44 protein-coding genes and 2 pseudogenes are annotated in these 49,363 nt (G+C 62.0%); 25 read left to right on the top strand and 21 right to left on the bottom strand.

The genetic code is table 11. The features are described from left to right. Window positions 1-236: 236 nt before the first annotated feature. From ACLD1Y_RS30160 to ACLD1Y_RS30135, 6 genes are all read right to left on the bottom strand, one after another. Window positions 237-800, bottom strand: a complete 564-nt coding sequence (locus tag ACLD1Y_RS30160; protein ID WP_194937944.1) for an NUDIX hydrolase — start codon at window positions 798-800, stop codon at window positions 237-239. 2 nt (window positions 801-802) lie between these two features. Then, entirely contained in the window at window positions 803-1,555 is a 753-nt protein-coding gene (locus ACLD1Y_RS30155) for a GntR family transcriptional regulator (RefSeq protein WP_159963256.1), read from the bottom strand. Window positions 1,556-1,669: 114 nt separating this feature from the next. Continuing rightward, window positions 1,670-2,155, bottom strand: coding sequence for a flavin reductase family protein (locus ACLD1Y_RS30150; protein WP_429481301.1), 486 nt, complete (start codon window positions 2,153-2,155; stop codon window positions 1,670-1,672). A gap of 13 nt (window positions 2,156-2,168) precedes the next feature. Then, complete coding sequence (locus tag ACLD1Y_RS30145; RefSeq protein WP_429481300.1) at window positions 2,169-3,650, bottom strand: aldehyde dehydrogenase; 1,482 nt, start codon at window positions 3,648-3,650, stop codon at window positions 2,169-2,171. Continuing rightward, window positions 3,647-4,480, bottom strand: coding sequence for an alpha/beta fold hydrolase (locus tag ACLD1Y_RS30140; RefSeq protein WP_135291670.1), 834 nt, complete (start codon window positions 4,478-4,480; stop codon window positions 3,647-3,649). Before ACLD1Y_RS30140 ends, ACLD1Y_RS30145 begins: the two co-directional genes overlap by 4 nt. Before the next feature lie 43 nt (window positions 4,481-4,523). Then, entirely contained in the window at window positions 4,524-5,114 is a 591-nt protein-coding gene (locus ACLD1Y_RS30135; protein ID WP_159963252.1) for an amino acid synthesis family protein, read from the bottom strand. A 229-nt stretch (window positions 5,115-5,343) separates the two neighbouring features. Here ACLD1Y_RS30135 and ltnD point away from each other — a divergent pair, with 229 nt between their 5' ends. The 5 genes from ltnD (at window position 5,344) to otnI (ending at window position 10,677) form a co-directional block, all read left to right on the top strand. Then, complete coding sequence (gene ltnD / locus ACLD1Y_RS30130; RefSeq protein WP_429481299.1) at window positions 5,344-6,249, top strand: L-threonate dehydrogenase; 906 nt, start codon at window positions 5,344-5,346, stop codon at window positions 6,247-6,249. 10 nt (window positions 6,250-6,259) lie between these two features. Next, a complete protein-coding gene (gene otnK / locus ACLD1Y_RS30125) occupies window positions 6,260-7,552 on the top strand; it encodes a 3-oxo-tetronate kinase (protein WP_429481298.1) in 1,293 nt (430 codons plus the stop codon). Next, window positions 7,549-8,193 carry an aldolase gene (locus ACLD1Y_RS30120; RefSeq protein WP_429481297.1) on the top strand — a complete coding sequence of 215 codons (645 nt, stop codon included), beginning with the start codon at window positions 7,549-7,551 and terminating at the stop codon, window positions 8,191-8,193. The genes otnK and ACLD1Y_RS30120 overlap by 4 nt, the downstream gene beginning before the upstream one ends. Window positions 8,194-8,286: 93 nt before the next feature. Next, the gene (locus tag ACLD1Y_RS30115) at window positions 8,287-9,747 is read left to right on the top strand and encodes an SLC13 family permease (protein ID WP_194937941.1); all 1,461 of its coding nucleotides are present in this window, start codon (window positions 8,287-8,289) and stop codon (window positions 9,745-9,747) included. A 15-nt stretch (window positions 9,748-9,762) separates the two neighbouring features. Continuing rightward, complete coding sequence (otnI, locus tag ACLD1Y_RS30110; RefSeq protein ID WP_429481296.1) at window positions 9,763-10,677, top strand: 2-oxo-tetronate isomerase; 915 nt, start codon at window positions 9,763-9,765, stop codon at window positions 10,675-10,677. Window positions 10,678-10,813: 136 nt separating this feature from the next. Here the strand turns inward: otnI and ACLD1Y_RS30105 are convergent, their stop codons facing one another. The 5 genes and pseudogenes from ACLD1Y_RS30105 to ACLD1Y_RS30085 form a co-directional block, all read right to left on the bottom strand. After that, window positions 10,814-11,635 carry a DeoR/GlpR family DNA-binding transcription regulator gene (locus ACLD1Y_RS30105; protein WP_429481295.1) on the bottom strand — a complete coding sequence of 274 codons (822 nt, stop codon included), beginning with the start codon at window positions 11,633-11,635 and terminating at the stop codon, window positions 10,814-10,816. 106 nt (window positions 11,636-11,741) lie between these two features. Then, window positions 11,742-12,257 (bottom strand): annotated as a pseudogene (locus ACLD1Y_RS30100) (methyl-accepting chemotaxis protein); the annotation flags it as partial. A 348-nt stretch (window positions 12,258-12,605) separates the two neighbouring features. Further along, window positions 12,606-13,685, bottom strand: a pseudogene (locus tag ACLD1Y_RS30095) (HAMP domain-containing protein); the annotation flags it as partial. Between the two features lie 144 nt (window positions 13,686-13,829). Further along, a complete protein-coding gene (locus ACLD1Y_RS30090) occupies window positions 13,830-14,720 on the bottom strand; it encodes a bestrophin family protein (RefSeq protein ID WP_429481294.1) in 891 nt (296 codons plus the stop codon). A 90-nt stretch (window positions 14,721-14,810) separates the two neighbouring features. Continuing rightward, window positions 14,811-15,110: an ArsR/SmtB family transcription factor gene (locus tag ACLD1Y_RS30085; RefSeq protein ID WP_429481293.1), complete on the bottom strand. Its 300-nt coding sequence runs from the start codon at window positions 15,108-15,110 to the stop codon at window positions 14,811-14,813. 90 nt (window positions 15,111-15,200) lie between these two features. Here ACLD1Y_RS30085 and ACLD1Y_RS30080 point away from each other — a divergent pair, with 90 nt between their 5' ends. The 3 genes from ACLD1Y_RS30080 to ACLD1Y_RS30070 all read left to right on the top strand — a co-directional run bounded on the left by ACLD1Y_RS30080 (window position 15,201) and on the right by ACLD1Y_RS30070 (window position 20,180). After that, complete coding sequence (locus ACLD1Y_RS30080; RefSeq protein ID WP_429481292.1) at window positions 15,201-16,292, top strand: NADH:flavin oxidoreductase/NADH oxidase; 1,092 nt, start codon at window positions 15,201-15,203, stop codon at window positions 16,290-16,292. A 281-nt stretch (window positions 16,293-16,573) separates the two neighbouring features. After that, the gene (locus ACLD1Y_RS30075; protein ID WP_429481291.1) at window positions 16,574-18,691 is read left to right on the top strand and encodes a TonB-dependent siderophore receptor; all 2,118 of its coding nucleotides are present in this window, start codon (window positions 16,574-16,576) and stop codon (window positions 18,689-18,691) included. Window positions 18,692-18,818: 127 nt separating this feature from the next. Beyond that, window positions 18,819-20,180, top strand: coding sequence for a hypothetical protein (locus ACLD1Y_RS30070; protein WP_429481290.1), 1,362 nt, complete (start codon window positions 18,819-18,821; stop codon window positions 20,178-20,180). Window positions 20,181-20,339: 159 nt separating this feature from the next. Here ACLD1Y_RS30070 and ACLD1Y_RS30065 read toward each other — a convergent pair whose 3' ends face one another. Next, window positions 20,340-21,062, bottom strand: coding sequence for a FadR/GntR family transcriptional regulator (locus ACLD1Y_RS30065; RefSeq protein ID WP_429481289.1), 723 nt, complete (start codon window positions 21,060-21,062; stop codon window positions 20,340-20,342). Window positions 21,063-21,310: 248 nt separating this feature from the next. Here ACLD1Y_RS30065 and araD1 point away from each other — a divergent pair, with 248 nt between their 5' ends. From araD1 to araH, 6 genes are all read left to right on the top strand, one after another. Then, window positions 21,311-22,300: an AraD1 family protein gene (gene araD1, locus ACLD1Y_RS30060; RefSeq protein ID WP_429481288.1), complete on the top strand. Its 990-nt coding sequence runs from the start codon at window positions 21,311-21,313 to the stop codon at window positions 22,298-22,300. A gap of 10 nt (window positions 22,301-22,310) precedes the next feature. Next, a complete protein-coding gene (locus ACLD1Y_RS30055; RefSeq protein ID WP_429481287.1) occupies window positions 22,311-23,891 on the top strand; it encodes an aldehyde dehydrogenase (NADP(+)) in 1,581 nt (526 codons plus the stop codon). Between the two features lie 38 nt (window positions 23,892-23,929). Further along, entirely contained in the window at window positions 23,930-24,793 is an 864-nt protein-coding gene (locus ACLD1Y_RS30050; protein WP_429481286.1) for an SMP-30/gluconolactonase/LRE family protein, read from the top strand. A 158-nt stretch (window positions 24,794-24,951) separates the two neighbouring features. Continuing rightward, complete coding sequence (locus ACLD1Y_RS30045; protein ID WP_429481285.1) at window positions 24,952-25,956, top strand: substrate-binding domain-containing protein; 1,005 nt, start codon at window positions 24,952-24,954, stop codon at window positions 25,954-25,956. Beyond that, on the top strand, window positions 25,953-27,455 hold the full coding sequence (gene araG / locus ACLD1Y_RS30040) for an L-arabinose ABC transporter ATP-binding protein AraG (protein ID WP_429481284.1): 1,503 nt from the start codon (window positions 25,953-25,955) through the stop codon (window positions 27,453-27,455). The genes ACLD1Y_RS30045 and araG overlap by 4 nt, the downstream gene beginning before the upstream one ends. A gap of 9 nt (window positions 27,456-27,464) precedes the next feature. Next, window positions 27,465-28,433, top strand: a complete 969-nt coding sequence (gene araH, locus ACLD1Y_RS30035) for an L-arabinose ABC transporter permease AraH (RefSeq protein ID WP_429481283.1) — start codon at window positions 27,465-27,467, stop codon at window positions 28,431-28,433. A gap of 130 nt (window positions 28,434-28,563) precedes the next feature. Here araH and ACLD1Y_RS30030 read toward each other — a convergent pair whose 3' ends face one another. Further along, window positions 28,564-29,712, bottom strand: a complete 1,149-nt coding sequence (locus tag ACLD1Y_RS30030; RefSeq protein WP_429481282.1) for an aldose epimerase family protein — start codon at window positions 29,710-29,712, stop codon at window positions 28,564-28,566. 137 nt (window positions 29,713-29,849) lie between these two features. On the opposite strand from ACLD1Y_RS30030, the gene ACLD1Y_RS30025 reads away from it, so the two are divergent. Next, window positions 29,850-30,617: an SDR family NAD(P)-dependent oxidoreductase gene (locus ACLD1Y_RS30025; RefSeq protein ID WP_429481281.1), complete on the top strand. Its 768-nt coding sequence runs from the start codon at window positions 29,850-29,852 to the stop codon at window positions 30,615-30,617. Between the two features lie 89 nt (window positions 30,618-30,706). Here ACLD1Y_RS30025 and ACLD1Y_RS30020 read toward each other — a convergent pair whose 3' ends face one another. Further along, window positions 30,707-31,303: a glutathione S-transferase family protein gene (locus tag ACLD1Y_RS30020; RefSeq protein WP_429481280.1), complete on the bottom strand. Its 597-nt coding sequence runs from the start codon at window positions 31,301-31,303 to the stop codon at window positions 30,707-30,709. Between the two features lie 277 nt (window positions 31,304-31,580). Here ACLD1Y_RS30020 and ACLD1Y_RS30015 point away from each other — a divergent pair, with 277 nt between their 5' ends. Both ACLD1Y_RS30015 and yghU read left to right on the top strand, forming a co-directional pair. Further along, window positions 31,581-32,804 (top strand): MFS transporter, encoded by a 1,224-nt coding sequence (locus tag ACLD1Y_RS30015; RefSeq protein WP_429481279.1) that lies wholly within the window; start codon window positions 31,581-31,583, stop codon window positions 32,802-32,804. Between the two features lie 103 nt (window positions 32,805-32,907). Continuing rightward, window positions 32,908-33,741: a glutathione-dependent disulfide-bond oxidoreductase gene (gene yghU / locus ACLD1Y_RS30010; RefSeq protein WP_429481278.1), complete on the top strand. Its 834-nt coding sequence runs from the start codon at window positions 32,908-32,910 to the stop codon at window positions 33,739-33,741. Between the two features lie 130 nt (window positions 33,742-33,871). Here the strand turns inward: yghU and ACLD1Y_RS30005 are convergent, their stop codons facing one another. The 3 genes from ACLD1Y_RS30005 to ACLD1Y_RS29995 are packed head-to-tail and all read right to left on the bottom strand — an operon-like array spanning window position 33,872 to window position 36,598. Beyond that, entirely contained in the window at window positions 33,872-34,798 is a 927-nt protein-coding gene (locus ACLD1Y_RS30005; RefSeq protein WP_429481277.1) for a sugar ABC transporter substrate-binding protein, read from the bottom strand. A gap of 19 nt (window positions 34,799-34,817) precedes the next feature. After that, a complete protein-coding gene (locus tag ACLD1Y_RS30000; protein WP_429481276.1) occupies window positions 34,818-35,597 on the bottom strand; it encodes a TIM barrel protein in 780 nt (259 codons plus the stop codon). After that, window positions 35,594-36,598 (bottom strand): Gfo/Idh/MocA family oxidoreductase, encoded by a 1,005-nt coding sequence (locus ACLD1Y_RS29995; RefSeq protein ID WP_429481275.1) that lies wholly within the window; start codon window positions 36,596-36,598, stop codon window positions 35,594-35,596. The genes ACLD1Y_RS30000 and ACLD1Y_RS29995 overlap by 4 nt, the downstream gene beginning before the upstream one ends. 186 nt (window positions 36,599-36,784) lie before the next feature. Between ACLD1Y_RS29995 and ACLD1Y_RS29990 the strand changes: the two genes are divergently transcribed. After that, complete coding sequence (locus tag ACLD1Y_RS29990) at window positions 36,785-38,746, top strand: sigma-54 interaction domain-containing protein (RefSeq protein WP_429481274.1); 1,962 nt, start codon at window positions 36,785-36,787, stop codon at window positions 38,744-38,746. 279 nt (window positions 38,747-39,025) lie between these two features. Here ACLD1Y_RS29990 and ACLD1Y_RS29985 read toward each other — a convergent pair whose 3' ends face one another. Further along, window positions 39,026-39,310, bottom strand: coding sequence for a DUF6124 family protein (locus tag ACLD1Y_RS29985; protein ID WP_429481273.1), 285 nt, complete (start codon window positions 39,308-39,310; stop codon window positions 39,026-39,028). Between the two features lie 334 nt (window positions 39,311-39,644). Further along, window positions 39,645-40,688, bottom strand: coding sequence for a LacI family DNA-binding transcriptional regulator (locus tag ACLD1Y_RS29980; RefSeq protein ID WP_429481272.1), 1,044 nt, complete (start codon window positions 40,686-40,688; stop codon window positions 39,645-39,647). A 162-nt stretch (window positions 40,689-40,850) separates the two neighbouring features. Between ACLD1Y_RS29980 and ACLD1Y_RS29975 the strand changes: the two genes are divergently transcribed. The 4 genes from ACLD1Y_RS29975 (at window position 40,851) to ACLD1Y_RS29960 (ending at window position 44,407) form a co-directional block, all read left to right on the top strand. Continuing rightward, complete coding sequence (locus tag ACLD1Y_RS29975; RefSeq protein ID WP_429481271.1) at window positions 40,851-41,972, top strand: fatty acid desaturase family protein; 1,122 nt, start codon at window positions 40,851-40,853, stop codon at window positions 41,970-41,972. Window positions 41,973-42,049: 77 nt separating this feature from the next. After that, entirely contained in the window at window positions 42,050-42,370 is a 321-nt protein-coding gene (locus ACLD1Y_RS29970) for a MocE family 2Fe-2S type ferredoxin (RefSeq protein ID WP_122557443.1), read from the top strand. A 17-nt stretch (window positions 42,371-42,387) separates the two neighbouring features. Further along, window positions 42,388-43,587 carry an NAD(P)/FAD-dependent oxidoreductase gene (locus tag ACLD1Y_RS29965; protein WP_429481302.1) on the top strand — a complete coding sequence of 400 codons (1,200 nt, stop codon included), beginning with the start codon at window positions 42,388-42,390 and terminating at the stop codon, window positions 43,585-43,587. Between the two features lies 1 nt (window position 43,588). Continuing rightward, on the top strand, window positions 43,589-44,407 hold the full coding sequence (locus tag ACLD1Y_RS29960) for a sugar phosphate isomerase/epimerase family protein (protein WP_429481270.1): 819 nt from the start codon (window positions 43,589-43,591) through the stop codon (window positions 44,405-44,407). A gap of 138 nt (window positions 44,408-44,545) precedes the next feature. Here ACLD1Y_RS29960 and ACLD1Y_RS29955 read toward each other — a convergent pair whose 3' ends face one another. Then, window positions 44,546-45,418 carry an undecaprenyl-diphosphate phosphatase gene (locus ACLD1Y_RS29955; RefSeq protein WP_429481269.1) on the bottom strand — a complete coding sequence of 291 codons (873 nt, stop codon included), beginning with the start codon at window positions 45,416-45,418 and terminating at the stop codon, window positions 44,546-44,548. A 179-nt stretch (window positions 45,419-45,597) separates the two neighbouring features. On the opposite strand from ACLD1Y_RS29955, the gene ACLD1Y_RS29950 reads away from it, so the two are divergent. Next, window positions 45,598-46,104: a GNAT family N-acetyltransferase gene (locus tag ACLD1Y_RS29950; protein WP_429481268.1), complete on the top strand. Its 507-nt coding sequence runs from the start codon at window positions 45,598-45,600 to the stop codon at window positions 46,102-46,104. Here ACLD1Y_RS29950 and ACLD1Y_RS29945 read toward each other — a convergent pair. Then, the gene (locus ACLD1Y_RS29945; RefSeq protein WP_429481267.1) at window positions 46,082-47,026 is read right to left on the bottom strand and encodes a GlxA family transcriptional regulator; all 945 of its coding nucleotides are present in this window, start codon (window positions 47,024-47,026) and stop codon (window positions 46,082-46,084) included. The genes ACLD1Y_RS29950 and ACLD1Y_RS29945 overlap by 23 nt on opposite strands. 158 nt (window positions 47,027-47,184) lie before the next feature. Here ACLD1Y_RS29945 and ACLD1Y_RS29940 point away from each other — a divergent pair, with 158 nt between their 5' ends. Together ACLD1Y_RS29940 and ACLD1Y_RS29935 are read left to right on the top strand one after the other, a co-directional pair. After that, window positions 47,185-47,862 (top strand): type 1 glutamine amidotransferase domain-containing protein, encoded by a 678-nt coding sequence (locus ACLD1Y_RS29940; protein WP_429481266.1) that lies wholly within the window; start codon window positions 47,185-47,187, stop codon window positions 47,860-47,862. Window positions 47,863-47,939: 77 nt separating this feature from the next. Beyond that, window positions 47,940-49,061, top strand: a complete 1,122-nt coding sequence (locus ACLD1Y_RS29935; RefSeq protein ID WP_429481265.1) for an alkene reductase — start codon at window positions 47,940-47,942, stop codon at window positions 49,059-49,061. Window positions 49,062-49,363 lie beyond the last annotated feature (302 nt).

The following is a 49,363-nucleotide window of genomic DNA, read 5'->3' as shown; positions in this document are numbered from 1 at the left end:
CGCAATTGGCGTTTGCCTGATCATGTCTACCTGAATCGCGAGCGCGAGCCTGTGAATAAACAAGTCACTTGAGATCTGACGCGACAACTACGTTGACACACACCGTCTTTTCCAAAGTGACTCGCCGTAAGGGCGAAACCAATAGCCGCCGTTACCCAAATAACGGATATGTACACCGAAAAAATGCCATCGCAGGCAAGCCAGCTCCCACATTTGGATCCGGTTTGGCCCGGAAATCAGCGGATAAAGTGGATCTTGCCGCTATCATCATTGCCAATATAGATCCCATACACCCCAGCCTGCCGCTCCTCGATATACCGCTCAAGAATCTGCCGTATCGCCGGGTAGTAGATGCTCTCCCACGGAATCTCCTCAGGCGCGAAAAACTTATAGTCCAGCGTCTCCGGCCCAAACTGCCCAGTGATCTCCAGCGCAATGGCGCGAAAGATGATGTACACCTCGCTGATCCTGGGCACGCTGAAAATAGAGTAGGGCGAAACAATCTCCGCCCGCACACCGCTCTCTTCCCAGACTTCCCGCAGTGCAGCCTGCTCGGTGGTCTCGCCACCTTCCATAAAACCGGCCGGTAGCGTCCAGGTGCCGGGGCGCGGTGGAATCGCCCGTTGGCACAGCAAGTACTTGCCGTCCTGCTCGATGATGCAGCCGGCAATGATCTTGGGGTTGATGTAGTGGATATAGCCGCAGCCCCGGCACATCAGGCGCTCATGGGTGTCGCCCGGTGGCAGCTGGTGACCTAAGTCACTGCCGCCGCAGGTCGGGCAAAAGCTGGGGCTAGGCACGGTCAGTGACCTATGCGCGGTTCTTTGAGGGCGATGGGCAGGGTGATTTCCGGTAGCTTGCCGGTTTCTTCCTGTTTGCGCTTGAGGTAGTCCAGGGCCACGGCGGCAGCGGCGCGTACGTGATCGACACAGGCCTGGTGGGCGGCCAGCGGGTCGCGGCTCTTGATCGCCTCGACCATGCGTTCCATTTCCTGGTTGCTGGCGTCGCGGCGGTTTTCCTGGGACACCGAAGTGGCGCGCAAGTAGCTGATACGCGCCTGCAACTGGCGCAACTGGGTGGCGGCGACGTGGTTGCCGGAACCTTCCAGCAGCACGTCATAGAAGCCTTGCACCGAGTCGATCACCTGTTGCAACTCGCCGTCCTTGAGGGCCTTGCGGTTGTCTTCCAGGGCTTTTTCCAGGGCCTTGATGTCCTTGGCCTTGGCGCGCAGGGTGAACAGCTGCACGATCAAGCCTTCGAGCACGCAACGCAGTTCATAGATATCGACCGCATCGGCCAGGGTGATGATTGCCACCTGTGGGCCCTTGGCATCGGCAAATTCCACCAGGCCTTCGGACTCCAGGTGACGCAAGGCTTCGCGTACCGAGGTGCGGCTGACGCCAAGGCGGTCGCACAGGTCGCGCTCCACCAGGCGGTCGCCCGGCAGCAGCTGGAAGTTCATGATCGCGCTGCGCAGTTTCTCCAGCACGATTTCCCGCAGGGTGACCGGGTTGTGGTTGACCTTGAAGCTGTCGTCGAGGGGCGCGCGTTTCATGGGGGCTGCTCTGTCTGTAACGGTTAACTGGGGGCCGACTATGGGCCGAAAGTGTCGGCGAGTTTATCACGCTGCGTTCTTTAAGCGACAAGCCCGCACGGCCCCCAGGACGCCTTAAGCCAGGGCTGGCAACGGACCCAGCTTACCCTTGTGGTACACCATCGGCGTGACCGGTTGCGCAGGCAGAATCAGGTTTTTCACCGCGCCGACGATGATCGCATGATCACCGCCGTCGTATTCACGCCACAACTCGCACTCGATGATCGCCGTCGCGTTGGCCAGCAGGGGGTTGCCCAGCTCGCTCAGCTGCCACTCGATGCCTTTGGCCTTTTCCTTGCCCTTGCCCGCAAAGGCATAGGCTTCGGCGGTCTGGTCGGCGGACAGCAAGTGGATCGCAAAGCGCTTGCTGTCGCGCAGGATCGGGTAAGTGTCGGAGGCATAGTTGGGGCAGAACAGCACCAACGCCGGGTCAATCGACAGCGCGCTGAACGCACTGGCGGTGATGCCGACGATGCCGCCTTCCGGGTCGAGGGTGGTGACCACCGTGACGCCGGACGGAAACGAGCTCATCACGTCTTTGTAAATGCCGGGTTCGATCATGGCAGGGGGCCTCTTAGCGCATCACAAATGGGTCAGGCATGGGCGCCTGGGACAGGTTGATCCACACCGTTTTCAGTTCGGTATAGGCCAGCACCGAATCGATGCCGCTTTCGCGTCCATAGCCACTGTTCTTGAAGCCACCAATCGGCGCCATCGCCGATACGGCGCGGTAGGTGTTGACCCAGATGATCCCGGAGCGCACGTCCCGGGCCAGGCGGTGGGCACGGCCGAGGTCGCGGGTCCAGATGCCGGCGGCAAGGCCGAACTGCGAGTCGTTGGCGATGGCCAGGGCTTCGGCTTCGTCCTTGAACCGGATGACCGAGGCCACCGGACCGAACACTTCTTCCTGCATGATCTTCATCGAGTTGCGGTCGCACTCGAACAACGTCGGCTCGTAGAACCAGCCTTCGCCCAGGTTCTGCGGGCGTTTGCCGCCGGTGCGCAGGCGTGCGCCTTCGGCAATCGCGTCAGCCACCAGGCCTTCAACCACCGCCAGTTGCTGCGCGGTGGCCATGGGGCCCATTTCGCTGGCATCGTCCTGGGGGTTGCCGATGCGGATGCGCTGGGCGCGGGCTACCAGGCGTTCAACGAATTCGTCATAGATTTCATCCTGCACCAACAGGCGCGAACCGGACACGCAGCTTTGGCCGGACGCGGCATAGATCCCGGCAATCGCACCGTTGATGGCGCTGTCGAGGTCGGCATCGGCAAAGATGATGTTCGGCGACTTGCCGCCCAGTTCCAGGGACAGCTTGGCGAAGTTCTCCGCGCTACTGCGCACCACATGGCGGGCGGTGGCCGCGCCGCCGGTGAAGGCGATCTTGCGCACCAGCGGGTGGCGGGTGAGGGCGGCGCCGGTGCTGGGGCCAAAGCCTGTGACCACGTTGACCACGCCCGGCGGAATGCCGGCTTCGAGGGCCAGGCGCGCCAGTTCGAGGATGGTTGCCGAGGCGTGTTCCGACGGCTTGATCACGATGGTATTGCCTGCGGCCAGGGCCGGGGCGAGCTTGATCGCGGTCAGGTACAGCGGGCTGTTCCACGGAATGATCGCGGCGACCACGCCCATGGCTTCGTGCACGGTGTAGGCAAACAGATCTGGTTTGTCCAGCGGCAGGGTGCCGCCTTCGAGCTTGTCGGCCAAGCCTGCGGTGTAGTGGAAGAACTCCGGCAGGTAGCTGACCTGGCCACGGGTTTCGCGGATCAGCTTGCCGTTGTCGCGGCTCTCCAGCTGGGCCAGGTGTTCTTTGTTGTCGGCGATCAAATCACCCAGGCGACGCAGCAGTTTGCCCCGCGCCGTGGCGGTTAGGCCGCGCCAGGCCGGGCTGTCGAACGCGGTTTGCGCAGCCTGCACGGCGCGCTCTACGTCCGCTTCGTCAGCGTCGGGCAGTTGCGCCCAGGGTTCGGCCAGGGCCGGGTTGAGGCTGTCGAAGGTCTTGCCGGACAGGGCATCGACCCATTGCCCGCCGATGCACATCTGGAAGCGTTCAAGCGTCATGCAACGATCCCCTTTATTGGAGTGTTTTGGGCGTACACCGTGTCAAGAAAGCCCAACAGCAGTTGGTTGACCAGGCGCGGCGATTCTACCGGCATCATATGCCGTTGCTCGGCCAGCACTGCAACGGTGGCGCCGGGAATACGATCGGCCAGTTGCCGGGCCATTTCCGGGGTTGAGCCGGGGTCGAGTTCGCCAGTGGCGACCAAGGTAGGGGCGCGCAGGCTCTTGAGGTCGTCGGCGCGGTACATGTCCTGGGTCGCAAACAGCTCGTAGGTGGTGAGGTAGCCCTGGGGATCATTGCCCGCCAGGGTTTCACGCAAGGCCGCGATCTGCGCCGGGTTGGCCGCCTGGTATTCGCGGCTGAACCAGCGCGACAGCGCCGCTTCTGCGTTGGCATCCGGTCCGTGTTCGGCGGCCTGGGCGGTGCGGGCGATCACGCCGGCACGCTGCTCGGGGCTGCGGTTGAACACGCTGTTAAGTACCACCAAGCCTTTGAGGCGCTCGGGGTAATGCAGGGCAAACGCCCGGGCGACCAGGCCGCCCATGGAAAAGCCGATCACCGTGGCCTGGGGCAGTTCCAGGTGATCGAGCAGTTCCAGCAATTGGTCGGCATAGCCCAACAATGGCGTGCCGGCGGCCGGGCGCGGGCTGGCGCCGTGGCCGAGCATGTCATAGGTGATCACGCGGTAGTTCGTGGCCAGGCCAACGACTTGCCCGCCCCACATTTCTTTATTCAGGCCCACGCCGTGGATCAAAACCACAGGCTGGCCTTGGCCGGTCGCCAGATAACTGGTGCCAGCCGGGGTGCGTTCAGCGGTGAGCCGAATCATGGAGCGCTCCTGCATGCCTTTTTTATTGGGGTGCCTGCCTTGCTTACTGGGCCTTTTCGGCAGCCAGTTCTTCCAGGTCGATATAACGGTTGCCGATGCGTGGGTGCAGGCGGCCGCCGTCGGCGCAACCCAGCACCACGACGATTTCGTCGGCACGTGGCGAGTCTTCGATCTGCATTTCCAGGGTGATGTAGTGCGAGCGCAGGCCTTCGTCGTCCTTGTGCATCATCGGGATCTGGATCGAGGTGCCTGGGCCGCCGCGCTTGTTGGTGAAGCTCAGGTAGCTCTTGGCCTTGACCGCTTCACGGTAGTGGTTGCCAAAACGCAGGGTGTGGATGATTGCCGAGGCGTGCTCGATCTCGCCATCAGCCCCGACCACTGCGGCTTTACCGTAGGCCTCGATGTTCTCGGCGCCGCCGATGATGCCCACCAGACGCTCGACCATCAGTGCGCCGAGGTCGGAGCAGTTGGCGCGGATTTCCGGCTTGAGGTCTTCAACGAAACCACGGCCCAGCCATGGGTTTTTCAGTACGACGGCCAGGCCGACCATTTTTACCGGGGTGTCGGAGGCTTTGCCGCCTTCGATAAAGGTCTCTTCTACATAGCTGACGATTTTGCGAATTTCGAAACTCATGAGCGGCTCCATCTGAGGTGGGGTGGTTTGCGTATGATGGTATACCATAATACGCAAAGCACAAGCGTTGCGATGAGTTGCTCGACGGTCGTGGTTAACAGATGCAATGTTAAAAAATGTTAGATCGAAAAAATACTTCACATAATCTGTTCATTGGTGGATGATCGACTCCAATTCCAACGCGGCTCGCCGGTGTGGTGTGTGCCGCCGTTTTCCCCTGGAGAACCCCATGAATAATAAGAATGTCGGTGTTGTTGGTCTGGGCGCGATGGGGCTGGGCATCGCCCGCTCGCTGCTGCGTGCCGGCTTTAATGTGCATGCCTGTGACGTGCGTGACGCCGTCACCCAGCAGTTCGCCAACGAAGGCGGGGTGGCGTGCGCGTCGCCTGCGCAGATGGCCGAAGCCTGTGATGTGATCATCACGGTGGTGGTCAATGCCGAGCAGACCGAAACCGTGCTGTTCGGCGAAAACGGTGCCGTTGCCGCATTGCGTCCTGCCAGCCTGGTGATCGGTTGCGCCACCGTGGCACCGACCTACGCCGTTGAATTGGGCCAGCGCCTGGCCGACCAAGGCCTGTTGTATATCGACGGGCCGATCTCCGGCGGTGCCGCCAAGGCCGCCGCCGGCGAAATGACCATGATGACCTCCGGCCCGCAAGCCGCCTATGCCAAGGCCGAAGCCGTACTGGCGGGCATGGCGGGCAAGGTCTATCGCCTGGGCGACGCCCACGGGCTGGGTTCCAAAGTCAAAATCATCAACCAGTTGCTGGCCGGTGTGCACATCGCGGCGTCCGCCGAAGCCATGGCCCTGGGCCTGCGCGAAGGTGTGGATGCCGATGCCTTGTACGAGGTGATCACCCACAGCGCAGGCAACTCCTGGATGTTCGAGAACCGCGTGCCGCACATCCTCAAGGCCGACTACACGCCGCTTTCGGCGGTGGATATTTTCGTCAAGGACCTGGGCCTGGTGCTCGATACCGCCCGCGCCAGCAAATTCCCGCTGCCGCTGTCGGCCACCGCGCACCAGATGTTCATGCAGGCCTCCAGTGCCGGTTTTGGCCGCGAGGACGACTCGGCGGTGATCAAGATTTTCCCTGGCATCGACCTGCCGACCGCCAAGCCCGACTCTGTTTAAGGAACGCGTCATGACTACCGTTAACGCGCGCCCCTTGCTGGGCTGCATCGCCGACGATTTCACCGGCGCCACCGACCTTGCCAACATGCTGGTGCGTGGCGGCATGCGCACGGTGCAGAGCATCGGCATCCCCAGTCGCGAAGTCGCGGCTGGTTTGGATGCGGACGCCATTGTCATCGCGCTCAAGTCCCGCACCACACCTGCAGCCGACGCCGTTGAGGAGTCCCTGGCGGCCCTGGCCTGGCTGCGTGAGCAAGGCTGCGAGCAGATCTTCTTCAAGTATTGCTCCACCTTCGACTCCACCGCCGCCGGCAACATTGGCCAGGTCAGCGAAGCGTTGCTCAAGGCGCTCGGTAGCGATTTCACCCTGGCGTGCCCGGCATTCCCGGAAAACGGCCGCACGATTTTCCGTGGCCACCTGTTTGTGCAGGACCAGTTGCTCAGCGAGTCCGGCATGCAGCACCACCCGCTGACGCCGATGGGCGATGCCAACCTGGTGCGTGTGCTGCAAAGCCAGACCCAGTTGCCGGTGGGCCTGCTGCGCTATGACAGTGTCGCGGCGGGCGTTGACGCCACCCGCAGCAAAATCGCCGAACTGCGCGCCCAAGGCGTCGGCATTGCCATCGCCGATGCGTTGTCGGATCAAGACCTCTACACCCTCGGCAGCGCCTGCGCCGACCTGCCGTTGCTCACCGGCGGTTCGGGCCTGGCCCTGGGTTTGCCGGATAACTTCCGTCGCGCCGGCAAGTTGCGTGACTTTGATGTGGCGTCGTTGCCCGTGGTGGGTGGTGGTGAAGTGGTGCTGGCCGGCAGTGCGTCGGTGGCCACCCTCGGTCAAGTTGCGGCCTGGCGTGAGGCCGGTCGCCCGGCGCTGCGCATCGACCCGCTGGCCGTGGCGGCCGGTGAGCCGGTGGTTGAACAGGCCCTGGCATTTGCCCGTGACACTGCGCACACCGTGTTGATCTACGCCACCAGCACCCCGGACGAGGTCAAGGCGGTGCAGCAGCAACTGGGCGTCGAGCGTGCCGGTGCGTTGGTGGAAGATGCGCTGGGCGAGATCGCCCGGGGCCTGCGCGACAGCGGGGTGCGGCGCTTTGTGATTGCTGGCGGCGAAACCTCTGGCGCGGTGGTCAAGGCGCTGGGCGTGAACCTGCTGCAGATCGGCGCGCAGATTGATCCGGGCGTACCGGCCACGGTCAGCAGCTCTGCCGAGCCCCTGGCGTTGGCGCTTAAATCGGGCAACTTCGGTGGCCGTGATTTCTTCGCCAAAGCCCTCGTGCAACTGGCCGGAGGTGCCCAATGAGCGGTATCGACGAACAGGCCCAGCGCGAAGAAATCTGCGATGTCGGCCGCAGCCTGTATCAGCGCGGCTATACCGTCGGCAGCGCCGGCAATATCAGTGCGCGTCTCGATGATGGTTGGCTGATTACCCCAACGGACGTGTGCCTGGGGCGCTTGACGCCCGCGGCGATCGCCAAGGTCAATCTGAAAGGGGAGTGGGTCTCTGGCGACAAACCGTCCAAGACCCTGGCCCTGCATCGCCAGGTGTATGACCGCAACCCTACGGTGGGCGGCGTGGTGCACACCCATTCCACCCACCTGGTGGCGCTGACCCTGGCCGGGGTGTGGCGTGCGGACGATATCTTGCCGCCGCTCACGCCCTACCAAGTGATGAAGGTCGGGCACATCCCGTTGATCGGCTACCAGCGCCCCGGTTCGCCGAAGGTGGCCGAGCAGGTCGCGCAACTGGCCAACAGCGTGCGCGGCGTGATGCTTGAACGCTTGGGGCCGGTGGTCTGGGAAAGCTCGGTGGCCAAGGCCAGCTACGCCCTGGAAGAACTGGAGGAGACGGCACGCCTGTGGCTGATGAGCAACCCCAGGCCTGCGCCGCTGGATCAGGCTGCACTGGATGAACTGCGCGAGACGTTCGGCGCGCACTGGTAATACCCACACATCGCACGCGTTGCCCCGAACACCTGCTCAGGCGTTCGACGGCCCCGGCTTGCTTGAAAAACAATAACAACAGGACATTCTCGAATGAGCCCACTGATTTTGATGTTGACCGCCGGCGCCGGTATCGCGCTGCTGCTGTTCCTGGTTCTCAAGTACAAATTCCAGCCGTTTGTCGCGCTGATGCTGGTGAGTATCGTGGTAGCGCTGGTGGCCGGGGTGAAACCCGCTGACCTGGTGGCAACCATCGAAGGCGGCATGGGCAAGACCCTGGGGCATATCGCGATCATCATTGCCTTGGGCGCGATGATCGGGCGGATCATCGAGTTGTCCGGCGGCGCCGAGGCGCTGGCCAAGACCCTGATCGAACGCTTCGGTAACAGCCGCACGCCACTGGCGCTGACCATCGCCGGGTTCATTATCGGTGTGCCGGTGTTCTTTGAAGTCGGGGTGATCATCCTGATGCCACTGGCCTATGGCGTGGCTCGCCGGGCGCGCAAACCGCTGCTGGTGTTTGCGTTGCCGATGTGTGCCGCGTTGCTCACCGTGCATGCCTTCCTGCCGCCCCATCCGGGTGCCGTGGCCGCTGCCAGCCAACTGGGTGCGGACCTGGGCCGGGTGCTGATGTTCGGCCTGCCGATCACTGCATTGCTGTGCTACATCGGCTACCGCGTGGCGGGGCGCATGACCCGTCGCTTCTACCCGATGACCGACGATATCCGCGCCGAAGTCTATGGGCCGCACGTCACCAACGCCGACTTGCAGGCCTGGACCAACGGCAATGACCACGCGGTGCAGCAGGCCGCCGTAGCCGAGTCCCACATGGGCCTGGAAGAATCCACCAGCGCCATCGCGTCCAAGTTGCCGCCGGCACCGGCGCCGGGTTTTGGCTTGATTGTCAGCCTGATTCTGCTGCCGATTGTGTTGATCTTGCTGGGCACATTGGCCACCTCATTGTTGCCGGTGGAGTCCACCTTGCGTGGGGTGATGACGGTACTCGGCGCGCCGCTGGTGGCGTTGCTGATCGACACCTTGCTGTGTGCCTGGCTGCTGGGTTCGCGCCGTGGCTGGAGCCGCAGCCAGGTCTCGGACGTGATTGGCTCGGCCTTGCCAGGTGTGGCCATGGTGATCCTGATCGCCGGCGCCGGCGGGGTGTTCGGCAAGGTGCTGGTAGACACCGGCATTGGCGCGGTAGTCTCCGACATGCTGCGCACCACCGGCCTGCCGGTGCTGGCCCTGGGCTTCCTGTTAACCATGCTGTTGCGTGCCGTGCAGGGTTCTACCACCGTTGCGCTGGTGACCACGGCGGGGATCATCAGCCCGTTGATCGTTACGCTGAACCTCACCCCCAACCACCTGGCGCTGCTGTGCCTGGCCATGGGCGGTGGCGGCTTGGCGATGTCCCATATCAACGATGCCGGCTACTGGATCTTCACCAAGCTGGCCGGGCTTAATGTGGCGGACGGCCTGCGCACCTGGACCGTGATCACCACCTTGCTCGGCACCTTGGGTTTCTTGATTACCCTGCTGATCTGGCCTTTTGTCTGACTCCCGGGAGTTTTTATGCCTCGTTTCGCTGCCAACCTGAGCATGCTGTACCCGCAACACGACTTTCTTGATCGCTTCGCCGCGGCGAAGGCCGATGGTTTTGACGCGGTGGAATACCTGTTCCCCTACGACTACAGCGCGGCTGACCTCAAGCAGCGCCTGAGTGATAACGGCCTGGTGCAGGCGCTGTTCAACGCGCCTCCGGGTGACTGGGCGGCGGGGGAGCGGGGCATTGCCACTTTACCGGGGCGCGAGGCCGAGTTTCGCATCGGCTTCGACCGGGCGCTGGAATACGCCGCCGTGCTGGGCAACGACCGCGTGCATGTGATGGCCGGCCTGCTGCCCTCCGAATCCCTGCGCCAGCGACACCATGCCGTGTACCTGGAAAACCTCGCCTATGCCAGCGCGGCGGCGGCCAGGGTGGGCGTCACGGTGTTGTTGGAGCCGATCAACACCCGCGACATGCCGGGGTTCTTCCTCAATCGCCAGGACCAGGCCCAGGCGATCTGCCGTGAAGTGGGCGCGAGCAACCTCAAGGTGCAGTTCGATTGCTACCACTGCCAGATTGTCGAAGGTGATGTGGCGACCAAGTTGCGCCGGGATTTCGCGGGGATTGGGCATATACAGATTGCTGGTGTGCCGGATCGGCATGAGCCGGATTTGGGCGAGCTGAATTACGGCTATCTGTTCGACCTGATGGACCAGTTGGGCTACACCGGTTGGGTGGGTTGCGAGTATCGGCCGAAGGGTGACACCTCCACCGGCTTGCAATGGCTGCGTGACTGGAAGGCNGGCGAGCTGAATTACGGCTATCTGTTCGACCTGATGGACCAGTTGGGCTACACCGGTTGGGTGGGTTGCGAGTATCGGCCGAAGGGTGACACCTCCACCGGCTTGCAATGGCTGCGTGACTGGAAGGCGACCCGGTAACCGAGCCGAGCGCAGTTCAAAATGTGGGAGGGGGCTTGCTCCCGATGACAGTGTGTCAGTCACTGCATGTGTTGACTGAACCACTGTCATCGGGAGCAAGCCCCCTCCCACAGTTGATTGCATTTCAAAGGGAAGATCAGGCTGGCAACTGATCCCCAGGCAACATCAACTCAATCCCCCGCTTACGAATCCCATCCGCCGCTGCCGGGGCCAGGCCGTCGTCGCTGATGATCACGTCGAACGGTTCCAGCCCGGCAATGCGGTACATGCTGAACGTGCCGTACTTGGAGCTGCTCGCCACCAACACCACCTGGGACGCCGATTGCATCGCCACTTGCTTGACCTCCACCTTCAACGCCGAAGGCGTGGTGATGCCGCGGTGCAAGTCCCAGGAGCTGGTGGACACAAACGCAATATCGGTGACGATCTGGCGCAAGGTCGCCACCGCCAGCCCGCCGACCGAAGAGTGGTTGTCATGGTCCAGCTGGCCGCCGGTGTGAATCACCGTCACCTGCTGTGCATCCATCAACGCCTGCACGATCCCGAAGTCGTTGGTCACCACGGTCATGCCCGACAGTGCCTTGATATACGGCACGATCTCCAGGGTGCTGGTGCCGGCGTCCAAATATACCGTCATGTCCGCATGCAGCAAGCGCGATGCCAGGCGGGCCATGGCTTGCTTTTGCGGCAGTTCCACCACGGCCTTGGACTGATGGCTCGGCTCGCTGTGCAACTGGCTGGCGATGCGCACGCCACCGGTGACCGAATAGGCCAGGCCTTCCTGTTCCAGCAGCGCGATATCGCGACGCACGGTCATGTGCGAGCAGTCGAACATCTCCATCAACTGGTGCACGCTCATCACCTGATGCTTGCGCAGTTGCCGCAGGATTTGCTCGCGACGCTGCTCGGGGATCATTGGGGCGCTGCTGTCGGGGGCGGTGTCCTTGGGGGTGGGCATTGAGGCTCCGGGGCGGTGTGGCTAATGTCGGGAAACTGCCGCACATAGTAGCGAATACATGCGGTGTTCGCCTGCCCCCTTGCAGGCGAACGCCGTGTGAAACGGCCTAGAACTTGAACCGCCCCACCAACCCCTTGAGCTGACCGGAGATATCCGTAAGCCGGCCTGACCCGGTCTGTGCCGAATGCGCAAACCCTTCCACCAACTGCGCATCGGCATGGATCTGTGCGATGTGGCGGTTGATCTCTTCGGCCACCTGGTGCTGCTCTTCGGCGGCGGTGGCGATCTGGGTGTTCTGGTCGCGGATCGAGTCCACCGAGCCACGGATCTTGTCGAAGCTGTCGCGGGCCTGCTGGATGCGTTCCACACTGGTGTGGGACACCAGCAGGCTGCCTTGCATCTGTTGGGTGACTTCCTGAGTGCGGCGGGCCAGGTTGCCTAGCAGGCTGTCGATTTCGCCGGTGGAGTCAGCGGTGCGGCGGGCCAGGGCGCGTACTTCGTCGGCGACGACCGCAAAGCCTCGGCCCTGGTCACCGGCGCGCGCAGCTTCAATCGCCGCGTTAAGCGCCAACAGGTTGGTTTGCTCGGCAATCGAGCGGATGGTGTCGAGAATGGTGTTGATGTTCTGGCTGTCCTGCTCCAACAGCTGCATGGTCTGGGTCGACTTTTGCAGGTCTTCGCTGAGCTTGAGCACGCTGCCGGTGGCTTCGCCGATGTGCTGCTGACCGTCGTGGACATCGCGGTAGCCTTCATCTGCACTGGTGGCGGCAGCACTGCAAGAGCGGGCGACTTCGTTGGCGGTGGCGACCATTTCGTTGAATGCGGTGCTCACCAGCTCCACGGCTTCGCGCTGGCGACCGGCGGCCTGGTTCATGTTGTTGGCCACTTCGCTGGTATCGGCGGCGGCGGTTTGCAGGTCGGAGGAGGCGTTGCCGATGCGCTGCACCAACTGGGCGATCATGCTCAGGAACTGGTTGAACCAACCCGCCAGGCTGGCGGTTTCGTCCTTGCCTTGCACCTTGAGCTGGCGGGTCAGGTCGCCTTCACCTTCGGCAATCTCTTGCAGGCCGTCGGCCACACCACGGATCGGGCGGACGATCACGCTGGCGAAACTGGCGCCGACAATCGCGAATACCACCGCCAATGCGGCGGCAATCGCGGCGATCAGCCACGTGAGGCTGGTGGCGCCGGCCAGCACTTCGTCGCGCTTGATCAGGCCGATAAAGCGCCAGCCCAAATCTTTGGAGCTGACCACGTTGGCCATGTAGGCCACGCCGTCGATGTCGATTTGGGTTACGCCGTCGCCGCGCTTGGCCAGCTCGGCATAGTTGGGACCCAGGTCGGCCAGGGGCTTGAAGTTGTGCTTGGCGTCGCTGGGGTCGACCAGCACGTTGCCGTTGGCTTCTACCAGCATCAGGTAGCCGCTGTCGCCCAGCTTGATGTTGCGCACCAGCTCAGTGAGCTGCTTGAGGGACACGTCCAGGCCGACCACACCGAGGATGTTGCCGGTGGCATCGGCCACGGTGTGCACGGTGCCGATCAGCACCACGTCATCCGGCGCCCAGTAGTAGGCGCCTGTGCGCACGGTGGTGCCTGGCGCGGCGATGGCGGCCTTGTACCAGGGGCGTACGCGTGGGTCGTAGTTGTTCAGCTTGGTGTCGTCGGGGTAGCTGGCGTAGCCGCCGTCGGCAAGGCCCAGGGACAGGTAGGCGGTGCTGGGGTGGCTTTTGGCGAACTGGTCGAAGATCGCCAGCAGCTCTTTATTCGTTTGGGTCAGGGGGATTTGCGCGGCGTCGGCGCCGGCGTAGTTCTTGAGGTCCTTGGCCGCGAGGATGCGCGGGTCCTTGGCTACAAATTCGACGTTCTGGCTGATGCCGTCGAAGAATTGCTTCATGCCATTGTCGATCTGGCGGATCTCGCGGCCGCTGCTGTCGAGGAAGTTGGCCAGGGCTGCGTCACGCAGGTTCAGTACGACCAACACGGCCACCAGGATAACGGGCACGCACGCGATGGCCGCAAACGCCCAGGTCAGCTTTTGCTTGATGTTCATGATTTCTCCTGCGGGTATTTATAGTTTTGGCAAGGCAGAAACAGTAGCGGTGGGCGTCGCATGCGTTGTTATGAAAGGGTGAAGTGCATGCGTACCCCCGCTATATCGACTGCGGGGTCACGCACTTGAGGCCGGGGAGAAGGTTTAACCGATGCGCTCGCCACCCAGCGCATCCCGTTGCATCGATTGCAGGTTTTTCTCGATGGTTTCGCAGATAGTTTCCATCTGGATCTGGTGCTCGCTGGCGCGGAACGGGCTTTGCAAATCGGTGCCGATGCGTTCGATGGCCAGCAGCATAAAGCCCACCACGGTGGACGCCAGCGGGGTGAACCAGCCCAGGGATTCCACCAGGCCCACCGGCACGATCAGGCAGAACAGCGAGATAAACAGCCGTGGGAAGTACACGTAGGGGTAGGGCAGTGGGGTGTTGGCGATACGTTCCATGCCGCCTTGGGCGTTGGACAAATCCACCAGGGTCGACTCCAACCGCGCAAGGCGAATGCTGTCCAGGTGGCCTACCTTGTATTCCTTGGCCAGCAGCGCGGCGGAGCCGGTGAGGATATCGTTGGCAAAGTTATTGGTGGCGCCGCTGCGGGCGAATTCATCGGCGGGGATAAACGCACGCACCTCGTCGGGGCACGGCTGGCCTTTGAGGTGCGCGGCCAGGCAATTCACATAAGCGACATGACGGCGCAGTAGGGTGGCCTTGACCGGGTTCACGTCGTGGCCGGGGTCATCGAGCAAGGTCAGCACCTGGCGCGCAAAACTGCGGGAGTTGTTGACCATCGCACCCCACAGCGTGCGCGCTTCCCACCAGCGGTTATAGGCGCTGCTGTTACGGAAACTGATGAGCACAATCAGGGCCGAACCCAGCAGGGTCAGGGGCATCAGCGGCAGATTGAGCTTGGCGTTGAGAAACAGCATGAAATCCACCGTAACGGCGATATCCCACAACAATAGCCAGAACAGGGCCCAGCCTACGTAGCCCATGGTCTTGATGATCAGGCGGTATTTTTTGACGATGGCGGCTTTCAAACGAGGACCTCGCGGCGAGCGGTAAGCAACAATGCCTTAGCTCGGACGCGGGTTAGCGGGGAAAGGTTCGCCGGTTAGCTGAAGCGAAACTTAATGTTGGGCCAAGATGCTCGCCAGCAGGCCGGGAAAGCGGTCTTCAAGGTCTTCTGCCCGCAACGCGTTCATGTGGGTGGTGCCTACACTGCGGGTTTGCACCAGGCCAGCATCACGCAATACACGGAAGTGGTGAGACATACTGGACTTGGGCCGCCCGCCGTCCAGTTCGCCACAGGTGGCCTCGGGCACACTGGCCAGACAGCGCACGATTTCCAGGCGCACCGGGTCGCTCAGGGCGTAGAGCACGCGTTCGAGGGTCAGGTCTTGAAGGGGAGGATGTTTGAAGGCTCGCATGGGTCGCATGATAACGGGGGGTTTCGCTTAAGGCTATAGTTCGACTACTATCGAACTATCGAAACATTCACACACTTGCTGGAGTTCACCATGGCCGCATTGTTCGAACCGTTCACACTCAAAGACGTCACCCTGCGCAATCGCATCGCTATTCCGCCGATGTGCCAGTACATGGCCGATGACGGCATGCCCAACGATTGGCACCACGTGCACCTGGCCGGCATGGCCCGTGGCGGGGCAGGGCTGGTGGTGGTCGAGGCCACAGCGGTTGCGCCTGAAGGCCGGATTACCCCAGGTTGCACCGGTATCTGGAGCGATGCACACGCCGAAGCCTTCGTGCCGATGGTCAAGGCCATCAAGGCAGCAGGTTCCGTGCCGGGTATCCAGATTGCCCACGCCGGTCGCAAAGCCAGCGCCAACCGCCCGTGGGAAGGTGACGACCACATGGCCGCTTCCGATGCCCGCCGCTGGGAAACCATCGCGCCGTCAGCCATCGCCTTTGGTGCCAACCTGCCGCAAGTGCCCCGCGCCATGACCCTGGCCGATATCGAACGCGTCAAACAGAACTTCGTCGACGCCGCACGCCGTGCCCGTGACGCGGGCTTTGAGTGGATCGAACTGCACTTCGCCCACGGCTACCTGGGCCAGAGTTTCTTCTCCGAACACTCCAACCAGCGCACCGACGCCTACGGCGGCAGCTTCGACAACCGCTCCCGTTTCCTGCTGGAAACCCTGGCGGCCGTGCGTGAAGTCTGGCCGGAAAACCTGCCGCTCACCGCGCGTTTCGGCGTGCTCGAATACGACGGCCGCGACGAGCAGACCCTCGTCGAATCCATCGAACTGGCCCGTCGTTTCAAGGCTGGCGGCCTGGACCTGCTGAGCGTCAGCGTGGGCTTCACCATCCCTGACACCAACATCCCGTGGGGCCCGGCCTTCATGGGGCCGATTGCCGAACGCGTGCGCCGCGAAGCCGGTATCCCGGTGACTTCGGCTTGGGGGTTTGGCACGCCGCAGTTGGCTGAGGGTGCGTTGCAGGCGGGGCACTTGGACTTGGTGTCGGTGGGACGTGCGCATTTGGCTGACCCGCATTGGGCGTACTTTGCGGCGAAGGAGTTGGGGGTTGAGAAGGCGTCCTGGACCTTGCCTGCGCCGTATGCGCATTGGTTGGAGCGCTATCGCTGATTGGGAATAAGCAAACCGACTAACGATGTATGAGTAACCAATGTGGGAGGGGGCTTGCCCCCGATGGCGGTGTGTCAGACAGCTCATCTGTTGCTGATACACCCTCATCGGGAGCAAGCCCCCTCCCACATTTGCCTTGCATTGCTCTTGATACAAAGCTGTTACCCAAAAAATAGTGAATGAGAATAGATATCAATCGTCGATATCTTGGTATACCATCGCGCCGCGAAAATCTGGCAGGTATGCCGCCCCATCTGGCTCATTCACTAGGTTCATCATTCATGCGTCGTACCCTGGTTTCCATTTGTGTGCTTCAGGCGTTTTCCCCTTTGAGTTGGGCAGAAGTCGAGCCGGTCGAAAAAGCCGCGCTTGAGTTGCAAGCCACCAGTATTACCGGCACCGCCGACTACGAGACGGCCCAAGGCCCGGTCCAGGGCTACCGCGCTACACGTTCAGCCAGTGCGACGCGCACCGACACCTCCATCCATGAAACCCCGCAGTCCATCAGCGTCGTGACCAAGGACGCCGTCGAAGATATCGGCGCCACCCGCTTGCAGGACGCCCTGGATTACGCCGGCGGCGTTGGCCGTGCCAACAACTTTGGCGGGCAGGGCCTCACCACCTTCACCGTGCGTGGCTTCACCACCGGTGAGTTCTACCGCAACGGGTTCCCCATCAACCGTGGCTACCCGAACATGCCGGACGCCAACACCATCGAGCGCCTCGAAGTGCTGCGTGGCCCGGCCACCATGCTCTACGGTCGGGGCGATCCTGGCGGTACGTTCAACGTGGTCTCCAAGCAACCGCTGCCTGAGCGCACCGTGACCCTGGGCAGCCAGTTGAATGACCAGGGCATGAAGCGCGGCACCCTGGATGCCTCCGGGCCGCTGGATGAGGAAGGCCGCCTGGCCTATCGCCTGAACGTGGTGGGCGAGGGGGGTGAGACTTTCCGTGATCATGTGGAAACCGAGCGTTACGGCATCACTCCGGTGATCACTTGGCAGGCCACCGACGCCACCAAGGTGATCTTCGAAGGCGACTTCATGCGCAACAACCACCCGCTGGATCGTGGTCTCACGCGGTTTGCCACTCAAAAAGGCACTGCGTCACGCGATACGTTCTGGGGCGACAAAGATGCGGGCAAGCTGCATAACGACAACAGCGTGGCCCAGTTGCGCTTCGAGCATCTGCTCAACGACAACTGGACCTTGGGCGGTGGCTTCCAGTACCTGGACGGCACCTTGCAGGGCAATGGTATCGAAGCCAATAGCCTGGCCGCCGACGGCCACACCCTCAACCGCAACTTCAACTACCGCAAGCTGGAGTGGACCGACAAAGACACGCAGCTGAACCTCACTGGGCATTTTTCGACGGGCGGGTTTGAGCACACCTTGCTCACCGGCGTGGAGTTTGAAGACTACGACTACAAGTCGATCATCCAGCGCTCCAGCGCCGCCTACACCAGCGATATTTTCAACCCGGTCTACGGCAAGCCGCGTCCTGCACTGACCAGCACGCCAACCCACGACACCGAAAACCTGAAAACCTACTCCGCGTTTGTCCAGGACCAGGTTGCCCTGACTGAGCGCCTGAAAGTGTTGGCCGGTGCGCGTTTCGAGCGGTTTGAGCATGACTACAAAAGCTACGTGACGGGCGTTAAACCGTGGAGCGCCAGCGATAACGCCGTCACTCCGCGCGTGGGGGTGACCTATGACCTTACCGACACGGTCGCGGTCTATGCCGACGCTGCGCGTTCGTTCAAGCCCAACACAGGCGCTAGCCTTCAGGGTGGTGGGTTCGACCCGGAGAAGGGCAAGTCCTATGAGATGGGCGTCAAATGGGAAGGCTTTGATCGCCAGTTGAGTGTTGACGCCGCGATCTATCAGATCGACAAGAAAAACGTGCTCACCACCGACCCTGCGGACTCGAACTACAAGGTCGCAGCAGGCGAGGTACGTAGCCGTGGTTTTGACTTGAACGTGGCGGGCAACCTGACGCCTGAGTGGCGTGTCATCGGCGGTTATGCCTACGTAGATGCCAAGGTCACCAAGGACAACACGATTCGCGTCGGTTCACACCTGGCCAACATCCCGCGCAACAGCTTCAGCTTGTTGAACGTGTACGAGTTCCAAGATGGCACCCTCAAAGGCCTGGGCCTTGGCGCAGGCACCAAATATGTCGATGAACGTGTCGGCCAGACGTCCAACACCGCGTTTACCATGGACGGCTACACCGTCGTCGACCTGCTCAGCTACTACAAGGTCAACGACAAGGTACGCCTCAACCTCGACGTGAAAAACCTGTTCAACCGTGACTTCGAAGAGGGCGCGTTCGGCAACTTCTACGCCTACCCAGGTGCCCCCCGCACCGTCCAGGTCGGTATCGCCTATACCCTGTAAAACCCAGCGCGGCTTGCAGCCAATTGCAAGCCGCGTCACACCCCTGACATTTGCCCTCCAATAAGCATTTACGCCTGCCCCCGATAGATGAGAAAAGCATGCCCATTTCCCCGGATATGGACATCTCATGCCTCGTTCAACCCTGATCGCCCGCGTGCTTGTGGCGCTGCTGGCCGGCCTTGCCCTCTGGTACATCTGGATCATCCTCAGCGCCAAGTTGGAAATCGGCGGCGCCAGCCCCGATCAACAAGCCGTCGGTACGCTGCAAGGCGTGCGGCCTCGGGCGATCAGCCAGGATTGCACCGGGCTGGTGGTGACCGCCCAAGGAACGTGGCTGGTGGGGCGTGTGGAAAATGAATACGAACAATTGGAGCCTGCGGCCGAGCGGGTTGATCTCAATGGGTTGCTTGCCGGTGAGCCACCGCGAGATCCGCAAACCACGGTTGTCGCGCGTCTGGACGCTAATGGCGTGTTCAAACCGGTGGCCCAGGTCAGTGGTTCGGCCTGCCTGGTGACGAGCGCGGACGGCGCAAAGGTTTTTCTGTTGACTGACTTTGAGCGGCCCAACGATGCAGGCGGCCAGACCGTCGTGTTCAGCAGCGACGACCAGGGCAAAAGCTGGGCCTGGCTGAACGCTGGTTTTTTTCCCGACGTAAACGATGCGGCGACGAATATCTCAACGTACTTCTACGGCAAGCACGAGGTGTGGGCCTGGCGCTGGGCCGAGGATGAAGACGCGCAGTCCGGCGTGTATTACTCCGCCGATGGCGGCGCCCACAGCTTGCCGATTACGGTGTCGCAACCGCTGGCAGTGCCGGCCGACTACGTGCGCAGCAAGCGCCCGGATATCAAGGAGTGGCACGACTCAGTCGACCAACTCACGCATGTTCTGCAAGTCAGCCCGGAGCGCGCCTTTATCTGGGTGTCCCAGCGTTTCTGGGCCAGCCATCCCGATGGCAAGAGCGACAACCTGGCAATCAGCGTCACCACCCGCGTGCAGCTGCAACGCACGGCGGGCAAATGGCAGGTGGAAAACATTCAGCGGGAAAATGGCCTGTATATCTCCGCGCTGTCGGATAACGGTGCCGGACGCGTGATTGGCTTGATCGACCAAGGGCAGCACGGGCGGGCGGTGGTCGCCGAGTTGAACACCACCAGCCTGGCGTGGAAGCCCCTGGGCGAGGTGCCCAGCGTATTCTCGCCACTGCCCGCGGATACCCAAGCGCGCGAGCTGTGGGTGGGGCGCAACAGCCTACTGATCAGCACCTACAGCGATCACCGCCCGCCGCGCTGGTTGTATTGGTGGGGCGAGGCAAGCATCTGCGCTGATGCGGTGTTCTATTCCATGGATTGGGGGCAGTCGTGGAAGCGTTTGGCGGTTGACGGCTACAGGGGCGTGCGCGGGTTTGAGGCTGCAAGCGACCGGGTGTTCTGGAGCAAGCAACACAGCGGTGATGACACCCAGGTGTATTCCTACGGTTTGCACTGAACCAGCGTCATACTCGGTCAAAAATGTGGGAGCGGGCTTGCTCGCGAAGGCGGAGTTTCAGTCACTTTATGTGTGTCTGATACACCGCATACGCGAGCAAGCCCGCTCCCACATTTGGATTTATTTAAGCCTGAGGGTTCTCGGGCGTTCGTACCTGTCTTAGAGCGGCGTGAGCACATTCATCACCGTATCCAGCGCCACCCGCGTGTCATCCAATTGCACCAGCGACGCATGCCGCGCACCCAGTGCATCGCGGTTCTGGATCGCGGTAAGGATCGCCTTGTGCCGGGGCAGGCTCAGGCCCTGGATATCCGGGCGGCGGTTGGTGATGTTGATGGATTCGCGCAGCGGCAACGACAGCATGTTGCACATATAGGCCAGCAGGTCATTGCGGGTGGCATCGGCGATGGCGCGGTGGAAGTCCAGGTCGGCCTGCAGCAACTGCTCGTGGGTCGTTGCGGTTTCCATGCCCTGGTAGGCCTGTTCGATGGTGGCGATGTCTTCATCGGTGGCGGTGGTCGCGGCCATGGCGGCGATTTCCGGCTCCAGGATGCGCCGCACACCGGCCAGGGTGTTGAAGAACTCACTGTGGGGCGTGGACTGCATCAACCAGGACAGCACGTCCGGGTCGAGCAAGTGCCATTTCAAACGAGGCCGCACCACCGCGCCCACCCGTGGCTTGGAATACACCAGGCCCTTGGCGCTCAGCACGCGGGTGGCCTCACGCAACACCGAGCGGCTGACCTTGTATTCCTCGCACAGCGTGGCCTCCATGGGCAGCCGTTCTTCAGGTTTGAAGCGACCGGAAACGATGGCCATGCCCAAGTCTTGAACGATTTGGGCGTGCATGCTTTTGCGCGGCTTGGGCGGCTGCTGATCCATAACGGGAGAAGGCTCTGGTTTGAATGGGCGGCATCATAACATCCCAATTAGTGGGAACGGCGTAGGCTTAGACTCAACGAATACTCTCTATATTGTACGACTATATTGTTTTCTATCTCCTTTTTGACGCTAATAGTGAGCGTATCTGAATGGTTGTTTAGTAAATAGTACTACTATATAGTCGTTTCCAATCTCTATAAAAACAACAGGCGAAGATCGCCCCTGCGCCGATTTTCGGGAGGAAAAACATGCGGTTAGTCCAGTTCGAGTTGAGTAACGGTGAGCGTCGGGTCGGCGTGGTGGAAGGCGTCAGGCTGCTGGAAGTGAACAGCGCCCGTAGCGTGCGCGAATTGGCCTTGGCCGCCATCGATGCAGGAGTGGGCCTGGCGCAACAGGTCAATAGCCAGGGCCTTGGCGCCAGCCACGACTACGCTGCATTGCTGGCCGAGCTCAAAATCCTGCCGCCCCTGGATCACCCCGATCCGGCCCATATGCTGGTCACCGGCACTGGCCTGACCCATCTGGGCAGCGCCGCGGCCCGCGACAAAATGCACCAGGCCGGTGACGACACCGCACTCACCGACACCATGCGTATTTTCAAATGGGGCTTAGAAGGCGGCAAACCCGCAGCGGGCGAGGCGGGGGTGCAACCGGAATGGTTCTACAAGGGTGACGGCAGCATCGTGGTGCGCCCCGGTGAAGCCTTCCCGGTGCCACCGTTTGCCGACGACGCCGGTGAAGAGCCAGAGATCGGCGGCCTCTACGTCATCGGTCCCGACTGCAAGCCGTATCGCGTGGGCTTTGCGGTAGGCAACGAATTCTCCGACCACGTCATGGAACGCAAGAACTACCTGTACCTGGCCCATTCCAAACTGCGCAGTTGCAGTTATGGCCCGGAGCTACGGGTGGGCGAATTGCCGCAGAACCTACAGGGCACCAGCCGTATCCTGCGCGACGGCAAGGTCATCTGGGAAAACGAATTCCTCAGCGGCGAAGCCAACATGTGCCACAGCCTGGAAAACCTCGAATACCACCATTTCAAATACCGCCAGTTCCTAAAGCCTGGCGATGTGCATATCCACTTCTTCGGCACCGCCACCCTGTCATTCGCCGACGGTATACGTACCCAGCCGGGAGATGTGTTCGAGATCAGCCAGGCCGAGTTCGGCGCGCCGCTGGTCAACCCGGTCGGCAGCAGCGACGCGGCGTTTGAACCCGGCCACGTCATCACCCTTTAAGGAGACCTTCATGACCCAGTTTCTCGGCCACAACTACATCGGCGGCCAGCGCAGCGCCAACGGCAGCGTCACGCTGCAAAGCGTCGATGCCAGCACCGGCGAAGCCTTGCCCCACGCCTTCTACCAGGCTACCCCGCAGGAAGTCGATGCCGCCGCCCAGGCTGCGGCGAAGGCCTATCCTGCGTATCGTGCACTGAGCGCGGCGCGGCGTGCGCAGTTCCTCGATGCGGTGGCCGATGAGCTGGACGCGCTGGGCGATGACTTTGTCGAACTGGTGTGCCGCGAAACCGCGTTGCCCGCTGCACGCATCAAAGGCGAACGCGGCCGCACCAGCGGCCAGATGCGCCTGTTTGCCAGCGTGCTGCGTCGCGGTGATTTCTACGGCGCCCGTATCGACCAAGCGCTACCAGAGCGTCAACCGCTGCCGCGCCCGGATCTGCGCCAATACCGCATCGGCCTGGGCCCGGTGGCGGTGTTCGGGGCAAGCAATTTTCCGTTGGCATTCTCCACGGCGGGCGGTGACACCGCCGCTGCCTTGGCGGCAGGCTGCCCAGTGGTGTTCAAGGCCCACAGCGGGCACATGGCGACGGCCGAACAGGTGGCCGATGCAATCATCCGTGCGGCAGTCGCCACCGAGATGCCTGCCGGTGTGTTCAACATGATCTTCGGCGGCGGCGTGGGCGAGGCGTTGGTCAAGCACCCGGCGATCCAGGCGGTGGGTTTTACCGGTTCGCTCAAGGGCGGTCGGGCCTTGTGCGACATGGCAGCTGCGCGCCCGCAGCCGATCCCGGTGTTTGCCGAGATGTCGAGCATCAACCCGGTGATCGTGCTGCCCCAAGCCTTGAACGCACGCGCCGACAGCATCGCCCGCGACCTCACCGCCTCGGTGGTGCAAGGCTGCGGCCAGTTCTGCACCAACCCTGGCCTGGTCATTGGCATCGCATCCCCGGCCTTTACCGCGTTCACCCAACAAGTGGCGCAATTGATCGGCGATCAACCGGCACAAACCATGCTCAACGCCGGCACCTTGGGTAGCTACGGCAAGGGTCTGGAAAAACTCCTGGCGCACCCAGGCATTGAGCATCTGGCGGGCAGCAAACAAACCGGCAATCAGGCGCAGCCACAGCTGTTCAAGGCCGATGTACGCCTGCTGATCGATGGCGATGAAGTGCTGCAAGAAGAAGTCTTCGGCCCCACCACGGTATTCGTCGAAGTCGCCGACCAGGCCCAACTCAGTGCGGCCTTGCATGGCCTGCACGGTCAACTCACGGCGACGATCATTGGCGAGCCGGTCGACCTGCAACAGTTCGCCGAGCTCACGCCGCTGCTGGAACAGAAAGTCGGGCGCATCCTGCTCAACGGCTACCCGACGGGCGTCGAGGTCTGCGATTCGATGGTGCACGGCGGCCCGTATCCTGCAACCTCGGATGCCCGTGGCACCTCGGTCGGCACCTTGGCCATCGACCGTTTCCTGCGCCCCGTGTGCTACCAGAACTACCCGGACAGCCTGCTGCCCGACGCGTTGAAAAACGCCAACCCGTTGCGTATCCAACGCCTGGTGGATGGCACGCCCACACGCGACCCGCTGTAAAACGCAGGCCTGAGAACAATAAAAATCCAGGAGGCATCATGTCGTGTATCGCCGTTACCCCGCACCGTGCGCAATTGGGTGAAGGGCCGTTTTGGGATGGGCCGACCCAGGCGCTGTACTGGGTCAATATCGCCGGTAAACAGGCGCTGCGCCTGATGGGCGGGCAGTTGCATGTATGGCAGTTGCCCGAGCATGTCTCGGCCTTTATTCCGTGTGAAAGCGGCGATGCCTTGGTGACCTTGAGCAGCGGCGTGTATCGGCTGGACCTGGTCACCGAGGCCCTTACGCTGTTGTGCGTGGCCGACCCTCAACCGGGCAACCGTGGCAACGAAGCCCGCTGCGATGCCCAGGGCCGCCTGTGGCTGGGCACCATGCAGAACAATATTGGCGAGCAGGGCGAAGACTTGCCGATCACCCGGCGTTCCGGTGGCCTGTTTCGCATCGATGCCGAGGGGCAGGTCACGCCGTTGCTCAGCGGTTTGGGCATTCCCAACACCTTGCTGTGGAATGACGACGCAAGCCATGTGCATTTTGGCGACAGCATGGACGGCACGTTGTACCGGTTTGCCATCCGACCGGACGGCCAACTCGACCCTGCCCACCCATGGTTTGGCCCTCATGAGCGCGGTGGGCCTGATGGTTCGGCGATGGACGTTGAAGGCTATATCTGGAACGCCCGGTGGGATGGCAGCTGCCTGCTGCGCATCGCCCCGGATGGCAGCGTCGATCGCATTGTCGAACTGCCTGTCAGCCGCCCCACCAGTTGTGTGTTCGGTGGCTCCAACCTCACCACCCTTTACATCACTAGCGCGGCCAGCCCTTTGGATCACCCATTGGACGGTGCCGTGCTGTCGATTGAAGTGGACGTACCCGGAACACGCTGCACTCGCTTCGCCGGATAACGAACGGGCTTCAATTGTGGCGAGGGAGCTTGCTCCCGCTGGGGTGCGAAGCACCCCCAAAAAAAGCTTGGGCCTGCTGCGCAGTCCAGCGGGAGCAAGCTCCCTCGCCACGCTCGTTTCTATGGTTCTATTTAAAAACAACAACAAGGAGTCACCCTATGAATCGTCGTCGTGGTTTGCGTTCCCTGGCCTGCGCCGCTGTGGCGGTCTCGGCCATGAGCCTGAGCGGGCTGTTGCTGGCCGCCGAAGAAGTGAAGATCGGCTTTTTGGTCAAGCAGGCCGAGGAGCCGTGGTTCCAGACCGAGTGGGCCTTTGCCGAAAAAGCCGGCAAGGAACACGGTTTTACCGTGATCAAGATCGCCGTGCCCGATGGCGAAAAAACCCTCTCGGCCATCGACAGCCTGGCCGCCAACGGCGCCAAGGGTTTTGTGATCTGCCCGCCGGATGTGTCCCTGGGCCCGGCCATCGTCGCCAAGGCCAAGGCCAACGGCCTTAAAGTGATTGCCGTGGACGACCGTTTCGTCGACGCCAAGGGCAACTTCATGGAAGACGTGCCGTACCTGGGCATGGCCGCCTTCGAAGTGGGCCAAAAACAAGGCGCCGCCATGGCTGCCGAAGCGAAAAAACGCGGCTGGGACTGGAAGGACACCTACGCGGTGATCAACACCTTCAACGAACTCGACACCGGCAAGAAGCGCACCGACGGTTCGGTCAAATCCCTGGAAGAAGCCGGTATGCCCAAGGACCACATCCTCTTCACCGCCGCCAAGACCCTCGATGTACCGGGCAGCATGGACGCCACCAACTCGGCCTTGGTCAAGCTGCCTAGCGGCGCGAAGAACCTGATCATCGGCGGCATGAACGACAACACCGTGCTGGGCGGCGTGCGCGCCACCGAAAGTGCCGGCTTCAAGGCCGCCAATGTGATCGGTATCGGCATCAATGGCACCGACGCCATCGGCGAACTGAAAAAACCTGACAGCGGCTTCTTCGGCTCGATGCTGCCAAGCCCGCACATCGAGGGCTACAACACCGCCCTGATGATGTACGAGTGGGTCACCAAAGGCACTGAGCCGGCCAAGTACACCGCCATGGACGAAGTGACCCTGATCACCCGCGCCAACTTCAAGGAAGAACTGACCAAGATCGGGCTGTGGCAATGACCGCTGCGGCCTTGCGGTTTGACGGCATCGGCAAGACCTTTCCCGGAGTCAAGGCGCTGGATGGCATCAGCTTCAGCGCCCACCCCGGGCAGGTGCACGCTCTGATGGGCGAGAACGGTGCGGGCAAGTCGACGCTGCTGAAAATCCTCGGCGGCGCCTACATTCCCAGCAGTGGCTCGTTGCAGATCGGCGAGCAGGTCATGGCCTTCAAATGCGCTGCCGACAGCATTGCCAGCGGCGTGGCGGTGATTCACCAAGAGCTGCATTTGGTGCCGGAAATGAGCGTGGCCGAAAACCTGTTCCTCGGGCATTTGCCGTCGCGCTTTGGCGTGGTCAACCGGGGGCTGCTGCGCAAGCAGGCCCTGGCGTGCCTCAAGGGGCTGGCGGATGAAATCGACCCGGCTGAAAAGCTCGGTCGCCTGTCCCTGGGCCAGCGCCAACTGGTGGAAATCGCCAAGGCGCTGTCCCGTGGTGCCCATGTGATCGCCTTCGACGAGCCCACCAGCAGCCTGTCGGCGCGGGAGATCGACCGCTTGATGGCGATCATTGCGCGCCTGCGGGACGAGGGCAAAGTGGTGCTCTATGTCTCGCACCGCATGGAAGAGGTGTTCCGCATCTGCAATGCAGTCACGGTGTTCAAGGACGGCCGTTACGTGCGCACCTTTGACGACATGAACGCGCTCACCCACGACCAGTTGGTGACCTGCATGGTCGGCCGCGATATCCAGGACATCTACGACTATCGGCCGCGTGAGCACGGCGAGGTGGCGCTCAAGGTTGACGGTCTTCTCGGCCCCGGCCTGCGTGAGCCCATCAGCTTCGATGTGCACAAGGGCGAAATCCTCGGCCTGTTCGGCTTGGTGGGGGCAGGGCGTACTGAGCTATTTCGGCTGATCAGCGGCCTGGAACGTGCCAGCGCCGGCAGCCTGCAATTGTGCGGTGAAACCCTGCAATTGCGTTCACCCCGCGACGCCATCGCCGCCGGGGTGCTGCTGTGCCCGGAAGACCGCAAGAAGGAAGGCATCATTCCGCTGTCCAGCGTGGCCGAGAACATCAATATCAGTGCCCGTGGTGCGCATTCGGCCTTTGGCTGGCTGTTGCGCGAGCGCTGGGAAAAGGGCAACGCCGACCGGCAAATCAAGGCCATGAAAGTCAAAACGCCAAACGCGGCGCAGAAGATCATGTACCTGTCCGGCGGCAACCAGCAGAAGGCCATTTTGGGGCGCTGGCTTTCGATGCCGATGAAAGTGCTGCTACTGGACGAACCCACGCGCGGCATCGATATCGGCGCCAAGGCCGAGATCTACCAGATCATCCATAACCTTGCAGCCCAAGGCATTGCGGTGATCGTGGTGTCCAGCGACCTGATGGAAGTGATGGGCATCAGCGACCGCATCCTGGTGCTGTGCGAAGGCGCGCAACGCGGCGAACACACCCGCGAACACGCCACTGAATCCAACCTGCTGCAACTGGCTTTGCCGCGCAGCGTGGCGAACTGAGAGACGACTATGACCCTTCAACAAAACGCGCTGCCCACCGCCCGCAAACCCCTGGATGTGCGGGCACTGCTGGACAACTGGGCGATGCTGCTGGCAGCGGTGAGCATCTTTTTGCTGTGCGCCTTGCTCATCGACAACTTCCTCTCGCCCTTGAACATGCGCGGTTTGGGGCTGGCGATTTCTACCGTAGGCATCGCCGCCTGCACCATGCTGTTCTGCCTGGCGTCGGGGCACTTCGACCTGTCGGTGGGCTCGGTGATTGCCTGTGCCGGTGTGGTGGCGGCGATTGTGATGCGCGACACCGACAGCGTCATGCTGGGGATCGGCGCCGCGTTGCTGATGGGCCTGGTGGTCGGGCTGATCAACGGCATTGTCATCGCCAAGCTGCGGGTCAATGCGCTGATCACCACCTTGGCGACCATGCAGATCGTGCGTGGCCTGGCCTATATCTTTGCCAACGGCAAGGCAGTAGGGGTGTCCCAGGACCAGTTCTTCGTGTTCGGTAACGGCCAGTTGTTGGGCGTGCCCGTGCCGATCCTGATCACCATTTTGTGCTTCCTGTTCTTCGGCTGGCTACTCAACTACACCACCTACGGGCGCAACACCATGGCCATCGGCGGCAACCCGGAAGCGGCGTTGCTGGCGGGGGTTAACGTGGACCGCACCAAGATTCTGATCTTCGCTGTGCATGGTCTGATCGGCGCGTTGGCCGGGGTGATCCTGGCTTCGCGCATGACCTCGGGCCAGCCGATGATCGGGCAGGGGTTTGAGCTGACGGTGATCTCGGCGTGCGTGTTGGGCGGGGTGTCGCTCAGTGGTGGGGTTGGCATGATTCGCCATGTGATTGCTGGGGTGTTGATTTTGGCGATCATTGAAAATGCGATGAACCTGAAGAACATCGACACCTTCTATCAGTACGTGATCCGGGGTTCGATCCTGCTGCTGGCTGTAGTTATCGACCGCATGAAACAACGCTAAATCCCTGCATGTGATGATCCAAATGCAGGTGAGGGCAAATGTGGGAGGGGGCTTGCTCTCGATTGCGGCGTGTCAGTCAAAGTTGCGTCAACTGAACCACTGCTATCGGGAGCAAGCCCCCTCCCACATTTTAATCAGCGCTGAACTTGAAAATTGTGTTTTGGCTATAAGTCTGCCCAGGGTTCAAACGGGTTGATTTAAAGTTTGGCTGGTTAGGCGCATCCGGAAAATGCTGGGTCTCCAACGTAAACCCACTCCAGTGCTGATACGTCTTCCCAGCTTTACCCTTCACCGTCCCATCCAGGAAGTTGCTGGTATAAAACTGCACCCCAGGCTCGGTGGTGAACAGTTGCAAGCGCCGCCCCGACTCAGGGTCATGCACCTCGGCGGCCAACTGCTTCACATCGCCCTTGGTATCCAGCGCCCAGTTGAAGTCGAAGCCACCTTGTTTGGGTTCGGCAAACTTGAGCTGCGGATGATCATCCTTGATGTGTTGGCCGATGGGTGTGGGTTTGAGGAAGTCCATCGGCGTGCCTTTCACCGGCGCCAACTCGCCGGTGGGGATCAGCGTGGCATTCACCGGCGTGTAATGGCTGGCATGCAAGGTAGCGACTTGCTTGAGAATATCGCCATTGCCCGCGCCGGCGAGGTTGAAGTAGCTGTGGTTGGTGAGGTTGAGCACCGTGGGTTTGTCGGTGGTGGCCGTGTAGTCGATGTGCAGTTCATTGTTGTCGTTGAGGCGGTAGGTGACCTCGGTTTTCAGGTTGCCGGGGAAGCCCATTTCACCGTCCTTGGACAAGTAGGTGAGGGTGACGCCCACCGAATCCTTGGCCTTGAGCGGCGTGGCGGTCCACACGTGTTTGTCAAAGCCATGGGCGCCGCCATGCAGGGAATTAGGGCCGTCGTTGAGTGGCACCTGGTAACGCTTGCCGTCGAGCTCGAAGGCGCCGCCGGCCAGGCGATTGCCGAACCGCCCGATGGTTGCGCCAAAAAATGCCGTGCCGGCCTGGTAGCCCTGCACATCGTCGAAGCCCAGCACCACGTCTTCGACCTTGCCATGCTTGTCCGGCACCTTGAGCGACTGCAACACGCCGCCGTAGGTGATCACCGTGGCTTGCATGCCGTGGCTGTTACGCAGGATGTACTGTTCGACGGCGGTGCCGTCATTGGTTTTACCGAAGGCTTTGTGCTCACTGCTGAGCCCTGCGGCCTGGGCGCCGCCACTGGCGATCAGCATGGACATGGCCAGGCCCGAGAGCAGGTATCGAGGGTGCTTCATGGTCGAACTTCCTTTTGTTGTTTTCAGTGGAATAGTTCTACTAATGTGCGATATTTTGTCGATTGGACAGCAGATTTATAGCCGTTAAAGCCGTTTTTGCAAAATAAAATAAGACTAATTAAGCGAGGCATCTTTACATGACTACCCAGCACGCCGTTTACCCCGACCTCGAAGGCAAGACCGTACTGATCTCCGGGGGCGCCTCGGGTATCGGTGAATTCATGGTGCGGGCCTTCGCCGCCCAAGGTGCCAAGGTCGGCTTTGTGGACCGTGCCCAAAGCCAGGGCGAACGCCTGGCCGCGTTGTTGAGTTCCCGTGGGCACACGGTGGAATTCGTCAATTGCGACATCACCGATGAGATCGCCTATAAGGCCGCGATCGGGCGTTTCGAACATTCCCTTGGGCCAATCACCGTGCTGGTGAACAACGCCGCCAACGACGTGCGCCATACCCTGGAAGAAGTCGACTCGGACACCTTCGACAAACTCATCTCGGTCAACCTCAAGCATGCCTTCTTCGCCGCCAAGGCCGTGGTGCCGATGATGAAAACCGCGGGCGGCGGCTCGATCATCAACCTCGGCTCGGTGGGCTGGATGATGGCCTCGGCCGGCTATCCGGTGTACGCCGCCAGCAAAGCCGCCGCCCACGGCATGACCCGCGCCCTGGCCCGTGAACTGGGGCCGAGCCACATCCGCGTGAACACACTGGTGCCGGGCTGGGTGATGACCGAAAAACAACTGGCCATGTGGGTCGACGATGCTGCCAAGGAACTGATCAGTCGCAGCCAATGCCTGCCGGGCAGCGTGCTGCCGGAGCATATCGCCAATATGGCGCTGTTTTTGGCTTCCGATGCCTCGGCGATGTGCTCGGCGCAGAACTTTATTGTGGATGGGGGATGGGTCTAAACCGGGCTCAATCTCCCAGGCTGCAACGATTAAATGTGGGAGTGGGCTTGCTCCCACATAAGCCCATTCCAACATGTGATGGGTGGTGTTTATTCGATCGGGTATTTCTTGAAAGCTGGATGCTGCTCAAGGCGTTCAGCCAGGCGTTTCAACTTGGGAAACGCCTCAGCCTTCACCACCGACGCCACGGTGAACTGGCTGAAGGACCACGCCACGGCCGCAGTGAGGTTGGCTTGGTTCAGTGTGTCACCGTCATCCAACTGCTTCTCCAGCAGCGAATAAGCCGCCAGCAACTGCCCGCTGATGCGATCAAGCCATGGCGCATGCAGCTTCTCGGCCGGGCGCAGGTTGTGTTCATACACGATCTGCACGCTCTTCTCGCAGGCCGCCAGGGCCAGGCCCAGCAGTTGCAGGTCGTGGGCACGGGCGGCGGGGGCCTGGGGCAGCAGCTTTTTGTGGGCCGGGGCCAGGGTTTCCAGGTAGTCGAGGATCAGGCTGGAGTCCATCAGCACTGTGCCATCGTCCAGCACCAGGGTCGGGGCCTTGACCACTGGGTTGATCTGGGAGAACTCGGTGAAGGTGCTGAACACCGACAGCGATTGATGCTCAAACGGCACCCCATACAGCTCCAGGGAAATGGCCACGCGGCGTACGTAAGGTGAGTCCAGCATACCGATCAGTTTCATGTAGCCTCCATTGCTCACAACGAAATAGGCTCAAGAGATTAAGGGCACTGGATCGGCCTGCGCAATGGCTTTGTGTCATTGCCTATAAGCGCGCACCCGGTGGTCGGTCAGGATGCTTTCGAGGCGCTCGTTTATGCCCGGCTCCGGTTGCGCTAGCTCGGCCCGACCGCGGGCATGTTCGGGGTTTCAGTCAAAAACACAAGGGTTTGCATCATAGATCATCCGAGTTGACGACCCTAGACTGGCCGTCACGCTAACGTCCCGAGGATCTCGTTTGATGAATAACTGTGTTGCTCAAGGCTCGCTGCATGCGCAGGTAGAGCCCGCCACCCCGGCCTGGATGGCGGTGTTTTCCCTGGCGATGGGGGTGTTCGGCTTGTTGACGGCGGAATACCTGCCGGCCAGCTTGTTGACGCCGATGGCGATGGACCTGGGCGTGTCCGAGGCCCTGGCCGGCCAAGCCGTGACGGTGACCGCAGTGGTGGCGTTGTTCGCCGGGCTGCTGGTGCCCGGCCTAACGCGTGGGATCGACCGGCGTGTGGTGCTGCTGGGGTTTTCCCTGCTGATGATTGCTTCAAACCTGTTGGTGGCATTGTCCTCCAGCCTCGCGGTGTTGCTGTTGATGCGCATCCTGCTGGGCGTCGCCCTGGGTGGTTTCTGGAGCATGGCGGCGGCTGTGGCGATGCGCTTGGTGCCTGCGGCGCTGTTACCCCGTGCGCTATCGATCATCTTCAGTGGCATTGCGGTGGGTACGGTGGTTGCCGTGCCGCTGGGCAGCTACCTCGGTGGTCTGTACGGCTGGCGCAGTGCGTTTCTTGCCGCAGCCGCCGTCGGCGGGGTGACGTTGGTGTTCCAGCTGTTCACGCTGCCACGCCTGGCCCCCACGGGCACCGCACGTCTGCGCACGGTACTGGATGTGCTGATGCGTCCGGGCATCGCTATCGGCATGTTTGGCTGCGTGCTGGTACACACCGGGCACTTTGCGTTGTTTACCTACATCCGGCCGTTCCTGGAGAGCACCACGGGCGTCGGCACACAAGGGCTGGCCTTGCTGCTGCTGGGGTTCGGGGCAGCCAACTTCATCGGCACGTTGCTGGCGGGTTGGATGCTGGTGCGTTATCCGCGCGGCACCCTGGTGTTGATGCCAGTGTTGGTGGGCGTCGCGGCGCTTGCCCTGGTGCTGTTGCCCGCTTCCCTGCCAGGTCAGGCGATGTTGCTGGTGCTGTGGGGCTTGGCGTTTGGCGGGGTGCCCGTGGCGTGGTCGAACTGGGTGGCCCGCGCCGTGCCGGACCAGGCTGAAAGCGCCGGTGGCATGGTCGTGGCTTCGGTGCAGTCGGCCATTGCGGCGGGGGCGGCCGGTGGGGGCGCGATGTTCAGTGTCAGTGGCATCGGCGGGGTGTTTCTCGGCGCGGGTGTGTTGATGTTGCTGGCGGCCTTGTTGATTGCGTTGCGGGTCAACGTGCCGAGCAACGGTAGCGTGGGTGCGTCGCTGCATCTTTGAAGCGGCCTTGCAGGTTGATGGCAATTGACTGTGTGACGAGTCATCAACCTTTGGTTTAGTCTGGAGCGCTTCGTTGATCGCAAGCGCCTGTGGAGCAGTAAGCATGACCGACTACGTAACCCCTAAAGTCTGGACCTGGGACACCGAAAACGGCGGCACTTTCGCCAGCATCAACCGGCCCATCGCCGGCGCTACACACGAGAAAGAACTGCCCGTTGGCAAGCACCCGTTGCAGCTGTACTCCTTGGCCACACCCAATGGGCAAAAAGTCACCATCTTGCTGGAAGAGCTGCTGGCTCTGGGGCACAGCGGCGCAGAATACGACGCCTGGCTGATCAAGATCGGTGATGGGGACCAGTTTGGCAGCGGGTTTGTCGGCATCAATCCAAACTCCAAGATCCCAGCCTTGCAGGACCGCAGCGGCGCCACGCCGATTCGCGTATTCGAGTCCGGCGCGATCTTGCAGTACTTGGCAGAGAAGTTCGGCGCGTTCTTCCCCACCGAGCCTGCGGCCCGTGCCGAGTGCCTGTCGTGGTTGTTCTGGCAGATGGGCAGCGCGCCGTACCTGGGGGGCGGCTTTGGGCATTTCTATGCGTATGCGCCGAGCAAGATGGAATACGCGATCAACCGCTTTGCCATGGAGGCCAAGCGTCAACTGGATGTGTTGGATCAGCGCCTGGCCGTGAGCGAATACATCGCTGGGGATGAGTACACCATCGCCGACATCGCGATCTGGCCTTGGTACGGTGGGTTGGTCAAAGGCCGCTTATATGGCGCAGCGGAGTTTTTGTCGGTGCATGAATACAAGCACGTGCTGCGTTGGGCGAATGCGATTGATGCGCGGCCGGCGGTGCAAAGGGGGCGGCGGGTGAATCGGGTTTCGGGTGAGCCACATGAGCAACTCGCCGAGCGCCATTCTGCCAGCGACCTGGACTAAAGGCTCAACACAATCAAAATGTGGGAGCGTGCTTGCTCGCGAAGACAGTGTGCCAGTCACCGAAAATATTGACTGATCCACCGCCTTCGCGAGCAAGCCCGCTCCCACATTTGGATCTCCACAGGTCAATCTATTTGTAGCGTTGCTCAAACATCGCCACCTGCTCTGGCTTGATCAGCTCAAACGGCACCCACACCTCCGCTTCAATCGGCTCACCCTTGATCATCTTGATCGCCGACTCCACCGCCTTGGCCGCCTGTGCCTTGGGGTCTTGGAACACCGACGCCGCCAACAACCCACGCTTGACCGCCGCCAGCCCATCCGGCAACCCATCGATGCCGACAATTGCCACTTCACCCTTGGCCTTGCCCGCCTGCTGCAAGGCCATCCCCGCGCCAATCGCCATTTCATCGTTGTTGGCAATAATCGCATCGAACTGCGTACCCGCCAGCAACCAGTTGCTGGTCAGGTCCATGCCTTTGCTGCGCTGCCATTCGGCGCTTTGCTGCTCCACCACTTTGATGCCGGGATAGTCCTTGAGCACCTGCTTGGCGCCTTCGGTACGGTCGTGGGTGGCGTTTTGCGCAAGGTCGCCCATGATGATTGCCACATTGCCCTTGCCGCCGAGTTTTTCCGCGAGGAAGCGCATCTGCAACTGCCCGGCCTCGATGTCGTTAGAGGCCACGGTGACCACGCCCTTGGGCAGGGTGCGTTCATCCGGATGGCGGTTGACGTACACCAGCGGCTTGTTGGCGGCCACGGCGGCGCGGGTCATGTTGGCGGTGGCGGACGTGTCCACCGGCAACACGATCACCGCATCGACCTTCTGGTTCAGGAAGCCTTCGACCTGGTTGAGCTGGCGAACCACATCGCCTTGGGCGTCTTCGAACTGGATCTTCACGCCTTGCTGCTTGGCGGCCGTTTCCAGGCCGTTGCGCACGTAGGTCATGAAGTTGTCGTCCACCCGGGCAATGCTCACGCCGATGCGGTATTCGGCGAACGACCAGGGGCTGAACAGCAGTAACAGCGAGGCAACAATCAATGCATAGCGGTTCATAAGGGTGTTCCTTTTATTGTTATAGGGTGAACGCTTGACGGAATCGCTCCAGGGCCAGTTCGCTTTCGCCGCTGGCCCAGCCTTCGAGGCCGACCACGCCGCTGTAGCCCATGGCGTGCAAGGCCCTGGCGATGGCAGGGTAGTGGATTTCACCGGTGCCCGGTTCCTTGCGACCGGGCACGTCAGCCACCTGGATTTCACCGATGGACGTGCCTGCACGCTGGATCAGTTCGATCAGGTTACCTTCACCGATCTGCGCGTGGTACAGGTCCAGGTTCATTTTCAGGTGCGGGCTGCCCACTGCTTCGATCAGCGCCAGGGTGTCGTCGGCGCGGGCGAACGGGGTGCCGGGGTGGTCGACTTCGGTGTTGAGGTTTTCCAGCAGGAACACGCGGCCAGCGTCTTCCCCCAGGCGGGCGATTTTTTCCAGGGTTTTGCAGGCGCTCAGCCACATACGGCCTGTGGTCTGGCTGACCGGCTGAACGGGCAAGCCGCCTTCGCCCAGGCCGGTACCGTGCAGGTTGAGACTGGGGCAGTTGAGTTGTTCGGCAACCGTTATGGATTCACGGGCGCTGTCGAGCAACTGGCGGATACCGTCCGGGTCGGTGAGGGTGCCGGTGATATAGCCGGTCATCGAGGTGAAATCGGCGCCGGTCGCGGCCAGGGCGCCGATGTCCTTGTCGGTCCAGTTCCAGATTTCGGCGCTGAACCCCAGCGCGTGAATGCGTTTGACCCGCTCAATGAACGGCAGGTCGAGAAACACCATCTCGGCACTGATCGCCAGTTTGAACGGGCTCATACGGCCACCGCCTGGCCTTGCTGGAACGACTCGATGCACGCACGCGCAATCGCCAGCGCGGCGCGGGCGTCTTCGCCACTGGCCATCGGCTTGGCGCCAGTGCGCAGGCACTCGGCAAAGTGGTTGAGCTCGGCGATATAGGCGTCGCGCAGCAGGTCGGTGTCCAGGCGCTGGGTGTCGGCCTGGATGCCCTGGGCCAGGTAGCGCACCAAGTCGGACTCGTTGACGCCGCCCATGGTCAGCATGCCCGCGCTGCCAAACACTTCGCCGCGTACGTCGTAGCCATACACTGCCTGGAAGTTGGCCTCGGCGGTGGCAATCGCGCCGTTATCGAAGCGGATCGTGACCACGGCGGTGTCGAGGAAGCCTTTGCTCTTGAAGTCAGGGGCGATCAACGCATCGGCCATCACATGCACCTGTACTGCCTCGGCGCCGGGGTTGAGGTAGCGCAGGGTGTCGAAGTCGTGGATCAGGGTTTCCAGGAAGATTACCCACTGCGGCGAGTTGGCCGGGTTGTTCAGTGCTGGGTCGCGGGTCAGCGAGCGCAGCAGTTGCGGCGTACCGATGCGGCCAGCGACGACATCCAGGTGCGCGGTGCGAAAGCTCTTGGCGAAGCGCCGGTTGAAACCGACCTGCAACGGCACGCGGGCATCGGCGGCGGCGGCGATGGCGCGGTCGGCTTCATCCAGGGTAATGGCCATGGGTTTTTCGCAGAAAATGCCCTTGCCGGCGCGGGCGGCGCTGATCACCAATTCGGCGTGGCTGCGGGCAGGGGCGGCGATGATCACGCCGTCGATATCCGGGTCGTCCAGCAGCTGCTGCGGATCGGTGTAGACCTTGTCCACGCCCAGCTCTGCGGCGAGGCGGGCAGCCTGGCCGGGAGTCGGGTCGGCAATCGCCACCAGGTTGGCACCGGGGATGTGCCGCGCCGCCGTCAAACCGTGGAAGCTGCCCATGCGACCGGCACCGATCAGACCCAGGCGGATGTTCTGTGTACTCATGAAATAACCCCTTTTTTATTGTTGGCCTCAGGACGGTCCTGATGGGCAAAGGGGATAGAGCAAGGGCTGTGCCAATTTTCAAGCTATTGATATATATGGGTTTTCTTTGAGTTTATAAACAATTAGTGTTCATTTTGATGACATGTCTATACTGGCATGTCAAAAATATGAACATAGGTAAGTCCGATGAGCATGGCCTTCAGCGTACAAGACCTCGACTACCTCACCGCCCTGGGGCCCGCGGCGTTGAATGACGGCCCGGTCGCCGCGCTGGAGCAGGCGTGGCGCGATTGCCTGGCCGGACAGGCTGAGCGTCCGGCAGGTGTGCGGCAAGTGATCTGGGAGTCTTGGTGCCGCAGCGTCCAGGCCGGTATTGACCCGGCAGACAACGCCTACCGCTTCGTCGCCCCTGAAACCCTGGCGGCGACCCTCGCCAGCCATCGTGTATTGATCGCGGCTGCCGCACAGGTCATGCACGGCCTGCTGGCCTACAACCCCCGTGGCCATATCAACCTCACCGATGCGGATGGCACGACCCTGTATTTTTGCGGGCTGGACATCACCCCGGTGGGCAGTCGCTTGCTGGAGTCCGTGCAAGGCACTAACTGCACCGGGCTGGCGCTGGCCGAAGATCACCTGGTGTATGTGCTCGCCGAGGAAAACTACGGCACAGGCCTGCGCCAGCGCCGTATGCACTGCGCCGCCGCACCGATCAAGAATGCCCAGGGCGAAACCCTGGCCATGCTGACACTCACCGCTGAGCCCGGCTGGTTTCACTTCCATACCCTCGGCACCGTGCAGGCGGCGGCCGAGGCGGTGTCGCGGCAAATGGCGTTGCAAGGGCTGCTGGAACAACAGCAAACCGTGCTCGAAGTGCTCAACGAAGGCCTGGTGGTGCTGGATGAGCGCGGTTGCATCAAGGCGCTCAACCGGTATGCCCGGCAGCTGTTCGGGGTGGGTTTGGAATTGATCGGCAGCCCGTTCCAGCAACTGGGCCGCAGCGAATTGAGCGACGTGCTGGGCGAGCCCGTACGCGACCTCGATTGCACCTTCCACCTGCACGACCGCAGCCAGCTCGCCTGCCTGGTCTCGGTGTGCCCGCTGGAGCAGGGCGGGGTGATCGTGTCGCTGCGCGAGAACCGCCGTATCCGCGAAATCACCCGGCGCATCATCGGCACCCAGGCCAGCTACACCTTCGACACCATCCAGGGCCAATCGCGGGCGATCCAGGACGCGCTGCACCTGGGGCGGATCGCCAGCCGCAGTGACTCCACCACCTTGATCCTCGGCGAAAGCGGCACCGGCAAAGAGCTGTTCGCCCAAGCGATCCATAACGGCAGTGACCGCCACAAGGGCCCGTTTGTTGCGGTCAACTGCGGCGCGATCCCGCGGGACTTGGTGCAAAGCGAACTGTTCGGGCATGTCGAAGGCGCGTTCACCGGCGCTGCCCGTGGTGGTTCGGCGGGCAAGTTTGAATTGGCGGATGGCGGCACGATTTTCCTGGATGAAATTGGCGATATGTCCTTCGATGCCCAAGTCAGCCTGCTGCGAGTATTGCAGGAGGGTGAAGTGACCCGCGTCGGCGCAAAAAGCTCGCGGCAAGTGAATGTGCGCATCATCGCCGCCACTCACCGCAACCTGAGCCAGGCGGTGGCCGAGGGGGCGTTTCGCGAAGACCTTTACTACCGCCTCAACGTGCTGAACTTGACCGTGCCACCGCTGCGCATGCGTCGCGAAGATATCCCGTTGCTGGCGCGGCACTTCCTCACGCGATGCGCGCGTTCGCTGCGTAAATCGGTGCAAGGTTTTTCGCCGGATGCGCTGGCCTTGCTCTCGGCCTACGGCTGGCCGGGCAATGTGCGCGAGTTGGAAAACAGCGTTGAACGGGCGACCAACTTGGCCATGGGTGAACTGATCCAACCGTCCGACCTGCCGTTGGATACCCGGCATCGCGCCCCTGCGCGCCTGCATGAAGCGCAACCGGCGCAAGACCTGAGCAGTCATGAAATGAATGCCATTGTCGCGGCACTGCAAGCGGCCGGCGGGAATATTCGCCTGGCTGCCCGGCAACTCAACGTGTCGCGGGGTGGGCTGTACAACAAGATGAGCCGGTTTGGCCTGAATGCCGCAGAGTTTCGCGGGATGTAGATCAACACCGATTTTTAATCTTTGAAATGCGGTCAATGTGGGAGGGGCGGTGCGACGATTCGACTTGCTCCCGATGGCGGTGTGTCAGCTGACACATCTGCAAGCTGAACCACCGCCTTCGCGAGCAAGCCCGCTCCCACATTTGGCTTTGTGCCAGGCTCAAGAAACAGTCACACCACCAATCCACTGTGGGAGCGGGCTTGCTCGCGAAGGCGGTGGGTCAGTGCATACATGCTCCAGCTGACCATCCGACTTCGCAGGCGAGCCCCTCCCACATGTTCAACTGTGTTTCAGGCAGTCGATGGAGCGGTCTACAGTAGTCTTGGCAATTTCCAGCAAATGCCAAACCGCCAAAATCTTCGCCCGCTCAGGGCTCTCCACCAACTCACCACAATCCAATGCGGTTGCCGAAGCGCTGTCGAGCAAACTGGCGGTGTAGAGCAGGGCATCTTCGAAGCTCAGGTCTTCGTTGATGGAATGGAAACCTTGGGTGGGCAGATAGTGGTCGATGGCGCGGTTGAAAGCGGCGCGGTCTTTTGCGGGGTCGTGTACGTCTTTGTTCATTGTGCAACTCCGAATGCTGAGTAAGGAGCCGAACCTGTCGCGACTAAACGAAGGTGGCGGCTGTACGCAGGTTAGTCGACCGGTCGGAGCTACCCGGCGCGCCCGAAGGCGCCCTGCGCACAGCCACCATTAAAGCTTCATGGGACCATGCGCCAGCTTCGAATCCGGGCGACTAAACCCGATCACTGAATAGGCAGTGACGGACCGCAGACTAGCCACCGATTCCAGCAGGCACAAGGCGGCGGAGATTGTCTAGGAAACGTCCTGCAATTTAAAGGGACACGCCTTGCTGGCCCTTTACAAACCATGACAAAACGCCAGTAACCCCGCCGCTTTAGATATTTTCCGACGTCACAATCAGCGGCGGTATATACACCCGATGCCGCAACGGATCGAACACCTCACCCCCCTGCAACGCCACCAACAACTCAATCACCGCCACGGCCGTCTGGCGCGGCTGCGAATCCATCACCACATCCACCAACCCCCGGCGCAACGCCTCACGCGACAGCTCGGTGGACTCCTGCAAGATGCAACACAACGCCGGCCGCTTGGGCAATTGCGCCAACGCATTGATGATGCCGTCGCCACCGCCCCCCACCACGCACAGGCCGCGCAGGTCGGTGTGGCGGGTGATCAGGTCGAGGGTGGCTTCTTCGGTGATGTCGCTGTTGTCCAGGTTGATCAGCGGCTCAAGTGGCTTGAGCCCCGGCGCGTGCTCGGCGAGGTAGCTGTGCAAGCCCGCGACCCGCGCCTGGTGGCCAAGAAAGCGGTGGCCGCCGAGCAAAATCCCCACGCTGCCTTTGCGGGCGCCGCAGGTGCGGGCCAGCAGCCAGCCCATAGTGCGGCCGACCACGTGGTTGTCCTGGCCTACATAGGGTTCGGCGGCGTGCTCATGAATATCCGACAGCAACGCCACCACCGGCACGCCGGCTTCGCGGATCTGCGCCAAGGTGGCGTTGATCAACGGGTGGGCGAAGCTGACCACGGCCAGGGCATCGCACTGCACGGCCAACTGTTCGATCTGCGCGACGATGGCGCTGGGGGTGCGATCCACGATGTACTCGAACTGGCACGTCAGGTTGGCGCCTGCATGCTGCTCGGCGGCCTCGCTGATCGACTTCGCAAGGGTCGCGTAGAACGCCTGGGCCGTCGCGAGCAACAGGATGCCAAAACGGTAGGTCGGCCGACGTTCACGGATGCGCTGGCCGATCAATCGGGCGGCAAAATACCCCACGGCTTCGGCGGCCTGAAACACCTGCTCGGCTGTCTCTGGATTGACCGGCGCACGGGCATTCAATACCCGGTCGACAGTGGCCACGCTCAGGCCCGCTTGGGCGGCCACGGTGGCGATGGTTGGGCGTTTATTGTTGTTCATGACTGGCCCTTATTGCGTCTTGATAGAAAACTATCAAGCCCCGCTGGGCCTGGATGATAGCTTGATAGGGAATGGATTCAAGCCCTTGAGGCGGATTTGCCCGCTCTCTATATTTTCTCCAGCAAAGCACTCGAAACCCATCGCTTGCGGAGAACAATAACAATGCCTGAACACACCGCTCACTCCACTCGGCGCGACTACAGCCTCACCGGCCCCGAAGCCGCCCGTGCTGCCGAAAAAGGCCTGGTATCAGCCAGCTGGTACCAATCGCCGATTTCCCGTAAACGCATGAAAGAACTGATGCAACGCCGCGATGGCCCAGCGCTGCGCGACACCGCCCTGTGGGTGGCCGCGTTGTTCGCCACCGGTTTTGGTGGCTACTGGTTCTGGGGCACTTGGGCCTGCGTGCCGTTCTTTATCGCCTACGGCGTGTTGTACGGCACCGCCTCCAACCCGCGCTGGCACGAGACCGGCCATGGCACGGCGTTCAAAACTCGCTGGATGAACGACGTGCTCTACCAGATCGCCAGTTTCATGTGCATCTTCGAGCCCCATGTGTGGCGCTGGAGCCATGCCCGGCACCATACCGACACCATCGTGGTCGGCCGCGACCCGGAGATCGTCGAGCCGCGTCCGCCGAGTTTCTTGATGATGTTCCTGAGCCTGTTCAACCTGCCCCTGGCCTGGAAAACCTTCAGCGGCGTGGCGCGTCATGCCATCGGCAAGATGAGTGCCCAGGAAGCCGACTTTATCCCGGAATCCGAATGGCCCAAGGTGTTCCGTGCCGCCCGTATCTGGGTGGCCATTTACGCCGTGGTCATCGGCACCGCCCTGTACCTGCACAGCTGGCTGCCCCTGATGCTGGTGGGCCTGCCGAGCATCTACGGCGCCTGGCTCGGCTACCTGTTTGGCCTCACGCAGCATGTGGGCCTGGCCGAAGACGTGCTGGACCATCGCAGCAACTGCCGCACCATCTACATGAACCGCGTGCTGCGCTTTATCTACATGGACATGAACTACCACCTCGAGCATCACATGTACCCGATGGTGCCGTACCACGCCCTGGAACAGTTGCACGAAGAGATCCGCAGCGACTGCCCGCCGCCGTACGCCAACCTCTTCGAGGCCTACAAAGAAATCCTTCCCACGATCTGGCGCCAGCGCAGCGACCCAACTTATTTCATCCAACGCCCAACCCCTGTGGTGAGCGAGCTTGCTCGCGCTGGGCTGCGCAGCAGCCCCAATGACGCCCCCGCGTTCTTCCAGACAAACCCCGAAAGCTGATCCAGGGGCCGCTTCGCCGCCCAGCGCGAGCAAGCTCGCTCACCACAAGGTTTGCCTGTCAATTGGAGATAAATGCCATGAACGATCAATGGATCGACGTCTGCGCCGTGGGCGAAATAGACGAAGAAGACGTGCTGCGCTTCGACCACGGCGCCCACACCTACGCGGTGTACCGCTCGGCCGAGAATGAATTCTTCGCCACTGCCGGCCTGTGCACCCACGAAAAAATCCACCTCGCCGACGGCCTGGTGATGGACCACGTGATCGAATGCCCCAAGCACAACGGGCGCTTCGATTACCGCACCGGCAAGGCCATGGGCGCGCCGGTGTGCGTCAACCTCAAGACCTACCCGGTACGGGTCGAAGCGGGGCGGGTATTACTCGCCGTCACGGCCTGACCATGAACGAAGCTCATATGAATGATGCGCTGATCATCGTCGGCGCCGGCCATGCCGGTGGCCGGGCGGCGCTGACCTTGCGCAAAGAGGGCTATACCGGGCGCCTGATCCTGATTGGCGATGAACCGCATTTGCCCTATGAGCGCCCGCCACTGTCCAAGGGGCTGTTGCAAGGCACGGCGGACTTGGCCGGCTATAGCCTGTGCGACCGCGAGCGGCTGGCTGAACTGGATATCGAACATATCGCCGGTAACCCGGTCATCCGGCTGGAGCCGCAACAGCACCGCCTGCAACTCGCCGATGGGCAGTGGCTGCCTTACGCCGGCCTGCTGCTGGCCACCGGCGGCCGGGCGCGCCGCTTGCCCCAGGAACACGCGAATGTGCTGTACCTGCGCACCCACGATGACGCGCTGGCCCTGCGCAATGCGCTAACCCCCGGTACACGGTTGGTGGTGGTCGGCGGTGGATTTATCGGCCTGGAAGTGGCGGCGACGGCACGTGGCCTGGGTTGCGAGGTCACCGTGCTGGAAGCTGGGCCACGCCTGGCGGCAAGGGTGCTGCCGCCGGTGATCTCCCAGGCGCTGCTGGCGCTGCATCGCGAGCACGGCGTGGACGTGCGCTTGAACGTGGCGCTGGAGTCGATCCAGGCCGACAGCGTGCAATTGGTGGACGGGCAAGTGCTGCCCTGCGACCTCGTAGTGGTCGGCATCGGCATGCAGCCCAGTATCGAATTGGCCACGGCGGCCGGGCTGGAAGTGGGGCAGGGCATACGCGTGGATGAGTACCTGCGTACCAGCGCGGCCAATATTTATGCGGCTGGGGATGTGTGCGAGTTTCGCCTGGATGGCCTGTATCAACGCCAGGAAACCTGGCGCAACGCCGAAGCGCAGGGCCGACATGCAGCGCTGAATCTGCTGGGCCGTGAAGTGCCCTTCGATGCCATCCCCGGCTTTTGGTCCGACCAGTACGACTGGGGCTTGTTGACCGTGGGCGTAATGAGCCCATCGATGGTCACCCGCGTACTGCCCGGCGGCGGCCTGCTGCTGTTCTACCTTGATCCCGAGCAACGTTTGCAAGGCGCCTGCGGCTGGGCCACCGGCAATAGCGTGGCCAAGGACATCAAGCTCTGCGAACGCTTGATCAGTGCACGTATCCCGCTCGATGTTTCCAGCCTGGCCGACGCCGAGCTGTCCCTCAAAACGCTGCTGCGAGGCTGATATGCGCCAATTCCTGGTGTTCCAATCCCTGTGGGCCATGCAGACCGAACCCGGCCCGCTGGAAGCCCAGCTCGACCGTATCAAGGCCGCCGGTTTCGACGGCATCACCGACCACTACTGGAAACCCGCCGATGTCGCCCGTTTGCATGGCGCCGCCACGGCCAGGGGCTTGCAGATTGAGGGCCAACTGTTCCCGCAATCAGTGGACGACCTGGCCGCCGCGCTGGATGTGATCAGCCGCTACGGGTGTCACCACCTCACCCTGCAAGCCGATGTGCGTCCACGCAGCCAAACCGAGGCCGCACGGCTGGTGGAAGGCTGGCAACGCCTGGCCGAGCAAGTGGACTTTCCGGTGCTGCTGGAGACCCACCGTTATCGACTGACCAACGACTTGTTGTTCACGCTGGACCTGTTGGCGCAGATGCCGGACTTGAGGCTGCTGGCCGACCTGTCTCACTACGTGGTCGGGCGCGAGCTGCCCGAGCCGGGCGCCGCTGAGGACGATGAGCAAATCCGCACCATCTTGCGCCACAGTTGGGGCTTCCACGGCCGCGTGGCCAGCAGCGAGCAGGTGCAGGTCTCGTTGGACTTCCCCCAGCATCAGCCCTGGGTGCAGCGGTTTACCCAGTGGTGGCGCTACGGGATCGAAGACTGGTTGGCCCGCCCGGACACGCCCGGCAGCCTGGCATTCACCTGCGAGCTGGGCCCGCCACCCTATGCGATCACTGGTGCGGACGGGCGGGAGATCAGTGATCGTTGGGCCGAGGCGCTGAAGTTGCAGGCGCTGATTCGTGAGGTGTGGAAGAGCTGTCATAACTAACAGTCAGAACATGATTCAAATGTGGGAGCGGGCTTGCTCGCGAATGCGGTGGATCAGTCACTGAATGTGCTGACTGGCATACCGCATTCGCGAGCAAGCCCGCTCCCACATTAGATTGGATGTACGTTCAGAATGGGGTCAGCTCAACAACCCGGTGCTTACGGCCACAATCAGAAAGATCCCCAGCACGGCCCTATAGATCACAAACGGCCAAGTCGAAAACCGCTCCAAAAACCGCATCAACCCCCAGATCGCAAAAAACGCCGAGATGCTCGCCACCACCAGCCCAAACAACAAATGCGGCCAGGCATGGGCGGGCATATCGGCATGCAGCAACACCCAAAGCTCCTTCAGCCCGGCCAGGGCAATGGCTGGCAGGCCCAGCAAGAAGGAGAAACGCGCGGCTTCCTCACGCTTGAAGTTCAGAAACAGCGCGGCAGTAAGGGTGGAGCCCGAGCGCGACACCCCTGGAATCAACGCGCCAATCTGCGCAATGCCTACGATCAACGCGTCCCGCAGGCGCATTTCGCCCATTTCACGGGTATGGCGAGCGCGTACTTCTGCCACCGCCAGCAGCACCGCCATTACCACGCAGGAAATACCGATCACCATCAGCCCGCGCAACGGCGAGTTGCACGCGTTCAAAGTCGAGGACAGGGCCAGGCCGGCAATGCCGATAGGGATCGTCGCCAGCACAATCGCCACCGCCAGCTTGAACCACCGGTCGTTGTAGTCACCCCGTCGCACTGCGCCGATGCTGCCGGTGGTCACCTGCCGTACATCACGCCAGAAATAGCTGACCACGGCTGCCAATGCCGCCAACTGCATGGCTGCCGAAAACGCCGAGCCGGGGTCTTGCCAGCCGAGCAGGGCGGGCACTACGCGCATGTGGGCGGTGGACGAGACGGGCAGCAGTTCGGTAATGCCCTGGATCACCCCCAGGATAAAGATCTGCAGGTAATCCAGGGAGGCGAAGCCCACATCCAGGCCGGCGGAACAGACGTTGGTCAAGATCGGTGTCCTTGAGGAAAAGGTGGAAACCGGCGAAGTTTATTCTAAATGTTTCAGGGATTCGGCCCGGCCAACATAAATCCGCAATCGGTTCAGCAAACAGAAAGGTTAGGCAATGTATTGGCCTGCACCGGGGTTTTGTGAACAATGGCGCCCTGCGTTTTTTCACCGAGAGTCCCATGCCTGAAACCACCGTCGAATTGATCCAGACCGGCCCCGAAGAAGCCGAGCTGATCCGCAATCTCTACCAGTATTACGCCTATGAGTCGTCGGACTGGGAGCAGGAAGATGTCGAAGTGGATGGTCGTTTCTACATCCATGACGAACACCTGGCCCGCTACTGGCAAGACCCGCAATGGAGCGCCAACCTGCTGTTGGTAGACGGGTACATCGCCGGTTTCCTGCTGATCGAAAACAGCGAACTGCCGGGCATCGACGCCCTGGAGTTGGCCGACCTGTTTATCCTCAAGCGCTACCGCCGTAAGGGCATTGGCCGCGCCATCGCCAGCCAAGTGCTGTGCAGCGGCGCGGCCAATTGGCTGGTGCGTTTTTATGACCAGGACGAAGTGTCCCAGGCGTTCTGGCGCACGGTGCTGGATAACCTGCCGCGCCCGGTGCAAAGCCTGGAACTGGACGATGACCCGCAGCTAGTGAGTTACCTGATCACGCGGGCAGCGTTGCATTAAACGCCTGCTGCATCGCCTGGGGCGGCTGGCCGAAAGCCCGCAGGAATGCCTGGCGCATGCGCTCGCGATCACCGAAGCCGGTTTCGCGGGCCACCACTTCCACCGGGTGGCGGCTGGTTTCCATCATCGCCCGGGCGGCCTCCACCCGCAGGGATTCGATGGCCTTGGCCGGCGTGCGACCGGTTTCTTCGCGAAACACCCGGCTGAACTGGCGTGGGCTGAGCCGCGCCACATCGGCCAGGGCGTCCACCGACAGGTCGTGGGTGAGGTTCTCGCGTGCGTAGGCCAGGGCCAATTGCACGCGGTCTGATTTGGGGTCCAGCTCCAGTAACGCCGACAACTGCGACTGCTCGCTGCCGCGACGCTGGGAGATCACCAGCTTGCGTGCAATACGCCGGGCCAGGTCGCTGCCCAGGTCGTTCTCCACCATGGCCAGCGCCAGGTCCACCCCGGCACTCATGCCCGCGCCGGTCCACACCTGGCCGTCCACCACGAACAGCTTGTCTTCGTCCAGGTGGATATGGGGGTAGCGCTTGCGAAAGGCCGGCGCGTGGATCCAGTGGGTGGTGGTGCGCTTGCCTTCCAGCAGACCGGCTTCGGCCAGCACGAAGATGCCCATGCACAGTGAGGCAACCCGCCGGGATTGCGCGGACGCGGCCTTGACCTGCTCCAGCAGGCTGGCTTCCGGCAGGCGGAACTCCATGTAACCGCCGACGATCAGCGTGTCATAACCTTCGGCCCGGATCGGTGTGGTGTTCACCGAAAAGCCCTGGGACGTCATCACCGCGCCGCCACGCTCCGACACCAAGTGAAACTCGTAGGCCGGCTCGCCCCGCAACAGGTTCGCGCACTCGAACACCGAGCCCACGCTGAGGCTCAGGCATTCAAAATTCGGGTAAACCAGCAGCGCAACGCTGTGCATTGTGTTTCTCCAGCAGGGTCAGGGGTGGGATTGTCGGCGGCTCGCAGCCAAACGGCAACTGCCATCGAGGCATGTCCGAAAACCTTGCGCATATGACGTTGTGACCGGGCCCCCAGGCTCCTAAGCTTCAACCCACAGTCATCCCGAGGCACTCGACAATGAAAGTATTGATGGTATTGACCTCTCACGATCAGTTGGGCAACACCGGCCGCAAGACCGGCTTCTGGCTCGAAGAGTTTGCTGCACCCTATTACGCGTTCAAGGACGCCGGCGCCCAGATCGTGCTGGCATCCCCGGCCGGTGGCCAGCCGCCGCTGGACCCGGTCAGCGACCTGCCGGACTTCCAGACCGAACAGACCCACCGTTTCGCCGCCGACCCGGCCGCCCAGCAAGCCCTGGCCGCCACGGTCAAGCTGGACACGGTCAACGCCGCCGACTTCGACACCGTGTTCTACCCCGGCGGCCACGGCCCGTTGTGGGACCTGGCGGAGTCGCCAACCTCTATCGCACTGATCGAAGCCTTCGAACGTGCGGGCAAGCCCATCGGTTTTGTCTGCCACGCACCGGGCGCCTTGCGTCACGTCAAGGCCGTCAACGGTGAGCCGTTGATCAAGGGCCGCCGTGTCACCGGCTTCTCCAATTCGGAAGAAGCGGCGGTGGAATTGACCGAGGTGGTGCCGTTCTTGATTGAAGATGAATTCAAGAAACTCGGCGGTCTGTACGAGAAGGGGGCCGACTGGCAGTCCTTTGTGATCGTCGATGGCTTGCTGGTCACCGGGCAGAACCCGGGCAGCTCCAGTGATGTGGCCAAGGCGCTGCTCAAACTCACCGCTTAATTCATTCACCCCGTTATTGGTTGGCGACGCTCAGGCGTCGCCAATGCTTTTGTTCGTCCAGAATTCGGAAACCCCCCATGACAGACCACATTCTTAGCACCCCGGTAACCCTGGGTCAGCACACCCTGAACAACCGCATCGTGCTGCCGCCGTTGACCCGCCAGCGCAGCGCGCAACCGGGTGATATCGCCACCGACCTGATGGCCGAGTATTACCGCCAGCGCGCCACCGCCGGGTTTATGGTCAGCGAAGGCACGCAGATTGAACCCCGTGGCCAGGGCTACGCGTGGACGCCGGGTATCTACAGCGCGGCGCAGATCGATGGCTGGCGCAAAGTCACCGACGCGGTGCATGCCGAGGGCGGGGTGATCTTTGCCCAGCTCTGGCATGTGGGGCGCGTGTCCCACCACGATTTGCAGCCCGAGGGGGCCGCGCCGGTGGCGCCGTCTGCGATCCAACCCATGCAGGTCAAGGCGTTCATTGAAACGGCGCCGGGCGCGGGTGAGCTGGTGCAACCGCCGGTGCCGCGTGCGCTGAGCACACGTGAAGTGAAGGAACTGGTGGGTCTGTACGCCGAGGCCGCGCGTAATGCCATAGCGGCTGGGTTTGACGGGGTGGAGATTCATTCGGCCAACGGTTACCTGGTCAACCAGTTCATTTCGGCCCATGCCAACCAGCGCGATGACGAATACGGCGGCTCGCTGGACAACCGTCTGCGTTTCCTGCGGGAAATCGTCGAGGCCGTGAGTGATGCGGTCGGCCCGCAACGCCTGGGGGTGCGGTTTTCGCCGTTGTTCAGCGGCACGGATCAGGACCGGGTGTATATCGGTCTGGTGGAAGAGGATCCGCACCATACCTATATCGAAGCGATCAAGTTGCTGGAAGGGGCGGGCATCGCCTACGTCTCTATCGCCGAGGCCGACTGGGACAACGCGCCGGAGCTGCCGGAAACCTTCCGCCGGGCCGTGCGCGAGACCTTCAGCGGGCGAATCATCTATGCCGGGCGTTATACCGCTGAGCGTGGCGAGAAACTGGTGAACGCGGGGTTGGCGGACTTGATCGCGTTTGGCCGACCGTTCATTGCCAACCCGGATCTGCCCCAGCGCCTGTTCAACGGCTGGCCGCTGAACCCGCTGCGGGTTGAGGGGATGTACGGGGGTTCGGAGCAGGGGTATATCGATTACCCCACGTACGGCTGACGACGGTGGGGGGGCTTGCCCCGATAGCGCTGGACCTGTTGGAGCTGCCATGCCCGCCCGGCCACCAAAAATCTATCGGGTGTCTGCGGTTCAAATGTGGGAGCTGGCTTGCCTGCGATAGCGGTCTTTCGGTGTACATATCCGTTATCTGGGTAGCGGCGGCTATGGGTTCCGCCCTTACGGCGGGTCACTTTTGGAAGAGCCCTCCATGTCAGGATAGTTGTCGCTTCTTCAAAACTGGAGGGCGTAGGACTGTCGCTTGAAACAACGTCGCTATACCGAAGATGAGAAAACTTGGGTGC

It is taken from the genome of Pseudomonas sp. 18175, assembly GCF_050432925.1.
Classification (GTDB): Bacteria; Pseudomonadota; Gammaproteobacteria; order Pseudomonadales; family Pseudomonadaceae; genus Aquipseudomonas.
Note: the sequence above shows the minus strand (reverse complement) of the source record. Positions and strands in the feature narration are given on the sequence as shown.

Coding starts and splice junctions, on each gene's coding strand:
- ACLD1Y_RS30025 (WP_429481281.1), top strand. CDS start 29,850: ATGACTACCCAGCACGCCGTTTACCCCGACCTCGAAGGCAAGACCGTA.
- ACLD1Y_RS30055 (WP_429481287.1), top strand. CDS start 22,311: ATGACCCAGTTTCTCGGCCACAACTACATCGGCGGCCAGCGCAGCGCC.
- ACLD1Y_RS30015 (WP_429481279.1), top strand. CDS start 31,581: ATGAATAACTGTGTTGCTCAAGGCTCGCTGCATGCGCAGGTAGAGCCC.
- ACLD1Y_RS30020 (WP_429481280.1), bottom strand. CDS start 31,303: ATGAAACTGATCGGTATGCTGGACTCACCTTACGTACGCCGCGTGGCC.
- ACLD1Y_RS30105 (WP_429481295.1), bottom strand. CDS start 11,635: ATGCCCACCCCCAAGGACACCGCCCCCGACAGCAGCGCCCCAATGATC.
- ACLD1Y_RS29935 (WP_429481265.1), top strand. CDS start 47,940: ATGACAGACCACATTCTTAGCACCCCGGTAACCCTGGGTCAGCACACC.
- ACLD1Y_RS29980 (WP_429481272.1), bottom strand. CDS start 40,688: ATGAACAACAATAAACGCCCAACCATCGCCACCGTGGCCGCCCAAGCG.
- ltnD (WP_429481299.1), top strand. CDS start 5,344: ATGAATAATAAGAATGTCGGTGTTGTTGGTCTGGGCGCGATGGGGCTG.
- ACLD1Y_RS29950 (WP_429481268.1), top strand. CDS start 45,598: ATGCCTGAAACCACCGTCGAATTGATCCAGACCGGCCCCGAAGAAGCC.
- ACLD1Y_RS29945 (WP_429481267.1), bottom strand. CDS start 47,026: ATGCACAGCGTTGCGCTGCTGGTTTACCCGAATTTTGAATGCCTGAGC.
- ACLD1Y_RS29960 (WP_429481270.1), top strand. CDS start 43,589: ATGCGCCAATTCCTGGTGTTCCAATCCCTGTGGGCCATGCAGACCGAA.
- ACLD1Y_RS29970 (WP_122557443.1), top strand. CDS start 42,050: ATGAACGATCAATGGATCGACGTCTGCGCCGTGGGCGAAATAGACGAA.
- otnK (WP_429481298.1), top strand. CDS start 6,260: ATGACTACCGTTAACGCGCGCCCCTTGCTGGGCTGCATCGCCGACGAT.
- araH (WP_429481283.1), top strand. CDS start 27,465: ATGACCCTTCAACAAAACGCGCTGCCCACCGCCCGCAAACCCCTGGAT.
- ACLD1Y_RS29985 (WP_429481273.1), bottom strand. CDS start 39,310: ATGAACAAAGACGTACACGACCCCGCAAAAGACCGCGCCGCTTTCAAC.
- ACLD1Y_RS30045 (WP_429481285.1), top strand. CDS start 24,952: ATGAATCGTCGTCGTGGTTTGCGTTCCCTGGCCTGCGCCGCTGTGGCG.
- ACLD1Y_RS29975 (WP_429481271.1), top strand. CDS start 40,851: ATGCCTGAACACACCGCTCACTCCACTCGGCGCGACTACAGCCTCACC.
- ACLD1Y_RS30140 (WP_135291670.1), bottom strand. CDS start 4,480: ATGATTCGGCTCACCGCTGAACGCACCCCGGCTGGCACCAGTTATCTG.
- ACLD1Y_RS30085 (WP_429481293.1), bottom strand. CDS start 15,110: ATGCGAGCCTTCAAACATCCTCCCCTTCAAGACCTGACCCTCGAACGC.
- ACLD1Y_RS30080 (WP_429481292.1), top strand. CDS start 15,201: ATGGCCGCATTGTTCGAACCGTTCACACTCAAAGACGTCACCCTGCGC.
- ACLD1Y_RS30000 (WP_429481276.1), bottom strand. CDS start 35,597: ATGAGCCCGTTCAAACTGGCGATCAGTGCCGAGATGGTGTTTCTCGAC.
- ACLD1Y_RS30120 (WP_429481297.1), top strand. CDS start 7,549: ATGAGCGGTATCGACGAACAGGCCCAGCGCGAAGAAATCTGCGATGTC.
- ACLD1Y_RS30005 (WP_429481277.1), bottom strand. CDS start 34,798: ATGAACCGCTATGCATTGATTGTTGCCTCGCTGTTACTGCTGTTCAGC.
- ACLD1Y_RS30145 (WP_429481300.1), bottom strand. CDS start 3,650: ATGACGCTTGAACGCTTCCAGATGTGCATCGGCGGGCAATGGGTCGAT.
- ACLD1Y_RS29990 (WP_429481274.1), top strand. CDS start 36,785: ATGAGCATGGCCTTCAGCGTACAAGACCTCGACTACCTCACCGCCCTG.
- ACLD1Y_RS30150 (WP_429481301.1), bottom strand. CDS start 2,155: ATGATCGAACCCGGCATTTACAAAGACGTGATGAGCTCGTTTCCGTCC.
- yghU (WP_429481278.1), top strand. CDS start 32,908: ATGACCGACTACGTAACCCCTAAAGTCTGGACCTGGGACACCGAAAAC.
- ACLD1Y_RS30135 (WP_159963252.1), bottom strand. CDS start 5,114: ATGAGTTTCGAAATTCGCAAAATCGTCAGCTATGTAGAAGAGACCTTT.
- ACLD1Y_RS29940 (WP_429481266.1), top strand. CDS start 47,185: ATGAAAGTATTGATGGTATTGACCTCTCACGATCAGTTGGGCAACACC.
- araG (WP_429481284.1), top strand. CDS start 25,953: ATGACCGCTGCGGCCTTGCGGTTTGACGGCATCGGCAAGACCTTTCCC.
- ACLD1Y_RS30070 (WP_429481290.1), top strand. CDS start 18,819: ATGCCTCGTTCAACCCTGATCGCCCGCGTGCTTGTGGCGCTGCTGGCC.
- araD1 (WP_429481288.1), top strand. CDS start 21,311: ATGCGGTTAGTCCAGTTCGAGTTGAGTAACGGTGAGCGTCGGGTCGGC.
- ACLD1Y_RS29995 (WP_429481275.1), bottom strand. CDS start 36,598: ATGAGTACACAGAACATCCGCCTGGGTCTGATCGGTGCCGGTCGCATG.
- ACLD1Y_RS30115 (WP_194937941.1), top strand. CDS start 8,287: ATGAGCCCACTGATTTTGATGTTGACCGCCGGCGCCGGTATCGCGCTG.
- ACLD1Y_RS29965 (WP_429481302.1), top strand. CDS start 42,388: ATGAATGATGCGCTGATCATCGTCGGCGCCGGCCATGCCGGTGGCCGG.
- ACLD1Y_RS30050 (WP_429481286.1), top strand. CDS start 23,930: ATGTCGTGTATCGCCGTTACCCCGCACCGTGCGCAATTGGGTGAAGGG.
- ACLD1Y_RS30030 (WP_429481282.1), bottom strand. CDS start 29,712: ATGAAGCACCCTCGATACCTGCTCTCGGGCCTGGCCATGTCCATGCTG.
- ACLD1Y_RS30065 (WP_429481289.1), bottom strand. CDS start 21,062: ATGGATCAGCAGCCGCCCAAGCCGCGCAAAAGCATGCACGCCCAAATC.
- ACLD1Y_RS30075 (WP_429481291.1), top strand. CDS start 16,574: ATGCGTCGTACCCTGGTTTCCATTTGTGTGCTTCAGGCGTTTTCCCCT.
- ACLD1Y_RS30155 (WP_159963256.1), bottom strand. CDS start 1,555: ATGAAACGCGCGCCCCTCGACGACAGCTTCAAGGTCAACCACAACCCG.